Below are 57,473 nucleotides of genomic sequence, written 5' to 3'. Positions count from 1 at the left end.
TTTACGCGTCGATCGCGCCGCTGGTTGCTTACGCGATCTTCGGCACCAGCCGCGCCTTGGCGGTAGGTCCGGTGGCGGTGATCTCGCTGATGACGTTGACGGCCGCAGGAAGCGTCGCTGCGCCCGGCAGCGCGGAGTTCATCGCCGCGGCGCTCGTTCTGGCGTTGCTTTCGGGCCTGATCCTGCTCCTGATGGGCGTGCTGCGGCTCGGTTTCCTTGCCAACCTGCTCTCGCATCCGGTGGTGTCGGGGTTCATCACCGCGAGCGGCATCATCATCGCCGTCAGCCAGTTGAAATCGATCCTCGGCGTCAGGGCTTCCGGCGAAACGCTACCCGAGCTGATCGGAACCCTGGTCCGCGCCCTGCCCACGACGCATCTGCCCACGCTCGCGATCGGTGTTGCCGCAACCGCTTTCCTGTTCTGGGTGCGCAAGGGGCTGAAGCCGCTGCTAGTGCGCGCGGGTCTGGCTCCTCGACCCGCAGACCTCTTGGCCAAGGCTGGACCGATCGCCGCGGTGGCGGTTTCGACCCTGGCCGTGGTCTTTCTCGGCCTGGAGGCGCAGGGGGTGAAGGTCGTGGGTGACATCCCGCAAAGCCTGCCACCGTTCACCTTGCCGCTGTTCGATGCCGAACTATGGCGACAATTGGCGGTTCCCGCGCTCCTGCTGTCGGTTATCGGTTTCGTGGAAAGCGTTTCCGTCGCCCAGACCCTGGCCGCCAAGAAGCGCCAGAGGATCGATCCCGATCAGGAGCTGATCGGCTTGGGCTCGGCCAACGTGGCGGCGGCCTTCACCGGCGGGTATCCGGTTACCGGCGGCTTTGCCCGCTCGGTCGTCAACTTCGATGCAGGCGCGGAAACGCCGGCCGCCGGCGTGTTCACCGCTGGCGGAATCCTCGTAGCCGCTCTGTTCCTGACGCCGCTACTGGCGTCGCTTCCCGTCGCGACGCTGGCGGCAACGATCATCGTCGCAGTGCTCAGCCTCGTCGACTTGCGAAAGCCGGTTGAAATCTGGCGCTATTCGCGCACCGACTTCGCGGCGATGATGGCCACCATCCTCGTCACGCTGCTGGCCGGGGTCGAGGCCGGGGTCATCGCGGGTGTCGGCCTCAGTCTCGCCCTGTTCGTTTGGCGCGCATCGCGGCCCCATGCGGCGGTCGTCGGCCGGGTGCCGGAGACGGAGCACTTTCGCAACGTCAAGCGCCACAAGGTGTTCACCGATCCCAGGGTACTGACCATCCGAATCGACGAGAGCCTGACCTATCTCAATGCGCGCTGGCTGGAGGAGTTTGTCCTCGAGCAGGTTGCCGATCACCCCCAGCTCAAGCACCTCATCTTGATGTGCTCTGCGGTGAATGCGATCGATGCCTCGGCGCTCGAGAGCCTCGAGGCCATCAATCACCGCCTTGCCGACGCGGGCGTGAGTCTGCACCTGTCGGAAGTGAAGGGGCCGGTCATGGATGCGCTTGAGCGCTCGCATCTTGTCGGAGCCCTGGGGGGCCAGATATGGCTTTCGCAAAATGCGGCTTTTGACGCTGCTGTCGTCAGTGCCGATCGTCACGATGACACGCAGCGTCTGCCTGATCTGTGGCTCGCCCGGGGATTGATATGACAGGACGCGAGGGCGTGCCCATCCTCTCGCGCGCAGCTTCGCCTTTACGCGATGACACAGGGTGCAACTGTCGAAAAGACGCTCCGCCTGTCCCCAAGAGCGCGGCAGGTCGAACGGGGTCGAACCAGTCAGCCTGCGGATCGCGGGCTTCACCGCGCTGCCGTGCCAAAGGGGACGCACACAGGGTTGCCGGCATCGCCGCTGACGGCCGCCGCGCGTCCATCGCGGCGCAGTGAATGGGGCGGGCTTGCTAGATAGGGCCACAGGCGGCGAACAGGAGAGCTTGATTGAACAAGGACACGACCTCTGCCCACATCATCGAAACGGGTGAAAGTGCCTTCGCCGTCCGTATCGAGGTGTCGGGCCATCACCTCACCGGCGACGAGCCTGTTGCCCAGGGAGGCAGCAACCTGGGGCCGGCGCCCTATGATCTCCTGCTGGCCGCCTTGGGAGAGTGCACGGCCATGACGGTGCGCTGGTATGCGCGTCAACAGAACTGGCCGCTCGAACGTGTGGAAGTGATCCTCACCCATGCCAAGGGCGGGCTCGAGGGTACGTCGGCAAAAGCCGATCATTTCGCCAAGACGATCCGGATTTCCGGCAAAGACCTGTCCGAGGAGCAACGCCAAAAGCTTATCGCCGTGGCGGCCCGCTGCCCGGTGCAACGCACCCTCGAGGGTACGCCTGTTATCACCACGCATGCGGCCAGTTGACCGGTTCGGTCGCCGCCCCTTGCGCGCGCGCTGGGCCATTGAACAGACCGGCGGCCAGGCACGAAAGGATGAACGATGACCTATTATATCGCGGCCAGGCTCAGTGCTCCGTTCGAGGATGCCATCGCCCGCACCGATGGCGGCGCTCAAGACCGAAGGTTTCGGCGTGATCAGCCGGATCGATATCCAACAGACCCTTAAATCAAGATCGATGTCGAATTCCGGCCATACACGATCCTGGGAGCTTGCAATTGGAAGACAAGGTCGGACTGATGCTGCCCTGCAATGTTATCGTTCAGGAGTCAGGCTCGGGTGATGTCGAAGTGGCTGCCATTGACCCGGTAGCCTCGATGCAGGCCATCGATAATCCCGCCTTGATGAGGGCTGCGCAGACAGTTCGTGACAAGCTCTCGCGCGTAATCGGGCAATTGGCACAGGACGCAGCCGCCGCTTGATCATTCGTCAGAACGCCGCCGGCGGCGGCGCGCTAAGGATCCCCGCCGCCGCCTCGCAGCTGTCCGCTGCATCATCCTACCCAGGGAGAGCCTTCCTCACCCAGGCGACAATCGCGGTGCTCGGCATCGCGCCGGACTGGCGAGCAATCTCGCGTCCCTTGGCGAACAGCATCAGCGTCGGGATAGACCGGATGTCGTAGCGGTCGGCAACAGCCTGTTCGGCCTGCGTATCCAATTTGCCGAGCCGCACATCGGGTTCGAGCAGGCCGGCGGCGGCACTAAAAGCGGGCGCCATCTGCCGGCAGGGGCCGCACCACGCCGCCCAGAAATCGACGAGCAGCGGGACGTCGCTCTTCGCGGCGTGAGCATCGAAGTTGGCTGCGGTAAGAACCACGGGCTCCTTCAGGAACAACAGCGAGCCGCATCGGCCGCATTTGCCGCTCGCCCGAACCTTGTCTTTCGGCACCCGGTTTGCCGTCGCGCAGGCCGGGCAGATCACGATCATCGTATTCTCAACTGTCATCTGGCTACCCTTACTACCCAAGTGAGCCTGAAGAAGCCTCGTCCCGGCCCCCGGCCCCCGGCCTACGGTCGCCTCGCGCGGGCAGGCGAGGCGGCGCGCAAGTAAGGTATCATCCACCAAGCGTGAGGCGGCGAGCAAGGACTATGTCCTGTCTCGCTTGTGGGCAGCCGGGCGGGTGCGCACCTGACGGTGGCGCAGTGCCGTCCTTCTTGCAGCCGCGCTGGGCGAGGAGCCGACGGCTGCGCGCTCCAACCTGCGCGCTGGGCGAAGCGCTTCTTCTGCCCGCGACAGCGCGCGGATCGCGATATCGAGCTGAACGCGCGAGATCTCGCCCACATGGGTCTGGCGCACGGTTCCGTCGGCCGCGATGAAGAGCGTCGTCGGCAGAGCCGGAGCGCCGGTCAGGACGCCGAGCACGCCCTCCGGATCCAGCGCAACATGGCGGGGCTCCAGGCCTTGGCCTTCCAGGAAGGCGCTAAGCCGCTCGGGTGTTTCGCCCTGATTGACCAGCAGGATCATCGCGCGCCGTTCGCTGGCGGCGGCGGCGATCAGCATCGGCATTTCGCGGCGGCAGGGCGGGCACCAGCTGGCCCAGAGGTTAAGCACGGCGACGCGGCCGCGCAGATCGCCTGCCGTGATGGTGCCGCCCTGCGCCATTTCGAAACGCAGGCCTGCCGGCAACAGGGTCGCCGATCGCGGCGTCCGTTCCTCGCCAAATGCAACTCACACCGCCGAAAGTACCGCCAGCAGGCCGAGTCCCGCGGCAATCGGGCGAGGCTTGCGCAGGGTCAGGACCAACGCCAGCGCTGCTGCCGCCACCCCGGCGCTCCATATCCAGCCGCCGAACCAGGCCTGCAGCGCGACGACCGGATCGAGCGCGAAACTCTCCTCGTGGACCCACACATAGGCTGCCCGGGCGCTGACAAGGCCCACCAGCAGGGCGATCGCTGCCGGCTGCCAGGATGGCACGCGAAACCGGCGCACGATCAAGTCCGTCCCGGCAAGAAAGACCAGGATGAGCCCCATGGCGACAAGGCGATCGAGCGCCATTGCCAGCGGACCGATCTGGATGATGTCATGCGAATTCATGTGTCATGTCCGTGGCACGGGCGAGAAACAACGCGGCGCCGACTGACGTCCCGCGGGTGCACGCTGGCGATAACGGCTTCGCGATTGGGTGATAATCCTCAAGGGCAGCCGGATCGAAAAGCGCACGGATAGCCCAGCAGGGCGTCGGCGAACAGGTAAGCGATCGTCTGCGGCTCAACGGCTTCGATCCGTCGTCATGGACCGGCGCGATCAGGGCAACGCCTTCTTAATGGCCGGCGCGTTATGCTGTGCGGGACATGCTCGAGAACCAGAAGATCCGGCCTGCCAGTGTTATCGGCCCCTTGGGCGACCGCTGACGCTCGAATCTCTCCCGCCGCCAGGAACCCGGCGCTGGGTCGTTCGGCGCAAGGCCGAAGTGGTCGCCGCGGTCCAGGGCGGGCTGCTCACTTTTGATGAGGCTTGCGAACGCTACGATCTCACGCTCGAGGAGCTGGTTTCCTGGGAGCGGGCTGTCGACCGCTCGGGCATGCAGGGGCTGCGCGTGACCCGCATCCAGCACTATCGCGACCTGCATGAGCGCCGGCTCAAGTACTGACGGCAGCCTGCTTGCCCACCTCAACGAGGCCTCTGAAGGTTTCGGGGCGCAGGGCACCGGCCCGCTCGCGACCAAGGATCACCTAATGATCATCCGTATTGCTGCGGTGCGCGACCTCGGGAACTCCACGAACAGGAGGACTCCATGACACGCATCGCGATCATCGACGGACATCCGGGCTATGTTCACGCCCTCGCCGATGCCTACGCAGCGGGGGCCGAGGCGACCATCCACGAGGTCCGCCGGATCGAGCTTGCCACGCTGGATTTTCCGCTTCTGCGCTCCGCGCGCGAGTGGCGCGAGACCGACCCTGTCAGCGCCATCCGCAACGCGCAGAAGGATATTCGCTGGGCGGATCATCTCTTGATCCTCTACCCTTTGTGGCTCGGCGACATGCCCGCGCTGCTGAAAGCGTTCCTCGAGCAGGTGATGCGGCCCGGGTTCGCGATCGACGAAGGCTCCGCAGGGGCAGAGGCGAAACTCCTGTCAGGTCGCTCGGCCCGGATCATCGTGACGATGGGCATGCCCGCACCGTTCTACCGCTTCTTCTACCGCGCCCACAGCCTCAAGAGCCTCGATCGCAATATCCTGCGGGCCGTCGGGTTCGATTCGGCGCGATACTCGATTATCGGCAGCGTCGAGGCGAGCGCGCCCGCCCGAGAAGCCTGGCTGCGCAGCGTTGCTCTGCTCGGCGATGCGGCGCGTTAGCGTGGCTGAATGGTGAACCGGGTCTTCACTTGCGCTCGCGTACCATCAGCACGTCGGTGCCGGCCACAAACAGCAAAGCCTCGGCCTGGCTACCGATCGTCGCATGAGCAAAGCCGCTGCGACCATGCGTGCCCAACACAAGAAGGTCAGCCTTCGTTCGCTCGAGCCGGTCCAGGACGATGCTGCCGGTCTCACCTTCGACGACAACGGGTTCGATGGCAGACCTCAAGGGCGCGATCTCCTCGTGGGACAGGAACGTCGCCATCCCCTTTTCGGCTTCAGCCCGCACATATTCCTTCACATCGTCCGACTTGAGCCAGGCTTCGTAAGGGACATGGAACGCATGGACGAGGGTGAAGTCGGCGCCTGGAAATAGCCTCGCGGCCGAAAGCAGGGCCGCGCGCGAACAATCTGAAAGATCGGTCGCAACGACAATCCGCCGGTACGGATGAGCCGGGCGCCGCCGCACGACCAGAACCGGTGCTTGCGCACGGCGGACAATATGGTCGACAACTGTTCCCAGCAGGTAATCGCCGATGCTGTTATACCGCGCGACGCCGGTCACGATCAGGTCGCTGCCGCGTTCCGCCGCCACTTGCGCCAGAATCTCGGGCGCAGACCCGGCCCGCACGATCAATGCTGCGTCCCGGGCCGCGTCCGGCAATTCCGCGCGCAGCCGTTCGGCCGTCTCTGGCGAGGCTTCGGCAACATCGCGTTCCAGAACGTGCGCAATGGCCAACCTCCCGCCATGATCGCGCACAATTTGCATAGCCCGGTCGAGAGCCCGGTCGCATCGGGCCGAAAAGTCGCTCGCCAACAATACTTCGCACGTCGCAGCCATGACCGTTCCCTTGTTGCTGAGCGGGGAAGTTCAGTTTCGAGCGATGGGTCCGGCGATGCCATACGGAATAATACCTGCCCGGCGAAAGTACTGCGATCACGCGTCGGCGCGGCTTGATCATTTGCAAGGTCCTTCACGGGTCAACGCGAGCGGCCAGGTGCCCGGTCAAGAGGGAAGGGGGGCTTGCAGGATTGATGCTGCCGATGGGGCAGCAAGTCCGGAGCTCCTCACCATGTCCGATCTGTCCGATACTGCAACCGCGGCCGAGCGCCGCGCGGCTACCATCCTCGTCGAGCGGCTGAGGTCCACCGATCCGATTACCCGCGCCGATCTCAACGCCACGATGACCGAAGGATTTGGCGGCTCCGATGCCGATGGTCTGTGGACCCAGCGCGCCAGCTTCGAGATCCTCGAGCATGCGCTCGCCCACCATCTTCAGTTCGGCCCCTATCCGCTGCGGTCGCTGACCGATGTCGGCGCGGCCTGCGATCTGCTCGACCGGCTGCCGACCCAGACGGTGCGCAGCGAAGAGCAAATCGAATGGCAGCAATTCTCGACGCCCGTCGATCTCGCGGCCGTCGCGATCGTGCTCGCGGATATCCAGGCTGACGACATCATTCTGGAACCGAGCGCTGGCAACGGTCTCCTCGTCGCCCATTGCCGGGATCACTCAGGTCTCCAGCTCAACGAATATGCCGCGCCGCGCCGCGCGCGCCTGACCCACGCTTTCCCCGATGCCGTGGTCACCGGCCACGACGGGGCGACGATCAACTCCACGCTTGCCGACGCGCCGCGCCCCAGCATCGTCCTGATGAACCCACCTTTCTCCCGCTCCGTGGGTCTCGGCGCCGACAGTCACGCGGCCGTCCGCCATCTCCAGGCGGCGCTGCGGCGCTTGCAGCCCGGCGGCAGGCTCGTCGCGGTTATGCCGGACTGGTTCGGTCCCAATGCACGCATGCGCGATCTTTTCGAGACGACGCTACGTGACGTTAGCGTCCGGACCTCCGTCCGGCTCGAGAAATGCTATCTCAAGCATGGCACCTCGATCGCGGTCCGGCTGTTCGTCATCGACAAGGTGGTTGGCGGCGGAGCGCTCCCGGCGACCATCCAGCGCGGATCAATCCGCGAACTGCTGGGAGCCCTGGTCGTTCCCGAACGCAGCACGGTCACGGCCGTATCCCCGCCTGCGCCGAAACGCTCTTCCGGCCTGTCGCTGTTCCGCGCGGTCAAGAGCACGCGGGCCGCGCCCAGGCCCTATCATGCGCCGGTCCGCAACAACGTCCTGCCGGTCGGCTACACCGCGCTCGAGGCACCCGCGCCCTTGCTCGACCAGGTCGGGGTCTATCTGCCCTACAGGCCCAGCCGTATCGTGTTCGAAGCGGCCGGCGAGCATCCGACCGCGCTCGTGGAATCGGTCGCGATGGGATCGATCGCAGCGCCGATCCCCGACTATGTGCCCAACCTTCCGGAGCGCACCGTCTCCGAGCGCCTGCTCTCCGCCTCGCAGCTGGAAACGGTCGTATATGCGGGCCATGCCTGGTCCCAGTTCCTGCCCGGCCGGTTCATGCCTAGCAAGGAAGGCGTTGGTCTTGAGGAGACGCAGGAGGGCCGCGCCTATCGCAAGGGCTACTTCCTAGGAGACGGCACCGGTGCCGGGAAGGGGCGGCAGGTGTCAGCCTGTATCCTCGACAATTGGCTGCAAGGCCGGCGCCGCAACATCTGGGTCTCGAAGAACGAGACGTTGCTGGAGGACGCCCGACGTGACTGGACCGCGCTCGGCGGCCTTGCCGCCGACATCCAGCCGCTTTCGAACTGGAAGATCGACCAGCCGATTACGCTGGAGCAGGGCGTGTTGTTCGCCACCTATCCCACGCTCCGCTCGGCGCGGGGCGATCACAGTCGGCTGCAGCAGATCATCAATTGGGCCGGCGAGGATTTCGAAGGCGTCATTGGCTTCGACGAAGCCCATGAGATGGGCGGTGTCGCGGGCGGCGAGGGCGCTCTCGGGCCCAAGGAAGGCTCGCAGCAGGGCATTTGCGGCGTCCTCCTTCAGAACCATCTCCCCGGAGCCCGCGTGCTCTACGCGTCCGCGACCGGCGCGTCGGACGTCAACAACCTGGCCTATGCCGTCAGACTCGGTCTGTGGGGTCCCGAGACCGCCTTTACCAACCGTGAGCAGTTCATCACGGGCATTCGCAAGGGCGGCATCGCCGCCATGGAGCTCGTGGCCCGCGACCTCAAGGCACTGGGGCTCTACACCGCCCGTGCCCTGAGCTTCGCGGGTGTCGAATATGATATCCTCCGTCACGAGCTGACGCCCGATCAGATCGCCATCTACGACAGTTATGCCGATGCCTGGGCGATCATCCACCGGAACATGGAACGCGCGCTCGAGCTGACGGCGGTGGTCGACGGTTTGGAGAACGCCACGCTCAACAGCGGCGCCAAGGCTTCGGCGCGGTCGCGCTTCGAGTCCACGAAACAGCGCTTCTTCGGCCAGCTCCTACTTTCGATGAAGCTCCCGACGGTCATCGCGGCCGTTCGCGCGCACATCGCCGATGGCCAGTCGGTCGTTCTCCAGCTCGTCACGACCGCGGAATCCATCCTCAACCGGCGCCTTGGCGATCTCAGTCCCGAGGAGCGCGCGGACCTCGAAATCGATCTCTCGCCGCGTGAGTTCGTCTTATCTGGATCTCCAGATAAGACATATTCTTTGCAGTCGAGATTTATGTCGAGCGGTTCGCGTGCGGGCGCGGGTTTACGTGATGAAGACATAGTTTCTACTCCAGATAATTAATGTGGCCCCAGCCCCAACCAGCTGGAGGAACCACCATGTTGCCAAAGACGATTGTTTCATTCGGACGCCCAGAACCTTGGGCCGGAGTCACTCCCACCTCAGAAGCTCTATCCACCGCCTTCCACTCTTCTCTTCTGGGGAGCGCGGCGGGATCAGCTGCGCTTTACAAAGCCGCCGCTCGCCATTTCCTGTTCTGGATCGGGCAACAGGACGTTGCAGTGTCGGCGGTCGATGACCCCGTCGTACGACGTTTCGAGAAGCATCAGTGTCGCTGTCAGGGCTTTTCTCGGCATGAGCCCAACCGACCAAAGTTCACCAGCAAGGTCCGGCGTTTCGTCCGCTTCCTGGAGGATCTGGGCATTGTCGACGTACCCGATGATGTCGATCAGATGGACACACTGTTGGCGGAGTACGCGCCATTTCTCGTCCAGGAGCATTACAGCGCAGCAAGCATCAAGAGCTATCGATCCGAGGCAGCACACTTTGCTGCCTGGGTTCGGATCTCCCGCTTGCGTTGGGATGATGTCACTGACGAACATGTCATCCAGTACGCCGGCCACGATTGTCGGTGCCCGGTATACCGCAAGCGCGGAACGCTGATCGGCCGCCACGGACCGTTACGACGCAGCAAAGGCGCGCGGCGCTTCCTCGGTTTTCTGCGTGATCGGCATATCCTTTCGCAGGCGCATAGCCGGCAACATCAAGACGAAGATCTGGCCGCCTACAAGGCATGGCTAACGACTCATTGCGGCAGCTCTGCCGGGACGATCCGGCGCTACTGCGGAGAGGTGAAGCGATGGCTTCCCATGCTCGACCCACCGTCGGATATTGACGCGGCCGTTATCAGGCGGATCGTCAGCCACCGCATCACTGAGGCACCCGGTTCCGCATCGACCATCGCCGGCATCATGCGGAGCTATGTGCGCTTTCTCGTCTCACGCGGAGAGTGCGCCCCAGCTCTCCAGCACGCCTTTCCGCCCATAAGGCGCTATCGACTCGGCACCCTGCCACGCTACATGGATGAGGCCACGATCGAGAAGATCATCGCATCCTGCCAGACCGGCACCGCGGTGGAGATCCGCGACAAGGCCATCATCCTGCTGCTGGCCAGGCTCGGCCTGCGAGCGGGCGATATCTGGCAGCTACACCTGACGGATATCGACTGGAACGAAGGATATCTACGGGTTTGTGGCAAGAGCAGGCGGCCCGACCGCCTGCCGCTTCCCCAGGATGTCGGGGATGCGATCCTCGACTATCTGGAGCAGGCACGGCCGCCGATTAGCGAGGAGCGGTTGTTCGTGCGCGTGCAACCTCCTTTCCGACCGTTCAGTTCGTCAGCGGAGATCGCCGGTATCGTAGCCCGTGTATTTGATCGAGGCGCCATTGAGGGCGTGCCGACGGGTGCCCACGCCTTTAGACATTCGCTGGCCACACGGATGCTGCGCGCCGGTGCCGGTCTGGAGTCGGTCGGCACGATCCTGCGTCACCGTTCCCCGGCGACGACCGCCATCTACGCCAAGGTCGACATACCGATGCTGCTTAAGGTCGCTCAGGAATGGCCGGGGGACGCGGCATGATGAACACTCAGATCGAACGCTATGTCGCGTTGCATCGCAGTTTCGGCCGCAAGTTCGACGTGCAGGACCGGTTGCTTCGACAATTTGCCCGCTATGCTGATGGTTTTGGCGATCGGCACATCAAAGCCGAGAGGCTATATGATTGGTGCCGGTCAGCCAGTTCCCAGAACGTCGCCCGGGACAGATTCGACCATCTGCGCCGCTTTTGCCTTTATGCCCATGCCGAGGATCAGCAGCATGAGGTGCCGCCAGCGGGCGTATTCGGGAGTGGGAAGCGTCGTCGCCCGACGCCCCACATCATCGAGCCCGAGCAGCTTGGAGCGATTATGCAGGCTGCCCTGGATCTTCCGCCGGAAGGCAAAATCAGCCGATATACCTACCACTATCTGTTTGGCCTGCTGGCAACGACGGGGCTGCGGATATCCGAGGCTCTGGCACTCCAGCGCGGGGATATCGCAGACGATGGTCTTATCGTCCGCAACGGCAAGTTCGGCAAGCAACGTCTCGTGCCGATCCTATCATCGACGCGCGAGGCTCTGGACACATATCTGGATATCCGCAGGAGGTTGGGCGCCAGCGGTGATGACCTGTTCGTCACTACGAGAGGGCGGGCACCCCACCAGACTGTTGTTCACATCGTCTTCGTCAGATTGGCTCGCAAGCTAGGCTTCCGTGGACCAACCGGAACGCCGGGTATCCGCATCCACGATCTGCGGCACACTTTCGCCGTCCGGTCACTGGAGTCCTGTTCTCGCGATCGGGAGGCGATCCGCCATCATATGGCGGCGCTCAGCGCTTATCTGGGTCATGCCGATGTCGCCAACACATATTGGTATCTCGAGGCAACACCGGTCCTGCTTCGCGACATTGCCGTCGCCGGCGAGCAGCTTTTCCTGGGAGACGCAGCATGACCGCGCTCGCTTCCCATCTCGCCGCGTTCCTGCGCGATCATCTGCCCCGCGAGCGCAATGTCAGCCCGCACACGGTGACGACCTATGCGAACTGCTTCGCGCTGCTGGTCCGCTTCGCGGCCGATCGGCTCAAGCGACGGCCCACCGATCTGACGATCGAGGATTTTCACCCTGAGTTGATCATGGCCTTCCTCGACCATGCGGAAAATGCACGTAAGAACAGTCCCAGAACCCGCAACGCCCGGCTCGCGGCGATCCGGGCGTTCTTCCGCTACATCGAGTATCGCGTCCCCGTCTGCCTCGACCTCGCGCTACGTATCCGTTCCGTGCCGACTAAGCGGACCGACACGACCCTGATCGATTATCTGACACGGGACGAGATCACCGCGCTATTGGATGCACCGGATCCCCGTTCCCGCCTGGGTACGAGGGATCGCGCTATGCTACATCTCGCCTATGCTGGCGGCCTGCGTGTCGCCGAACTGCTGTCGCTACAAATGCAAGACTTTCCGGAACGTTCGCTCGCCACGGTCCACATCGTCGGCAAGGGCCGACGCGAGCGCGTCCTACCCCTCTGGCGCGAAACGCAGGCAGCCCTGCGGGCCTGGCTCGCCGTCAGGCCGCGATGTCACGCGCTAGAGATATTCCTCAACGCCAACGACGAACCAATGAGCCGTGACGGATTTGCGTTCAGGCTGGCCAAGCATGTGGCCACGGCCGCGAAGAAGCAGCCGTCCTTGCTACGCAAGCGGGTCACGCCTCACGTGCTCCGGCATTCCTGCGCAATGCACACGCTTGCTGCGACCGGCGACATCCGCAAAGTGGCGCTCTGGCTCGGGCATGCCAGCATCCAGAGCACGGAAGCCTATCTGCGCGCTGACCCCCAAGAAAAGCTGCAAATCCTCGCTGCGCACGGGGCGCCGGCTATCAAACCAGGCAAGTTCAGACCTCCGGCTGACCCGCTGATCATGATGCTCAACGACGTCCGGAAACGAGCATAACTCCGGAGGCCTCACGCCTCCGGGCATCGTCCCACCACATTAATTATCTGGAGTAGAAACTATGTCTTCATCACGTAAATCCGCGCCCGCACGCGAACCGCTCGACATAAATCTCGACTGCAAAGAATACATCATCGACTATCTCGAGCGCGCCTTCCCGACGCGGCAAATGCAGATATTCAAGGACGACACGGGCACGCCGCGCTCGCTGCCGATGACCGATGAGAACGGCAACCCTGTCTACAATCCGGAAGCCGAGGCCGCGCGGGCCGACCTGATCGAAACGCTCTGCGCAATGCCGCCTATCATGTCCGCGCTCGATGCGCTGCTCGAGCATTTCGGGCACGATACCGTCGCCGAGGTCACGGGCCGCACCAAACGCCTGATCACGGCGAGCGACGGCAGGCAGAAACTCGAAAGCCGTTCCGCGCGCACGAGCCAGGCGGAGGCCGCGGCGTTCCAGGCTGGCCGCAAGCGGATACTCGTCTTCTCCGACGCCGGCGGCACCGGGCGCAGCTATCATGCCTCGCTCGACGCGGTGAACCAGGAGCAGCGAGTCCATCTTCTCCTCGAGCCCGGCTGGCGTGCAGACCGCGCGATCCAGGGTCTTGGCCGCACCCACCGCACGCACCAGGCGACGACGCCGCTGTTCCGGCCGGTGACGACCGATTGTAAGGGCGAACTGCGCTTCACCAGCACGATTGCGCGCCGGCTGGACAGCCTCGGTGCGCTCACGCGGGGCCAGCGCCAGACCGGCGGGCAGGGGTTGTTCGATCCCGCTGACAACCTCGAGAGCGAATATGCCTGCGCCGCCCTTCTGAGCTGGTTCGACCTGTTGGCGGGAGGCAAGCTTGCCAGCACCACGCTCGACGAGTTCCAGCACCGCACTGGCCTTGAGTTGGTCGACAAGGATGGTGTCCTCAAGGACGAGATGCCGCCCATCCAGCGGTGGCTCAACCGCATCCTCGCGCTTCCGATCGCGCTCCAGAACAGCATCTTCGACGAATTTCTCGCCCTGATCGAGACCCGCGTCTCGGCGGCGCGGGATGCCGGTCGCTTCGATGTCGGAGTCGAAACGATCCTGGTCGATCGGGCCACGCTCATCGATGATGTCGTGCTGCGCACCGATTCGCTCACCGGAGCAACGTCGCATCTGCTCACCATCGAGATCGAACGCCGGCGCAACCCCATCTCGCTGGACCGTATCCTGCGGATCGCCGACGGCGACGGGAGCGCGACTTTCATGATCAACCGCAAGTCCGGCAAGTCCGCGCTTCGCACAAAGGCACGGGCTCTGATGGAGGAGAAGGAAGGCACGCCGATCCCGCGCGTCGAGTTGATGCGCCCCACTCGCAACGAATATATGCGCGAGGACGATCTCTACGAATCCTCCTGGGAGGAGGTGACACGCGAGGCCTTCAGCGCCGCCTGGGCCGGGGAGGTCGAAGCCGTCCGCCAGACCGTCGACAGCGAAACGATCCGGCTGGCCACCGGCCTGCTCCTGCCCATCTGGTCGGCGCTGCCGAGCGACCATCTCGCGGTCAACCGCATCGTTGACGGGGAAGGGGGGTCATGGCTGGGCCGCCTCGTGTTCGACGATCATGTTCCCCAGCTTTTCACCAAGCTCGGTATCGACCGGACGGAAGTCCTTCCGCCGGACGCAGTGGTCAAGGCAGTGACGGCAGGGCGGAGCATCGACGTCTCGCGTCCGTTCCCCCTCACGATCAAGCGCTCGATCGTCAACGGCTCGCCTCGCATCGAGCTCGTAGGCTGTCCGCATGATCGCCTGCCGTGGCTGAAGTCGCTCGGCTGCTTCACTGAGATCATCCAGTATCGGACGCGCGTATTCGTCCCGGTTCCAACGGCGAAGGACACGCTTGAAAGGGTCTTGGGTGATGGGCGGCAAGACTGAATGCGAAGCTCTATACTGTTAGGGAATTGTAGAAATTCCTCGCACGGAGGCCTCGGATGGCAATCACTGTCGGCCAGTCGAGCCGGCCAAAAGAAGAGCCTGCCAAGTGAATCCCGGCAGGCTGCCTAGGTGAGAGCGGACCAAGTCTGGCTACCCGATAGCCTTCGGGTTGCATGACGGTGCTACCTCATGGCGTGCGCCAACGAACGCGACATGTGGGCCGGCGCCGATAACTCATAGCCGTCCGCATTCCACCAGAAGACTGATCGCGGTTTCGAGACGGTCAGGTGTAGGCTCGGGAGGATTTCCCTGTCGCGTCGTGCCGGGTGTCAACGTCCAGCCACCCTCTTCCATGACGATGCGTAACCGAAGGATGGTCTTACCCTTGTTTCGCGCATCAGCGAGACCGCGTCCCACCGACCAGTACGCGTGCTGGGCCATGATCCAGATCTCGAAGATGCGAGCGACAAAACGCGCCGGCGAAAGCGCTCGCCAAGTTTCGGCTTCCTTCTTGGCCCGGCTCAGCGGTAGGCGATCGAAGTTCTCGAACGGATGTGCCTGGCTGGGTGCCTCCCGCAAACAGAGCGCCAAGGCCGCAACGATGGCCGGCGGGAGTTGGCTCTGATCGCGTAGCGCGGCCTGCAGCGCGCGAAGATGCTCGACCGGGTTCGTCGTGTCTTTCGAAGCGAGAATCCAGGCACCGGCGACATCGGGCAGGGCGGGCTCGTCCAGGGCCGCGAGAAACGCCTCGGCCAATTGCGCAGTGGACAGGGGGCCTGGCAGGAGCCTGCCTATCGTCCAATAGAACAGGCTTTCGAGCGCAAGCCGGAAGAGCTGACGTATCTGGACCATCCGCCACTCGTCCGCCGCAGCCGGCCGATCTTCCGGGCCCCTCCATACTGCTGCCCGGTCGGCCATCCGCACCCTGATATCCTCATAGGTTGCTTCCTCGTCCTCCAGATCGGCAAAGGCCGCTTGGATCAGCGCGACACCTTTCCGGCGCGCCGGTGCCGCGCGTTCCCCGCCAAGCCGCCCAAACATCGCCTTCGCCTCGGCCGGCCTCGGCTTCTCCAAGGCCCAGAGCTTGCCCCAACGTTCCGCATCCGCGCGCTTCACGGTGACCCTACCGAAACGGCTGAACGCCTCGTGCTCCAATTCGCTCTCGAAGCGCTTCTCAAAGATGTCGAGCACGGCATCAAGCGATGGATCAGGCTGGAAGATCCCCGCCGCTCCCTCGACGGGAACCAGCCACCCCATCGTGCGCAGGCTTGGCCCGTAATTCAGCGGCGAGATGAAGCCGGTCGAATAGCGCCGCATGTTCCGCCGGCCAGCCCATTCCTCGCCATCAAATTGATATTGGGCGCAATCAAGCATCGATCGCATCGCTTGCGCCCCTGGTATGTCGGCGCGGGGATCGACCAGGAACTGGGACCAGGCATAGATTGCCTCGATCCGATCAACGAAATCGCGCATCTCCTCGGGAAGCGCGCTCGGTCGCTTGCTCCTCTCGAGAATATGCCGAACACGCCGCCAGGCCCACGCCATCAGCGTATAGGGACGAATATGGCTGGTGACATTGTTCAGATCGGGCAGGACTCGATCCATAAGGCCGAAATTAATCTGCCTCAGGCCGAGCGGATCCACGCCGCCGAAGTCGATCTTGCTTCGGTCAATCGTCCGCGGCTCGCCGGCATTGCGCGCGATTTCGAGGAGTTCATTCAGCTCGGCCATCGTCAGCAATCCCGATTGATGAGGATCCGGCCGCAGCAAGTGGTCAGCCCTCGCATGCGTAGATCTTCTCCTGCCGCGAGAGGCAGTCGCATGTTGCAGCGCGGACAGGACGGCCGGAAGCTGTCGAGCACGATCAGCTTGGCGAACGAAGACGGATCGGTGAGAGCCCGGCCAAGATACGGCCAGTGAGGCGACGCGGTGAGGCTGTCAAAACCGGCCGGAGGCCCTCCACCCTCACCGGCGGCCAGATAGGCGCCGATCTGCTCGCCCATCGTCCGAGCCCCCATTACCTCGGATAGAAAGCCGCCAAGATCGATGCCTGACCCCAGCAGAGCAGTGAACGCGGGAATGACATCCGGGAGGACAATGAGAGACGCAGGATCAATCCTGCGCCGTAGAAAATAGCGACGTGCCCTGATAGCGTTTTCGCCGCGCCGATCGGCAGCGTGGTGCAGGAGGACAGATGCGACGGCCAGATCGCTCTCCGGACCGTCGAAGCTTGCTATCTGAGGCAGCACCTTTTCGAGCCAGACCTGCACCTTCCCTGGCGCAGGTCGAATACGGTCGGCGAGGAAATGCGATAGCGACAGCGCCATCAGCGCATTGCGACCCTGCACTTCGGGCGAGAGCATCGCGTTCAAGAGTTCGTCGAAGAGCTGGAGCGACCGGTGGTTCGCCGATTCCTCGGATCGCGCGCGCTTTTCCCGGTCCTTTTCATCCTCGTCATCATCATCGTCGGTCTCGCCGCCACCGCCCCATGGCCCGCGCGACTGTGTGAAGGCAGCGCGAATTAATGCCATTGCGTGCCGCCAGGCCGACGATGTCTCGCCTTTTTCCGCTTCGCTCCCGGCACGTACACCAAGACCCGCGGCCTTAAGGTCGGCTAGCGTCACGAAGCCTTGCACTGCGTCGGACCGAGCGGACTCACCGCCTCCGCCAATCGCGAGAGAGGCTGGCAGCCGGCTCGTGTCTTCGCGGAACCAGGCCAGGATAGCGGCGACATCGGTTGGAGTCTCCGTACCAGCGAGCATTGCCATCAGGCGCGGCGCGATTGATCCGGTACGCCGGATGAGTTCGAGCGCGGCCGCGATCGAGACAAACCCCTCCCATCGTTTGCCATCGCGTTCGAAGCCGAGAATCAGACGCCCATTTTCCCAGCTTTCGAACTCGATACCTGGCGCCGACAACAGGAAGGTCCCGTCATCGGCGATCTGCACCCGACCGACCACGTGGGACGAACTCGGCGTTCGCAGGAAGGCGTCCACCAGTCCAGTCAGTCGCGGCGCCAGCGCACGGCCGCTTATCATCTCGCCTTCGAGCGAGGCGCTGAGAATGCCGATCGAAGGCAACGCGGACTCCGGCTTGTCCAGTTCGTCGGTTGCAGGACGAAGCGGGGCACTTGCCTTCGCCGTGGCCCAATAGGACTTGCTGTTGCGTTGAATGCGAAGAACACCGGCCTCGATGTTCCGCCCGAACAGGCCGGCATGAGTCATATTCGCGCTGCCGCTGAGAACAAGGCGCCCCTTGCGACATACCAGTTCGAGCGATTTGGCGTGGAGCGGCCGGTCGTCCTGTCCAAATGCATCGGCCGCGTTGACGGCCCTCCACTGCGAGGTGCCATCGAATGGCCAAGAATTCGAGCCTTGTCCGCGAACCGTGCCCGCCGGGTGAGCATGCAGATCTGCGCTCTCGATTTCCAGCATTGCGGCGAGCGCATCGAGACCCTCACCACGCAGGTCATAATAGGGCGAAATGGCCGTCATACGCGTCACACCACCGAGATCTTCGGCGTAGAGTGCGAGCTGTTCGGCGATCGCCCCGTCGAGGCTGTGCAGCAAATGGATGTTGTCCGGGCGCGCATGGCCTTGCGCCGATCGTCGCAAAGACCCGGCGATCGCGTCGCATGCCTCTCCGGCTGTAGTAACGATTTGCTCCGATCCCGATAGCTGCTCGAAAAAGCCGGCGGCATCATCGAATGCCTCGGCCGCGAAGCTCGGATGCAGATGCTCGACCAGCTCGAGATTGCCGCCCCAGCCGGCGAACGTCAGATTACCGGAGCCGACGAGCAAGTGGGCGTCGTCATCGGCGAACAGAGCGCCAACCTTCGCGTGAAAGACGCCGTGATTGACGCAGGCGACCGGCTCGATCTCATAATCGCGTCCCACTCTGCGCGCGCCTTCCTCGCTGAGACCTGCGCGAACACCTTCGGGATCTGCCAGGATGAGGGCATTGCGACCGCCGCCCCGTAGCAAGGCGTCGAGCAGTACCGCCTCGAAGAAGGACAACGAGAGCGCATAGGTCGTGAAGGCGGCCCGTTTCCACGGCGCGGCCGAGATCAGATCGAGCGGATTCACATGCACCCCCTTGCAGCGCAAGCGTAGTCGCCAGCGAGTTCACTGGAAGTAAAAAAACCGACGTCGCGTTGAATGTCGTGTCTTCGCCCGGTCGGTATCGCTCGAAAGCCGACCCACCAAAATCGCGCTGTTGCTTTCGTCTGTTGCCGGCAGTCATGCCGGCACTGGGGCGGTACGGGCCCAAATTCAAGAAAGGGAAGGGGGAGCGGAGCTGGTGTCCGGGTTGATCCGGATGCCAGAAGGAGTTCCTCCGATGACCACTACCGTAAAGCTCTCGAAGCTTACGCTTTCCCCCATCAATGTTCGCAAGCGGCCCGACGATCTCCTCGAGATCCCGCAGATGGCCGCCGATCTCGAAGCCCGCGGCGTCCTGCAGAATCTGCTCGTCACGCCCGTCAAGAAGCCACGCGGCACCTTCGAGGTGTTCGACGGCGGCCGGCGGCTGCGCGGTCTTCTGATGCTCGCCGGGCGGGGCGTGATCGACGCCGAGACCTATGACGTTCCCGTCAAGGTACTGGTCGGCGACGAGGCGACGCTGTCCGAAACCTCGACAGCGGCGAACTTCCACCAGCTCAAGATGACGCCGGCCGAAGAATGCCGGGCCTTCCAGTATTTTATCGGCCTCAACAACGACATCGACGGCGTCGCCAAGCGCTTCGGCCTGACCCGCCGGTTCGTCGAAGGTCGCCTCCGTCTCGCCACGCTGGCCGAACCGATCTTCGAGGCGCTTACCGACGGCACGATCACCCTCGACGTCGCCAAGGCCTATGCCTCGACCGAGAACCAGGAGAAGCAGCTCCTCGTTTGGAACAGCTACGGCACCAGCTATTCCAACGCCGACACGATCCGCCGCGTCATCGCCAACGAAACCATGAAATCGACTGATCCGGTCGCGATCCTGATCGGCGAGGACCGCTACGCCGAGGCCGGTGGCAAGGTCGACCGCGACCTCTTCAGCGACAGTGGCGATAAATGGGTCAACCCCGAGATCGCGCAGCGTCTCGCCGCCGACATCATGGAAGCGGAAGCCAAGCGCGTCGGTGAAGAGCTGGGCCTCGCGTGGATCCGGCCGATCGCGTCGAACTACACGCACAGCGCGGCCGCTGGCCTCTACCGGGTGATCCTTCCCAGGCCGAATCTCACGGATGAGCAGGTCGGGCGCCTGAACGCCATCGATGAGCGCCAGAACGCCATCACCGAGGAAATGGATGACGAGTCCCTCACGGAGGACGCCTACAAGGCGCTCGACCAGGAATATGACGCCCTCGACGACGAAATGCATGCGATCCACAATGTGACGCCGCTGCTACCCGATGAGCTCAAGCCGCTCGTCGGCGCGTTCCTCAAGCTGACGCCGAAAGGCGAGATGGTCCTCGATACCGAATACTACAGCGAGGAACCGGTCCGCGTCGGCGGCTCTGGTGAAGACGGCGACGAGGGCCACGACGACGGTGCTGGCGGAGGCGGCTCGACCGGCTCGGGCAGCAGCTACACGCCGCCCGCCCCGCCGCCCGAGGCCATCGCCCCGGGGGGCAAGCCGCTGAGTGCCCGGCTCTACGACGAACTGGCGATGCAGCGGCGTGACGTGCTCGCTGCGACCCTGCTCAGCAATCCGGCCCTGGCGCTCGACTATGCGCTCTTCGTCATGATCGACGATCGCACCAGCACGTTCAGCGCCTATGGCTCGACCATTCGCGCGCGTTCGCCGCAGGATCCGGTGAGCGGCGAGCAGCCGGCGACGCGCGCGCGGGGCTATCTCGCCGAAGCGCATGACGGTCTCGATGCAAGCTGGACGGAGCACAAGTCCGAGGTCGACCGGTTCGAGGCGTTCCGGGCACTGGACGACGACAGCAAGGCCGCCTGGCTCGCTTACATCGTCGCGATGTCGCTCGAGGCGAAGGCGAGCTACCGCGCCGAGCAATGCCCGCTGCACAACCGGCTGGCGACGATCATGGAAGTCGATGTTGCAAGCTGGTGGCGGCCGACCTCGGAGAACTTCTTCGACCGCATCAGCAAGGGCTCGATCCTGACGTTGCTCGCCGATGTCGGCGGCGCGGCGCAGACCGCGCGGCACGCGACGATGAAGAAGTCGGAGATCTCGGAATCGTGCGCGAAGCTGTTCGCCGGCGAGGCGATCGTCGAGCCCGAGGTTCGGGATGCCGCGCTCGCCTGGGTGCCAAACGCCATGCAGTTCCTCGACAAGGCCGACGCGGAGGGCCTCGAGCCCGCCGAGGAAGCCAGCGTCGCTGAAGATGCCGAGGATACGGAAGGGGCGAACGCGGCTGGCGCCGACGAGCCCGCGGTCAACGCGGAAGCGCCGGATCAGGATGCCCTCGCGGCCTGATCCTCTTTCTCCTGGATGCCTAGCCGCCGGCGCCTGTTCTTGCGCCGGCGGCACTTTCTCGTTCCGCCCGGAGACCTGCCATGCCCCTTGCGAAACGCTCCAGCCGCGACGTTGCCGCGGAAATCACCGACCTCATCATCCGCAAACTCGAGGAGGGCGTCCCGCCCTGGTCGCGGCCTTGGCGGTCGAATGGGGCAGGGGGCCGTCCCCTGCGTCACTGCGGAACGCCCTATAAGGGCATCAACGTGCTCTATTTATGGGCGCTCGGCGATGCCCAGGGTTATCGTTCGCGCTACTGGATGACCTGGCGCCAGGCGGAAACGCTGGGTGGCCATGTTCGCAAAGGCGAGACCGGCGCGCTGTCGGTCTACTACTCCTCGTTCAAGAAACGCGAGGAACATCCCGAAACCGGCAAGGAGGTGGAGCGCAGCATCCGCTTCCTGCGCCACTACATCGTCTACAATGCCGATCAGGTGGACGGCCTTCCGCCCTATTTCTATCCATCCGACGAGCCCGAGCAACCTCCAGTCCCGTCCGAGCGTCAGGCGGCGATCGACGCCTTCTTCGCTGTCATTCCCGCCGATGTACGCCATGGCGGGAACCAGGCCTATTTCAGTCCCACCTTCGACCATATCCAGCTGCCAAACCGAACGGCCTTCCGCAGTATGGATCACTACGCTTCGACCCGCTGCCACGAGACCGTGCACTGGTCGGGCCATGCCAACAGGCTCGCACGGACCTTCGGCAAACGCTTCGGCGACAAGGCATATTCGTTCGAGGAACTCGTAGCTGAGGTCGGCGCAGGGCTCTGCTGCGCAGACCTCGCACTCCCCAACGTGCTTCATGACAGCCATGCGAGCTATGTCGGGCATTGGCTCGGCATCCTGCGCGGCGACAAGACCGCGATCATCCATGCCGCCGCCAAGGCCGAGCAGGCCTTCGCATACCTCAAGAGCTTCGGCGGTGCCGCAGCCGACTGTCCGCCGTCAGCACCAATGGCACAGATTTGAGGTTGTAAATTAAGGAGGGTTTGGGCTTCGTCGTAGTGACGAAGGAACGAAGATGAAGCCCAAACCCTCCTTGAAAAATTCGCCGACAAAGGCCCCTGCTGAGCGTGTTGTGAAGGATATCCGGCGGCAGACCCGGCGCCATTTCTCAGCCGAAGACAAGATCCGTATTGTGCTGGACGGTCTGCGCGGCGAGGACAGCATCGCCGAGTTGTGCCGCAAGGAAGGCATTGCCCAAAGCCTGTATTACACCTGGTCGAAGGAGTTCATGGAAGCGGGCAAGCGGCGCCTGGCCGGTGACACCGCCCGTGCTGCGACCACTGGCGAGGTGCAGGATCTGCGCCGCGAGGCCCGTGCCCTGAAGGAATGCGTGGCCGACCTGACGCTGGAAAACCGCCTGCTTAAAAAAAGCATGATCGCGGATGGGGGCGACGACGAATGAGGTATCCCGCATCCGAAAAGCTCGAGATCATCCGGATCGTCGAGCAGTCGCACCTGCCCGCCAAGCACACGCTGGACAAACTCGGCATCCCCCGCCGGACGTTCTACCGCTGGTACGATCGCTTCGTCGAAGGCGGGCCGGAGGCGCTGGAAGATCGGCCATCGGCGCCGAGTCGGGTGTGGAACCGCATCGGCGACGATATCCAGGGCCAGATCGTCGAGATGGCGCTGGATTACAGCGAGCTGTCACCGCGCGAACTGGCGGTGCGCTTCACCGACGAGAAGCGCTACTTCGTGTCGGAGGCCACCGTTTACCGCCTGTTGAAGGCCCACGATCTGATTACCAGTCCGGCCTATGTGGTGATCAAGGCCGCCGATCGCTTCCATACCCAGACCACGCGTCCGAACGAGATGTGGCAGACCGATTTTACCTACTTCAAGATCATCGGGTGGGGCTGGATGTACCTGTCGACCGTGCTCGACGACTTCTCGCGCTACATTATCGCCTGGAAACTGTGCACCAACATGCGCGCCGAGGATGTCACCGACACGCTGGACCTGGCCCTTAAGGCTTCCGGCTGCGACAGCGCCACCGTGCTGCACAAGCCCAGGCTGCTCAGCGATAACGGCCCCAGCTACATCGCGGGCGAACTGGCGGAATACATCGATGCCCAGAAGATGAGCCATGTACGCGGCGCTCCGATGCACCCCCAGACCCAAGGCAAGATCGAGCGCTGGCACCAAACCCTGAAAAACCGCATCCTGCTGGAAAACTACTTCCTGCCCGGCGACCTTGAGGCCCAGATCGAGGCCTTCGTCGAGCATTACAACAACCAGCGTTACCACGAGAGCCTGAACAACGTGACGCCCGCCGACGCCTACCTCGGCAGGGCTCCCGCCATCATCAAACAGCGCGAAAGGATCAAGCGAAAGACCATCGAATATCGGCGCTTGCAACACCGCAGGCTCGCCGCTTAACATCAACCCCAAGACGAGGCCCGCACTCCGCTAATTTACGACGCGACGTGTGCCAAATGTTCTGACGACGGACAGTTGGCCATGTTGTGCTCGGGCAAGTCATCCAGAGCGAGCCGCGCGACGCCTACCTGTCGCGGGTCTGTGCGATAGCCGCAGGGATTCCCGATAAGACGCCCGCGCTGACGCTCAACCGGCTATGCGGGTCGAGCGTTCAGGCGATCATCTCGGTCGCGCAGATGATTGCGCTAGGCGAATGCGATTTCGCTGTGGCGGGCGGTGTGGAGAGCATGAGCCAGTCGCCGCATGTGGTGAAGTCGCTCCGGTGGGGCCGGCGCATGGGCGACGAGGCAATGATCGACGCGATGAACGCCATTCTCAACGATCCCTTTGGCGCCGGGCACATGGGCATGACGGCGGAGAATGTGGCTGCGCGGCACGGCATCTCGCGATTGCAACAGGACGCGCTCGCCGCCGAAAGCCACAGGCGCGCCGGCCGGGCCCAGCAGGAGGGCCGGTTCGCCGAGCAGATCGTTGCCGTCGAGTGGAAAAGTCGTGGGGGTATATCCCGGTTCGAGGTTGACGAGCACGTGCGGACTGACGTCTCGGAAACGGAGCTCGCCAGCCTCAAGCCGATCTTCCGCAAGGACGGCGCTACCGTCACCGCCGGAAACGCCAGCGGGATCAACGACGGCGGGGCCGCGCTTGTGCTCGCGTCCACAGCTGCCGCCCATGCGCGGGGGCTTACTCCGCGGGCGCGGATTGTCAGCTGGGGTCACGCCGGCGTTGCGCCCGACGTCATGGGGCTTGGACCGGTCGAGGCCGTTCCCATTGCTCTGAAGCGCGCAGGGCTGTCGCTCGATGACATCGATGTGATCGAGGCCAACGAAGCCTTCGCCGCGCAGGCATGCGCTGTCGCGAAGCTCCTCGATTTTGCACCTGAGAAGGTGAATCCGAACGGTAGCGGTATAGGGCTGGGTCATCCTCTCGGGGCGACAGGAGCGATCATCACGATCAAGGCGCTTTACGAACTCGAGCGCATCGGCGGGCGCTATGCCCTTGTGACGATGTGCATTGGTGGCGGGCAAGGCATTGCCTTGGTGATCGAGCGCCTTTCCCGTCTAAACGGCCGATCGGAACAGACTGGAGAAATCAAATGAGCCAAGACGACTATGTTTACGATGATGAGTCCGGCGAATGGATGCCGGCCTCCGAACTTTCGGAGCGCAAGGCTGCCGCTGGCCGTGCGGAAGTCCGCGATGCCGTAGGCAATCTTCTGGCCGATGGCGATCAGGTAACACTGATCAAGGATCTCGAAGTCAAGGGAGCGGGGCAGACCATCAAACGCGGGACGTTGATCAAGTCGATCAGATTGACCGGTGATGCTCAAGAGATCGATTGCCGCTATGATGGCATTAAGGGGCTCGTTCTGCGTGCCGAGTTCGTGCGCAAACGGAACTGACGTGCGTCGGCAGCGCACACGCACCGGTGATGTCGCCCGCGATCGACTGAGGAACTGCTCCATTTTGACCGCCGGCGCACAGCCGTCAGGCAATCTGCCGGATCTCTACTGAGAGTTGGTTGTCGGACTCGGTGGGACGCCGCGCCATCTCTCATTGGAAATCAGCGGGGCGCGTGCGCTTGTCGTGGACCCGTTGGTTTGGCATCGACTCTGGGATATTCACCTCTCCTGAACTCAGATTAGCAGCGCCGCGATCAGGCCGACTGCCCCGGCTGCTGCGGCGTAGGCGACCACCGAGTGCTGATCAACAGGGCGAGCAGCAATCCGATAGGGGCGAATGCCAGTGCAACTTGCATCGCCTCAGGTCGAGATCGCAACCGGATTCGCCGGCACGCCTTTATCCTCGAAGCTAGAGAGATTCTCGATTGTGGTTCGCGCGATTTCTGCGAGGGCCTCGGCAGTGAAGAATGCCTGATGTCCTGTGATCAGCACGTTGGGGAAGGTGACCTCGTCGGCGATGATCTCGACGTCGTAGCGCTCGATATTCTCGCTGTCGGTCCAGCGGGTGTAGTGAATGCGGCCGCGGACCATGAGCTTCATGCCTTTGTCGACATAGTGCTCGACCGTCTTGCCGACGCCGTTGAAGCAGAGGATCCGGTCCATTCAGTGTCCTCGAGGCGATTGTTGTCGTCGCGGAGGATTTTGCCGTTGCTGTCGCGCTTCGGACGCGAGGTTGCGAGGCTGAAATGCGTGATATGGGTGCCGCCCTGGGTGGTGCGGGCCTCGGGCGTGGCGCCGACATTGCCGGGGAGGATGACGAGATTTTGCATGGCTGGAGTTCCTTCGTGTCAGGTCCAAGGGACCGTCCCTTCGACTGATCCCCGGCCAAGGCGGACAGCGCGGATCATCCACCGGCAGGCGCAGCGCCGAAAAACGGCCCGGGGACGGCAGGCCAAGACGCCTTGCCTCGTCGAAGGCGGCGAGGAGATCGTGACGGATATCGCGCGCGACCTCATCGTGCGACCAACCACGGCCCAAAAGAGCGGCCTTGAGCCCCAGCTCATAGGATATCGCAGCAGGTGCTGGGCGGGCCGAGGACAACAGTAGCGCCGAGACGTGCCCCGCTATCGAACTCGCGCGCGCGAACAAGAAACATCAAAGCGCCTTCCCGACCGCCGGGCTGCGCCAGTCTCTCGATCGCGCGCCACGGCGCAGCGACAGCTGGCGGAGCCATGAAGGCCTAGCCTGGTTGCGCAACTCGCGCAGGCAGGCACCTTCAACCTCGTCTACATCGCGACCAGTCAACCACAGAGACAGCAGCCTCGCTTTCCAGCAACGGCCCGGATTGCCCGAAAAGCGAGGAGCGCGCACGCAGTGGGACGATCGGACATGAACATGGGCAGGTCTCCGGGAAATGGGATACATCCAGGGGTTCCCCGCGCCAATCTGCCTTGCGGTGCACGGGCTTTTCGCCACCGGAGCGGAGGCGTTGCTCACCGATATTGGCTGCCCGATCGTAAAGACCGACAGCATTCTGCACACCAGCAATGTGGTTGCTCTCGGGCCGCTGCTGGGCGAGGTCGCTGGTCGACCAGCTCACCGTGCTCGACGTGAACGACTACGTAAAACACCCCAATGAAACCCTCACCGGCAAGGGGTAGCAAAATACCATCAAGCTGGAGGGAAGAATGGCTATCAAGGATATCCTCGCCGTGGTCGATACCGGCGACAAGGACGAGCAGTTCCTGTGTGACGCGCTCGCTTTCGCCGAGTTCTACAATGCCAGCCTTTCGTTCGTCGTGCTCTCGGCTCTCCCTTCGGCCGATTATGCGCTGACCATCGCGCCACCCTATGCTTTTCTTCACGACTACACGGAAGCGGTCGAAGCCAAGCAGGAGCGGATCGCCAAGATTGCCGGCGCCTCCAATGTCGAGGTCCGCACGATCTCCGACCGGCCGGCGGTCATCTTCACCAAGGCTGCGGTCTCCGCCCGCTACGCCGACCTTGTGCTGTTTGGCCCAGCCGACGATTATGACTATCCGCCGATCCGGCGCGAAACGATCGAGAGCATATTGTTCGCGTCGGGCCGGCCGGTTCTGATCGTTCCGAACGGGCACAAGCCGCGCGCGATCGAGCATCTCGCGATCGGCTGGAACGCCACGCGCGAGTCGACGCATGCGCTGCGCGCTGCAACGGCCTTTGCCGCGCCTGGGGCCAAGATCGACGTGCTCGTTCTAGATGCCAAGCCCACGACGAAGGGCCACGGTTCCGAGCCCGGAGCGGATATCGCCCGCCACCTCGCACGGCACGGCTTCGCGTCGACGGTGATTCCTGCCTATGCAGACGAGTTGTCGGACGCGGACGCGCTGGTCAAGGTTGCCCGCGAGCGCGGTGCCGCGCTGCTGTCGCTCGGCGCTTACGGACATTCGCGCCTGCGCGAAATGATCCTGGGCGGAGTGACCCGCGACCTGCTCGTGGGCGCGCCGCTCCCGCTGCTGTTTTCACATTGATCCATGCGCGCGGACGCCAGAAGAGGTGAGGTTTCAAGCCGAAGTCTGATACCGTCCTGAACAAGGGCAAGTGTCCCGTCACCCATCTGACCACGGCATTCGGAGCGCCTGTCGCGGAAAACCAGAATTCACTGCTTGCTGCGATGGAGACCGGCTATGTAGAATGTGCTCCTGCTCGTTCATGAAGATGTGGGCAGGAAGCACGGCTTCAGGCCGCGCTCGACCTGACCCGAGCCTTGGATGGGTACCTCATCTGTCTCAACGTTGCCGTGCTTCCGGTCCTGGCCGCCGATCCCTATGCCGGGGATGGAAGCGCGATCCTGCTGCAGGAAGAGCGCGATCGCGAGGGCCGCAATCGCACCTGGATCGAGGAACGCCTTGGCAAGGAGGACGTCTCCTGGGACATGGCGGCGGTCGTGGGCGATCTCCTCGTCAAATCCAACAAGCCCATCGTTGCGGTGCCCGAAGGCGCACGGGGCTTCAGCGCGGCGGGCCGCGCCCCTGGTGGCCTGGGATGGATCTCCGGCCAGTTATGCCGCGCTGCAAGCGGGTGCATCGATCCGCCGGTGATCTCGCCTCCTTCACGACATGGCGCCCGGCTGGCACGGACGGAACGACCAACTTCCAGTCCTCCCTCTCTTGCCGGCAGCGTGCGGAATGCGACGGCGGGATGCCGGCGTTTGGCTCGCCGTGGATATGGCCTATCATGAGACATGACCGCTTCGACATCTCCATCCAACGGTGCGGGAATAGCCGGTAAGGCCCATCTCATCGTCGTTGCCATATTGCAGCTGATCATGCTCGGGGAGCTCGCCCTGCTGATCGGTAGCGAGCGCTGGATGCATGTCTTCCTTGTGACTGGGTTGATAGCCGCACTCCTCGCTCCGATCGTGCTGCGCCGATTTCGATCGATGATAATCCCTTCCGAAATCCGCATCACGATCGTACTGTTTGTCTTTGCCTCTCTCTTTCTCGGCGAGGTTCGCGACTATTATGAACGGATCTGGTGGTGGGACCTGGCACTGCACGGCAGTGCGGGTCTGCTGCTCGGGTTCCTGGGCTTCCTGGTCGTCTACATCCTGAACGAAGATGAGAAGGTCGATCTTCACATGCGCCCGTCATTCGTTGCGCTGTTTGCCTTTATGTTCTCGGTAAGCAGCGGCGGCACTTGGGAAATCTTCGAGTTCGCCATGGACCAGCTGTTCGGGTTTAACATGCAAAAGCCCATGCTCGGCGATCCATCCGGATTGACCGACACCATGTGGGATCTGATCGTCAACCTGATCGGTGCCGCTATCGTCAGCCTCGCAGGGTGGCGCTATATGAGCCAGGAGCCGAACAGCTACGTCGACAGCTGGGCAAGGCGCTTCATAGAGCGCAACCCACAGCTCTTTGAACCGAACAAGAGACGCGGTGATGACTAGTGGCCTGGGACTGCCCGGCTCTAGCCGTGAGAAGTTCTGGGTTTACCGCCGCGCGCTTCAAACCATCGCGGCGAGACCAATGTTGGTGGATCGTCTTGGTCTGGCCGCAACCGCGGCTATAATGACCTGCATGACCGCGCCCCAAACCATATTGTTTCCGACCGATTTTAGCGGTCGTTGCGACCGGCCGCGTGACCGTGCCATTCAGTTGGCGCGCGTCTGGGGCGCGAAGCTTATCCTTCTTCATGTTTTAGGGAATGACGCTGCAACGACAGTTGACGTCCAGGAAGACATCGCGCGGGCTGAGACGCGGCTACGCGCAGAGGTACAGGACGACGCCATAGCGGTCTCTACTCGTCTCGCTTTCGGAGACGTGGCGCAGGCGATCATCGAAACCTCCGCCGAGTTCGGGGTCGACCTTATCGTCGCCGGCATCTCGCGTCATGACGAGATTGGCGACTTCATCGTCGGGACGACTGTGGAGCGCCTCGCACAACGGGGCGGTCTGCCTGTGCTCATCGTCAAGGAACGGGCGCAACAGCAGTATCGCCAGCTCATGGTAGCGACGGATTTTTCAGCATGCTCGGCGACGGCACTGCGTCTCGCCGTTGCGATCTTCCCAGCGGCCGACCTAACACTTCTACACGCCTATCACGTGCGATTGGAAACGCTGCGGGGCCGCGAAGGACCCGCGGGAGATCGACAGGCAGACATCGCGCGGGATTTGGAAACCTTCCTGGAAGAAGCCGACCTGCCCGCCGGTGTTCGCGACCGGCTCGACATCAACGTCGACTACGGCGAAATCTGCGCCGTCGCGCGCGACCATGTGCAATCAAACAATACCGATTTGGCGGTCGTTGGAACGCATGGGCGATCCGGCCTGATCGCGGCGATGCTGGGCAGCACGGCGCGTGCCCTTCTTGCCTGTCTCGATTGTGACGTCCTGCTCGTCCCCCAGGACAAAGACTCCGCCGACCGCACATGACGCGGTCTGAGCAGAGATGCTCCTGACAGGCCACGGAAGAGCGAGCGATGACTCGTGTTTTCATCATTCCGGGCTGCTTTCGCCTCTCTTCATCCGGCCTGGGGGTCTAGCCGCAGGAAGGAAACGGCTCTTCGCTGGCGCGCCGATTGGGGCGGAGAGCGTGCCGCCGCCATGCACCCTAAACGAGCGCCTATGACACTTTGCCCGAGGATAAAGTGTCATAGCTGACAAATGTCATCCGGACTGGAATGGAGGGATTCACTTTTCGTTCTACCTGTGCATGATTCTTCCATGCTCCAGACCAGCCTTAAAGCCGATCTTGATGCCGGGCCGCTTGATATGCCCGGTCTCGTAGAACTGCTCGCGCAATGCTCGACGCGGCCTCGCTACGCCTACATGATCCTCGACCTAATCGCGAAGGTCGCGGGTCCCAATGGCAGCGCAGGCCCCCTGGTCATTCACGACGGTTCCGCGATCCCGATCCGGGAATGGCTTTGTGACGCGCTCGCCCCGATGGGAAGCGGCTACCCTCGCAGGATGGCGCTTGCCGCCCGGGTCCGCGAGGAAATGGCCGACGCGGGGATATTGCCGGCAGACCCCCAGGAGGCGGCGCGGGAGATTGACAGCGAGGTCCGCGCCCGGGTTCGTGCCTCGGGCAAGACCAATGTCAGCCGCGCGGTGTCCGACCTCGTCCGCGCCGGCATGCTCCACCGTCATTATCAGGGCTACTGCGTCGATCATCACAATCGAGGTGGTCAACGCCAGGCCGTCTACACGCTATCGCCGATCGTACGAAAGCTGCTTCAGGCCGGCCGATCCTTGCCAGCCGTCAAGCTACCGCAGCAAGGCGCGCTGGCCTTCGGCTAATTGATCCTACGGGAGGCCAGGGCCTGCGACTGGGCGGGTCACGCCGGCCGAGGGCTCGGGATGCGCCTGTCGGTTATCGAGAGAACACTCGCCAAGGCGATCGGCGTCATGGGCAGCGATATCGCCGCCGATCAGCGGATCGTTGACGTGATCCGCAGCTATGCACCGGGTTTTATCTTCACGACGCGCCTTGGTCGAGATCTGGAATCGGTTGGATATGCATTTGGCAGCCTGATCTGAAGTATCCCCGCGGTCGCTCTCTCGCAACGCAATGTAAGCATTTTGAGAACCCATTGCCTCGCCGGGAGTTTGATCCTCAATACGATCTGTTGGAGCCGAACGATGGGTTCTCCTCTGCCCGTCCACCATCTTGTGGTTCTCTCGCACCCACAGCCGGACAGCTTCTGCGGCGCGATCGCCCGCTGCTGGCAGGAGCGCGCCCAGCATCACCATCAAAGCTGCGATTTGCGTGATCTTTACCGTGAGAATTTCGACCCGGTGTTGCGGGCCAATGAGCAGCCGGGAAAGGAGGGCTATACCCCCCTGCCTCAGAACATCGCGGAGCGGGAGCGTCTTGAGCAACTGGACGTTCTCACCTTCGTTTATCCGGTATGGTTCGGCACGCCCCCGGCGATGCTCAAAGGTTACCTTGAGCGTGTCGTTGGGAGCGGGATCGGCTTTGGACCCGAGGCTGACGATCCGAAGCCGTTGGCAAATGTCCGCCTGGTGCAGATCTCCACGTCCTCTTCAAGCACGCCCTGGCTGAATGAGAAGGGGGTGCCGAGCGCACTTCACACTCTCTTCGACACCTACATTGCGGAGGTATTCGGGGCGCACGCCACCTATCGTCTTCATCTCGACGCGATCACCCAGAACATGGGCGAGCAACGAGCTGCTGCCCGCCTCCGCGAAGTCCAGGATTTCGCGGACCGGGTCTGCGCTGAAGCAAACGCGGATCGATGGGATCGCGTAAGAGCGAAGTCGGAAAGCTGACCGCTCGAGATCGGGTGACTGATGGATCCCTTCAGTGCATCCCGATACCGAGCGGGGACTCACGATTGATCAACCGGCGCATGGTATCCTTGTCGGTCAGCAGGTCGGCGATCGAATAAGAGTCGAATACAGCCATCATCGCCTGCATTCCCCGGGCAAGGACGCCCGTCAGGCCACACGCCGGCGACAGCGCGCAACCAGAGCAATCCGCGAGCTGGAATCCTTCCTCGGTCCTGCGGACGACCTCGCCGACGGTGATAGCATCCGCCGGCCGAGCAAGGCGCATGCCGCCTGCGCGGCCTCGCACGGTCTCAATAAAGCCATCATGCGCCAGTGCGTTCACGACCTTCATCAGGTGGTTGTGGGATACGTCATAAGTGCGCGAAATCTCTCCGATCGAACATAGGCGATCGTCGTTGAGCGCCAGGTGGATCAAGACCCTGAGCGAATAATCCGTGTAGCGGGTGAGCCGCACACATCTCTCCTGAGAGGAACATCAATAACGTCTATACCGGTATGCCGGAGACATGTTAAGTTCGATCCTGCCCCCGGTGGACCGAGCGCCGTGCCGGTGAGATTGCGCGCTAGCCGGGCCGTCCGTCTATTCGAGGTGATGTATATATCCGCGCAGTCCAAAGGATTCAGGGAAGGAAGGCAATAAGCCATCCGGTGGCTGCCACCGCTCGCCATCCAAGCCAATCGTCCATCAACCCGGCTGCAATCCGCACGATGCACACGAGCTGGACAGCGACGAACACATGGTTCGCGCGCCTCCTTCGCGTTGCTATCCGCATGTCGCTGTCAAAGCGGCCGATCCTCATCGTTCAGGATGCGCTCCGCTGCGCCGGCGACGTCTTCATATTGCCCGCTCTTGAGCGCCCAGAAGAACAGGGCGAGGCCCAGCGCGCCGAGAGCGAGCGAGATCGGGATCAAGTACCACAGGACGTTCATATGCTGTCGCCCGTTCGCCCCCCGCGTGCCAGGCGCGGGTTGAGGCGCAAGGCATTCGCGACGACGAGGATTGACGATCCTGACATCGCCAGGGCGGCGACCAGCGGCGTGACATAGCCGGCGATGGCGGCCGGCAGCGCGACGACATTGTAGAGAGCTGCAAATGCGAAATTCTGGCGGATCAACAGGTCTGCTTTCCGCGCGATCCCGATGGTGAAGGGGACGCTTTCGAGATCGGACCGGAGGAAGACGAAGTCGGCGGCCTGCCTGCCGACATCGGCCGCGCTTCCGGGAGCGATCGAGACATGGGCGGCGACCAGTGCAGGCGCATCGTTCAGGCCGTCACCGACCATCAAGGCCTTATGTCCGGTCTTGGCCAGCGTTTGCAAGTGAGCGGCTTTCTCATGAGGCAGGAGGCCTGCCTGGACCCGCTCGATCCCGAGCTCTTCTGCAACCGGCATCACGGCGGCCGGCGTGTCGCCCGACATGATCTCGAGGGCGTAACCACCGCTGCGAAGCGCGGAGATCGTCGCAGCTGCGCCGGAGCGTAGCTCGTCCTCGAATGCGAAGGATTGCGCGAGCTTGCCGTTGCAGGCCAGCACGGTGCCGGCACAGCTCTGGACGGTAGTCTGGCCGAGCGCCCATTCACCGCGTCCCAACCGCCAGACATCCTCGCCGATCCGGGCTTCAAGCCCGAGCCCGGCATGTTCGGCGACGGCATCGAACGCAATGTCGGCGGGGGTGGCTGCCGCGGCCAGCGCCTTTGCGTAAGGATGATGGGAGTGCGCGCCGATTTGCGCCGCGATTGCGAGATGGGCTTCATCAACGGTAATGTCGCGGCGAAGGCCGGGACGCCCACGGGTCAGCGTTCCCGTCTTGTCGAATATCACCGTATCGATCTCGACCAGGCGTTCCATCGCCGAGCCATCCTTCACCATGATGCCATGCTCGAACAGCGCGCGCGCAGCCACGACCTGGACCATCGGGACCGCCAGCCCCAGGGCGCAGGGGCATGTGATGATCAGGACCGCAACCGCGATGGTCACCGCGTGATGCCAATCGCCCGCCGCCAGCATCCATCCCAGGAAGCTGAGAAGCGCCGCGCTGTGGACCAAGGGTGCGTAGAGGCGCGCCGCACGGTCCGCGACACGGCGGAAATGGGAGCGGCCGCCTTCTGCCGCCTCCATGAGCCGCACCATCTCGGCGAGGAAGCTGTCCCTCGATGCAGCGGCGGCGCGAATTGTGAGCGGCCCGGTCAGGTTGAGCGTTCCCGCGCGCAGGCTGGCGCCAGGAGTGACGGGTTGCGGCACGCTCTCGCCTGTCGCCAGCGATGCATCGATGTCGGATCGGCCTTCGAGCACGACGGCATCGACGGGGATGCGGTCGCCGGCCCGAAGGAGGATCGTCATACCCGGTTCAAGCTCTGCCGTCGGCAGATAGGTTCGCCTGCCGTCAGGGGTTACAACGGTGGCCCCGTAGGCCGCGAGGCGACCTAGCCCTTTTACCGCGGATCGCGTCTTCTCGCGCATCACATAGTCGAGGGTTCGCCCGATGAGCAGGAAGAAGAGCAACGACACGGCCGCATCGAAATAGGCATGGGGCTGGCTCAAGATCGTGTCGTAGAGGCTCATTGCAAAGGCGAGCAGCACGCCGATCGATATCGGCACGTCCATGTTTGTCTGCCCATGGCGCAGCGCCTGCCATGCCGATTTGAAGAACACTCGTCCCGAATAGGCGAGCGTCGGCAGCGCAATCGCTGCGGACAGCCAGTGGAACAGATCCCGGGTCTCGCCCGCAGCTCCCGACCAGACCGATATCGAGAGCCCCATGATGTTCATCGCGGCGAAGCCCGCAACTGCTAGCGCCCGGATCAGGGCCGCGAGTTGCGGATCCTTCGCGTCGTCGTGCGTCTCGTAAAGAAAGCCGTCATAGCCGAGCCTGGTGAGCGCTTCTCCGAGCGGGGGCGGCCCCTCATTCTCGCGCCAATCTACCGCAACCCGCTTGGTCGAGAGGTTGACGCGCGCGCGCGTGACGCCCGGAAGCACCCCCAGCGCCTCCTCGATCTTCCGAATGCAACCACCGCAGCTGATGCCGGGAACCGACAGATCCGTCTGCCGCAGGCCGGTATTGATCTCCCGGCTTGCGAGGATGAGCTCATCGGCCGACAACCGGGTGAGGGCGAACGCTCCGGTCACGACGTCACCGGACAGCGCGATACGCGTGCCAGGTGGCATGGCCCAGCCACGGGAAGACGATGATCAGTCCGACAAAGCCTGTCGCGGCCGATATCAGGAACAAGGCAAGCACGAGGGTGCCCCAGATCAGCATGACAGGTAGATTGTTCCAGACCAGCGCCCAGCTTGTGCCCATGGCGGTCAAGGCGTCCACCCGCTTGTCGAGCATCATGGGAATGGAGAAGGCAGAGATCGCGAAGGAGAATGCCGCGAACAGGCCGCCAACCAGCGTTCCCACGACGAGCATGGTGATCCCGGTCGATGAGGTGAACAACATCGGCGCGATGTGATCGATGCCAGGAAATGGCCGGACGCCGAAGAACAGCGCGTAGATGATCACCGCCGCGCGCATCCAGAGCAGCATCACCCCGCACAGGAGAGCGCCTGTGAACAGGACCTGCCCGCCGGCGCGTGCATGAGGTAGCAGCATGTGCCGCAGCGACACCGGTTCGCCGAGTTCAAGCGCCCGGCTCTTGTCATAGAGGCCGATCGCCAGCGCCGGGGCGAAGACCAGGAAACCGGCGATCGCAGGGAACAGGGCATAATCCAAAGCGAGCCAGATCAGCCCGGCAACGATGCCGGCCGAGAGCAGGAAGACGAAGATGCCGTAGAGGAGGCTGGGCCCCGGGCGAGTGACAAGATCGCGCCAGCCCTCCCGCAACCACGCGAACGGGGCACCCGGCGCCAGGTCGCGCGCATAGCGCTGTTCGATCGGGAGCGGTGGAACGACGGGCGGGATCGTGGTCATCATCTTCTCCCGATCAGGTCAGCATGACGATTTGGCTGCACCGAACACGCCTGCCGCATGCGCCGATCCGTCAGACTTCACATGGACAACACATTGGGGCTGCGAGGTCGATGCGACGTAGACCAGATGCGCGTTCGCGAGCAGGATGACGCCCAGCGCCGCAATCGCCAGCGTGATATAGAAACTGCGCGAACGGGGGAGCCTCATGGCTGGGGCCCTTTGTCGAGTAGGTAGACGGTCAGGATCTTGCGATCGACTGGGTTCAGGCGATGCTCCCAGGCGGGCATCTCGCCCTGTCGCCCCTCATGAATCGTCTGGTAGATCGCGCCGATGTCGCCACCATAGACCCAGTTCTGGTCCGTCAGGTTCGGTGCGCCGACTTCTGGATTGCCGCGTCCCTGCTCCCCGTGGCAGATAACGCAGTTCACGGCGAAAACCTCCCGGCCTTGGGCGACAGACACCGCCTTGCCTTTCGCCCAGGCCGGGTCCGACAAGGTCTTCACATAATCGGTGACCGCGAGAACCGCATCATTGTCGAGAATGTCGTCCTTGCCGAATGCCATCATCTGGCCGATGCGGGTGTCCTTGCTCGCCGGACTGTTGATGCCCACGGCAATCGTATGGGCGATTGCATCGGGAGAGCCGCCCCACAGCCAATCCCCGTCGACGAGATTGGGGAAACCGGGATTGCCCGTCGCGTTCATTCCGTGACAAGCTGCGCAATTATCACCGAACAAGCGATGGCCGTCCTCACGCACATGGGCGATCAGCTTTGGATCGGCCTTGATCTGGTCGTAGCTCATAGTCTCGACCTGCCGCATCCAGCCGAGCCTCGCCTCCGCGGCCGCGCTGACCCGCTTGGCGACGATCTCCTTCTGATCGTTATCGAGCAGGCCCCGCGTATAGGTCTTGCCCAGCGGCCATGCCGGCATGAGGATCCAGTAGCCGACCGAAAAGATCACCGTCACGATAAGGGAAAGCCAGACCGCCTTGGGGACCGGGGTGTTGAGTTCCTTGATCCCGTTCCACTCGTGGCCGGTGGTCATGTGCCCGCTATGGGGGTCGCGTTCACCTACAGCCACGGCTTGTCCTCGTCTTCGATGATGTCGCGCGCCGCCTTGTCGAACCGCTTCTTGTTGGCGGGCCAGCAGGCGTAGAGCAGTGCGACGGCCGCCATTGCGAGCAGATAGAGAAGGCCGAAGGACTTGGCGAAGCCGACCAGCGTGTGATGCTCGATATCCATGTCAGCCCTACTCCTTCAGCGCCGGCGGCTGATGCGCGGCGTCGCTGAGTTTACCGAGGATCTGGAGATAGGCGACGAGCGCATCCATCTCGGAAATCGTGCGCTTGTCACCATCAAAGGAGCGGACCTGCGTCGCCTCGCCGTAACGCTTGACGAGACCCGCCGTATCGTCATCGGGCGAGGCCTGCGCGACCGCATCGGCCGGCGCATTCTCGATCATCTCATCGGTATAGGGCACGCCGACGGCACGGAGTGCGCGCAGGTCATCGCCGAGATGCTTGGCGTGCAGTTGGCTCTCGCTCAGCCAATTGTAGCGCGGCATGATCGACTGGGGGACGACGTCGCGCGGATTTTTAAGGTGCGCTGTGTGCCACTGGTCCGAATATTTGCCCCCGATCCGCGCGAGGTCAGGCCCCGTTCGCTTTGAGCCCCAGAGCATCGGATGGTCGTATTGGGATTCGACCGCGAGCGAGTAAGGCCCATAGCGCTCGACCTCGTCCTGCAAGGTGCGGATCATCTGCGAGTGGCAGGCATAGCAGCCTTCGCGGATGTAGATGTTGCGGCCGGCAAGCTCCAGCGGCGTATAGACGCGCATGTCGGGGTCGCTCTCGACCGTATCGTCGATGGTGAACAGCGGCGCGATCTCGATCAGCCCGCCGATGCTCGCGACGACCATGATCGCCACGGCCAGCGCGATGGACTTGCGTTCAATCCGGTAATGGGTTCCGAACATCGGCGCTTATTCCGCGGGCTGGAGGTTGGCGGGGAGGGGGGCGTCGTCCGAGGGGGCGGGTGCGCCCGACGGCCGGCGGATCGTCATCCAGATATTGTAGCAGCCGACGATCGCTCCGATCAGGAAGAGGAGGCCCCCGATCGCGCGCGCCACGTAATAGGGGTGCATCGCCACCATGCTGTCGAGGAACGAGTAGGTTAGCGTGCCGCTGTCGTTGTAGGTCCGCCACATCAGGCCCTGGATGATGCCTGAGTTCCACATTGCGAAAACGTAGATCAGGGTTCCAGCGAGCGCGAGCCAGAAGTGGACCTCGACAAGCGCGGGGGAATACATGCGCTCGCGCTTCCACAGCCACGGGACGACGGCGTAGATCGACCCGAAGGTGATGAGCGCGACCCAGCCCATCGCGCCGGCATGGACGTGCCCGATCGTCCAGTCGGTATAATGCGACAGCGCGTTGACCGAGCGGATCGCCATGAACGATCCCTCGAATGTCGAGAGCCCGTAGAACACCGCGGCCATCATCATGAAGCGCAGCGTCGCATCGTCGCGGACCTTGTGCCAGGCGCCGTTGAGTGTGAGCAGCGCATTGGCGGCTGCGATCCAGGACGGCACGAGCAGCATGACCGAGAAGGTCATGCCCAGCGTCTGCACCCATTGCGGCAAAGCGGTGTAGTGCAGGTGGTGGGAACCCGCCCACATATAGAAGAAGGTGATCCCCCAGAAGCCGATGATCGACATGCGGTAGGAATAGATCGGCCGTCCAGCGCGCTTGGGCAGATAATAATAGAGCATGCCCAGGAAGCCGGCGGTCAGGAAGAAGGCGACGGCGTTATGGCCGTACCACCATTGCGTCATCGCATCCTGCACGCCAGAAAAGGCCGAATAGCTCTTCGCGCCGGCGAATGACGCCGGAACCGCAAGGTTGTTGACGATGTGCAGGATCGCGACGACCAGAATGAACGCGAGATAGTACCAATTGGCGACGTAGATGTGCGGTTCCTTGCGCCGCGCCAGCGTGCGCAGATAGAGCAGAAGATATGTCACCCAGACGATGACCAGCCAGATATCGGCATACCATTCGGGCTCCGCATATTCCTTCGACTGGGTGATGCCCATGAAATAGCCGGTCACCGCCAGGAGGCAGAACAGGTTGTAGCCGATCAGCACGAACCAGGGACTGAACTGGTCCGGCATGCGCGCGCGGGACGTGCGCTGCATGACGTGAAAGGACGTGGCGATCAGGGCGTTGCCGCCAAAGCCGAAAATAATGCCGGTGGTATGGACGGGGCGCAAGCGTCCGAAGCTTGACCATGCGGCGTCGAAGGTCAAATCCGGGAAGGCGAGAAGCCACGCTACCCAGTCGCCGATGAACATCGCGAACACGGCCCAAGCCATGGCGATGACGATTCCCGCCTTGCTTGGATCGTCATAATAGCTTTCCAGCCGCGTCTCGGACGGTTCGGGCGCGAAATAGCCGTTCAACAGCACGCACAGGAATCCGAGGCTGAACAGCAGCACGATGAAGCCGTGCGCCTGCATCGGGTCCGCGCGCCCGGCTCCTGCCGCCGCCATCGCCAATCCGACGGCGGCGAGCACGACAAGGATTGCCATGCTCCAATGGCGCTCGCTTACAGTGAGTCCTGAAACCACGCTCCGAGTCCCTCCCCTCAGCAGGTATCATCGGCTAGCATTAAAGAGGCATAATTCATACCTCTTTTTGGATCGCGGAGTAGGGCGCAGGTGACCATGCGCCTGCAAGCGGAGCGGTGCCATAAGGTGGTTCATGAGGCGTTGCAAAGCACCTTGCTCACTGGGGCCGACATACATTCGCCCATTCTAAATCCCAACCTATCGGCTGCAGGCAGCGGCGTCTCTACGGATATAACCGGATTGCGGCCCACCCGGGAATTCCAGCTAGTTGGCCACAATTATCGATCAAACCGGAGGACGTCGGAGCGCAGCGGGGTCCGGCCCGTTTCCATGTGCCCGACTCCCATGGTCCGGACCTATCTGAAGGAGGCTGAGAGTGGATAGATTCAGACGGATGGATCTCACCAGAGATGGCAGAAATCCGCCGTATTCGCGGTGCATTCACGGGACTCATCCGTTGCGTTCTGACCACTAGATGTCGGCGCCCATCGATTTGGAAGAAGTGCGCTGGCATGCGTTACCGAGCAACGAGATCGCCACGGTACTTGGCATCGACCTCACAGGCCTTTCGGGGCAGGAGGTCAATCGTCAGGCGAACCGGTTCGGGCCGAATGTGCTTCCGAGGACCGCGCGCCGCAATCCGCTGCTGCGTTTTCTGGCACAGTTCAATAACACGTTGATCTATGTCCTGCTCGTCGGCGCGCTTGCCGCCGCGCTGCTCGACCACATCGTTGATGGTGCCGTCATCGTTGCCGTCGTGATCGTGAACGCGGTCATCGGATATATCCAGGAAGGAAAGGCCGAACAGGCGCTGGAAGCGATCCAGCAGCTGATCGCGCCGAAGGCGAGCGTCGTCCGCGACGGGGTGCGGCAAACCATCGCGGTCTCCGAGATCGTGCCCGGCGACCTCGTGCTGATTGAGGCCGGCGACCGCGTCCCGGCCGATCTCAGGCTTCTCCACGCCCGACGGCTGCTTATCGACGAAGCGCTCCTCACCGGCGAATCCGTAGCCGCCGAGAAGCATGAAGCGGCGCTCCCCGACGAGACCGAGCTTGCCGACCGGCAGAACATGGCTTTCTCCGGCACCCTGGTCGCGGCAGGCCAGGCGAACGGAATTGCGGTCGCAACGGGTTTGCATACGCAGATCGGTCGGATCAGCTCCCTGATCCAGTCCGTCGAGCAGACTGCGACGCCGCTGCTGAAGCAGATCGACGATTTCGCCCGCCGCTTCACCTGGTTCGTTCTCGCCGGTGGTCTGGCCCTGTTCGCCTTCGCCGTGCTCGCGCGAAACTACGACTGGATCGACGCGCTGATTGCCGTGGTGGCGCTTGCCGTGGGGATCGTGCCGGAAGGGCTGCCGGCGGTCATCACCATCACGCTCGCGATCGGCGTGCGGCGCATGGCGGTCCGCAATGCCGTCATTCGCAAGCTTCCGGCGGTGGAAACCCTCGGCGCGACGTCGGTGATATGCACCGACAAGACCGGCACGCTCACCCGCAACGAAATGACAGCACGCCGGATCGTCACGGGGCGGCATACCATGATCGCGAGCGGATCCGGCTATGTCCCCGAGGGCCATATCCAGATCGTCGGACCCGGCGACCAGACCGAGGCGATGGCGAGTTCGATGCCGCTGATCCGCTGCGGATTGCTGTGCAACGATGCATCGCTGCGCAAGGTCGGCGAGGAATGGCGTGTCGAGGGTGACCCGATTGAGGGCGCGCTCTTCGCGCTGGCGATCAAGGCGGCCGTCGATCCGGAACGCGAGCGCACGGAATGGGAGCGGATCGACGAGATTCCCTTCGACGCCGCGCATCGGTTCATGGCGACGCTGTGCCGTGGGCCTGACGGGGCGATGGTCCTCTTCGTCAAGGGCGCGCCCGAGGCCATTTTCGCGATGACCTCGCCCGACGACATCGGCTATTGGGAAAGCGCCATCACCGAAGCCGGAAGCGAGGGCGAACGTGTCCTCGCGTTCGCGGCGAAGACCATGCCGACGGATGCAGAGCGCATCTCGTTCGACGACGTCATGGCCGGCGTCCAGCTACTCGGCCTTGTCGGCTTCATCGATCCGCCCCGGCTCGAAGCGAAGGAGGCCATCGCCGAGTGCCGATCCGCTGGCATCGCCGTCAAGATGATCACCGGCGATCATGCTGTGACGGCGCTGGCAATCGCGCGCCAACTGGACCTTGCGGACGATCCGCAGGTGTTGACCGGCCTCGATCTCGATAAGCTCTCCGACGAGGAACTCGAACAGGCCGTCGGACGCGTCGCCGTGTTCGCGCGGACCAGTCCGGAGCACAAGCTGCGCATCGTTCGCGCCCTGCAGGCGCAGGGCAAGATCGTCGCCATGACGGGCGACGGCGTGAACGATGCCCCCTCGCTCAAGCAGGCCGATGTGGGTGTGGCGATGGGTATCAAGGGCACCGAAGCATCCAAGGAAGCCGCCTCGATGGTGCTCCTCGACGACAATTTCGCATCGATCGTCAGCGCCGTGTGCGAGGGCCGAACAGTCCATGACAACATCCGGAAGGTCATTTCCTGGGAAATTCCCACCAATGGCGGTGAGACGCTGGCGGTCGTTCTGGCGATCCTGCTGGGCTTTGCCCTGCCCATGACGGCCACCCAGATCCTCTGGGTCAACCTCATCCTCGCCGCCACGCTGGGCCTCGTGCTCGCCTTCGAGCCAACCGAACCAGGGGTGATGCAGCGGCAGCCACGGGAGCGGGGCGCCCCGCTGCTTTCGCCGTTCCTCCTTTGGCGCGTGGTGCTGGTGTCCGTGCTGTTCGCCGCGGTCACTCTCGGAATCTTCTTCTACACCCTCGACCAGGGCCGGGGTCTGGAGGTCGCGCGCACGATGGTCGTCAACATGTTCATCGTTGCGGAAATCTTCTACCTCTTCAACGTCCGCTATCTGCACATGACGTCGCTGACGTGGCGCGGTGCCTTGGGAACCCCAGCCATCCTGATCGCGATAACCATCCTGGTCCTTGGCCAGGCGCTCTTCACCTACGCCCCGTTCATGAACGCGATCTTTAACTCGCGACCGCTCACCATGGCCGACCTCGCGCTGCTTGTGCTTGCCGGCGGCGGCCTCATGCTCCTGCTCGAGGTCGAGAAGCACGTCATGCGGCGCTTGGGCTGGTTCAAGGAACTCAACGACTAGGAGGACAAAACATGACCCAGGGCACTTTCCCTAAGCGTATCGCGCTTGCCACCGACCTCAGTCATCGCTGCGATCGCGCGCTCGACCGCGCCTTGCTCGTGACCAAGGCGTGGCAAGCCGAACTCACGGTCATCCACGCACTCGCGCCGCCCGAGGATGTCACCCTGTTCGGCAGCCTGCGCGACATGCCCTCTTGGCGCCGCCCGCCCGACCCGGTGCGAAAGGCCCGCGACCGGATCTGTCGGGATCTGGTTCGCGAGGATCCGAGCGTCGACATCGCCGTCCATGTCGAAACGGGTTCGCCCGCACCTGTTGTCCTGGAGGCGGCCCGAAAATCCCATGCCGAACTGATCGTGACCGGTGTTGCCCGCGACGAGCTACTGGCGCGTATGTTCCTTGGCGACACCGTCGACCGGCTGATCCGCAAGTCAACCGTTCCGGTCCTCATCGTTCGCGACCGCGCGTTCGAGCCCTATCACCACATGCTCGTCGCAACGGATTTTTCGGAGTCCTCCCGCGTTGCGCTTGAGACGGCCGTCAAGTTCTTCCCAAGCGCGGGCATCTCGCTCTTCCACGCTTATGATGTGCCCTTTGCGGGCTATCTCGGCCGCGCTGAGGTCGAAAAGCAGTTCGATGACTACGGCAAGGATGCAGCCGACAAGTTCCTGGCCGAAGCCGGCCTCGCGCCTGACGCCGCGCGCAAGGTCGGCCGCATGATCGAACATGGGGTGCCCGAAAGACTATTGCAGGATTATGCCGAGAATTCGCGGCGCCATCTCACTGTGGTGGGGACCCATGGCGGCGGCATGGTCTATGAAGCCCTGATCGGAAGCACGGCGCGCAAGATCATCGATGCCGTGCCCGGCGACGTCCTCCTCGTACCCGATCCCGCCAAACGCAAAGCAGACTAACACCCGATGTCACTTGCGATTGTCTGGATTTGTGTCGGGCTTACGGCGTTGATCGCCGGTGCCGAACTGCTCGTAAGAGGCGGCGCGGCACTAGCAGCGCGCCTTGGCATTTCACCCTTGCTGATCGGTCTCACCGTGGTCGCGCTCGGGACGAGCACGCCTGAGCTGGCCGTCGGCATCGACGCGGCCATTCAGGGGAACGGTTCTCTGGCCGTAGGAAACATTGCCGGCACCAACACCGTCAACATCCTGCTTATCCTCGGCCTGAGCGCCGCGCTGCGCCCGCTGGCTATCCAGATGCAGACCCTGCGTCTGGAACTCCCCGTTATTGTCATTGCCTCGGCCACGCTGCTCGCCTTTGCATGGGACGGCGTGCTTTCGCGGTTGGAAGGCCTGCTGCTGGTCACGATGGGCGCGGCTTTCACACTGGCTGTCATTCGCGTCGCCCGGCGTGAGAGCGCCAAGGTCAAGCTTGAGTTCGCCCGCGAATTCGGGTCTCGACGCCTCGCTAACCGCCAAGCCATCACCGAACTGCTGATGCTCGCCATTGGGCTCATCGTGATCGTTGTCGGCGCCGACTGGCTGGTGGATGGCGCAATCGCCCTTGCCCGCCTTTGGAAGGTATCTGACGCCTTCATCGGTTTGACGATCGTCGCCATCGGCACCTCGGCGCCAGAGCTCGTGACCACCATCATTTCTACCTTTCGGGGCGAGCGCGACATCGCGATCGGCAACCTCATCGGCAGCAGCGTATACAATATCCTCGTCATCCTTGGTGTGACCTGCCTGGTTTCGGCAAACGGGGTCGATGTCGGCCGCCATCTCATTCGCATCGACATTCCCGTCATGCTCGGTGTGGCACTCCTCTGTATCCCGGTTTTCGTCAGCCGGCGTGAGATTTCGCGGGTCGAGGGTGGTCTCTTCGTCACCGCGTACGCGGTCTATCTCAGCTACCTGATCATTCAACGAACCTGACAAACGCCGCTCTCCGCGAGCGGGAATCTTGATCAACCCAGAAAGGAGAAAACCATGCTGAAAGACCTGGTCGCAATCGTCGACAATGGAGAGGCGGCCCGCGGCTTCATCAAGCACGCCACAGGCTTCGCCGCCGCGCAAGACGCGCACCTCGCAATATCCCTGATGATGGATATCTTTGACAACGCCGCGGTGCTGCCACCGTTTGACTATTATCCGATTATCCTGGATCGCATCGACGGCGAGGAGAAGCGGCGCACCGAAGCTGTGAAGGCCGCCGTGGAAGGCGCGTCGATTCCGGTCGAGATACGTCCTGTCGCCGATGCCCTTGCTTATCTCGGCGGCGCTTCACGCGTCGAAGGGCGCTATGCAGATCTCCTGCTGATCGGCGGCGCATCGGCCTTCGAAAACCAGAAGCTGCGCCGGCGAAGCCTGGAGGCCGCCGTCACCGGATCCGGTGGGCCTGTTCTTGTCCTACCCGACAATGCAAAGCTCGAGCGCGTGGTTCGCGCCGTTCTGGGATGGGACGCATCCAGCGAGGCGCGCAGGACCGCCCGTGACCTGATCGATGTTGCAGATCCGGGTGCCGTCATCGACGTCGTTTGCGTGGATCCAGAACCCACAGCGGAAGGCCACGGCCCCGCGCCAGGCTCCGATATTGCGCGTCATCTCGCTCGTCATGGCTTCAAGGTTGATGTTCATGTCATCAGCTCGTCAGGGAAGCGGGTCTCGGCGGCGCTACAGACCGTCGCGCACGATACAGGTGCGGATTTGCTGGCTATTGGCGCCTTCGCCCATTCGCGGGTGCGTGATATCCTCCTCGGCGGCGTTACGCGTGACCTCATCGATGACGTTACGCTGCCGGTTTTGATGTCGCGCTAAAGGGCAGGGGGCTATCGGGCCGCCAACCAAACGAGCGGCCGCACACCATGCAGTGGCCGTTTCCCAGGCCAGGGAGAGAGACGCTTTTTGCAGATTAGCGGGACGGCCACCAGCGTCCGTCCCGCTAATCTCTTTGAGGTGTCTGTTAGCCGCTGCCCCGGTTCTGCGAAGGCTGGACGCATTGGATCCAGCCCTGAATGCCGATCAGGCGCTCTGCGCAAGTGTTTCCGCGATCCGATCCTTGATCGTCATTCGCCGCTTGCGCAATTCCGTCTCGCGGTCCTGTGCGGTCGGCCGGACGTTGGTCTCGGCCAGGTGAATCTCGTCATTCACCTCATCATATTGGGCCAATAGTTGCGCAAAGCCGGGATCAGAGACCTTCAAGGCGTGGATCTTGTCCATCTTATTTGGAAATTCGTCGCCCAATGTATGCGGGGTGTTGGACATGTCTTACTCCGTTGGTGTCTACGTTGCCGGTGATAGAAGACGCGCCAGCGTGCGCCCATAAGTAGGTTCCCCTAGTCGGGCGCGGCTAGCTCTTTGGCGCTCTTGTCAGGATCATTCATCAGAGTTCTCCCATTGTCGTTACAATCGAGATCAACCTCGGCTCGCGGGGGCGTCATGCCGCTCCGGCTGCTACATAAATACCGATGGTGATGACCAGAACGGCGAAAGCCCGCTCGAACAGCGTCTTGTGAGCGGCGAGCAGCTGGCCGAGCCGGATTCCCATCATTGCTCCACCGCTGCCGCCCGCGATGAGGAGGGCCGTGAGCGGCCAGTCGACGTGACCGGACAGCGCGTAGGATGTGGCCGTGGTCAGCCCGAGCGCGGTGACCACGATAAGCGAGGTGCCGACCGCATAGGTAAACGGCATGGCCGTTGCCGCGATGAGTGCGGGCACGATCAGGAAGCCGCCACCGATGCCGAAAAAACCGGCCGCAAGCCCGACGCTCAGCCCCATCGGCACGAGACGGGGGAGAAGCACCCCCGCCGTATCGCGTGACAAGCGCACGCCTGAGCGTTCATGTCCACGATGGTGTGAGCGAAGACGATTTCGTCGCCATGCGAGAGGCTCGTGACGCGACGCTGGCTGCGCCAATGCTCTTGCTGCTGTCTATCCAGGTGAGCATTCGGGCCGTGCGCTTTGCGGCGGCAGAGACAAACGGCGCACATTACCTCAAATTTCCGCTGAAGATGAGAAGCGCTGAGACGGCGTCAGCGCCGAGAAGCCCTGAAGGATGCTTGACGAAGGACGCGATTGTCCAGCTCTTTCAGGGTTGAGAAGGTGAGGACCGCCGAAAGGGGTGCGAACCAATAGCCGTGAAAATGAGTGCGCCTAGTGCTGGTATAGCGCCAGCCCCAGCAGCAACGACCCAATGCTCGAGTGGCAATGGGTGTAAGTGGGCAATGCGCGCGACGGAGCCAAACTGGATAAAGATGAGGCTGCTTGCGACGGCTACAGCGGCGAGGAAGTTCGGGATCCTGTATCGTATACCCGTGAGCGACAGGAGGAGCACCGCCAACCCGTTGACCAAGCTGACGAACGCCATGGAGCGAGCATGATCCGGACCCGAGCCATTCTCGATGGCCAGCATAAAGACAGCCAGTACCGCGCCGGCGATGCCCGTGCCTGTCGCCCCTAGCACCGCCCATTCGATCCCTGTGAAGAAGTCTCGGTTCTCCTGGCGCTTCGAGTGGCCCCTTCCATCAGCGCGTTGCTGGAACCCCAGGATTGCCGCCGGATGGATCAGAAGTTCGAGCCAAACGATATGCACCGGCAAGTAGAGCAGCGGGTAACCGAGCAAGGGTACCAAAGCTGCCGTTGCTACGAGCGGGAGATGGATCATGAGCAGAAATGCGAAGCTCCGTCGTAGGTTTTGAAAGAGTTGCCGGCCCTCGGCGATAGCGGTGACGACGGTTCCAAAATTGTCATCCATGAGCACGATCGCGCTGACTTCGCGGGCTGTGCGCGTGCCTCGTAGACCCATTGCTATGCCGACATCTGCGGCACGAAGGGCCGGCGCATCGTTCACGCCATCGCCCGTCACTGCGACTACTCTGCCAGTACCGCGAAGGGCTTCAACCAGAAGCACCTTTTGCGCAGGGGTGGCTCTCGCGACGACAGCAAGATCGCGAAGCGCGTCGTCGCTCATCCCGTGCAGGGTCGAGGAAAGATCATCACCTAGAATCGCCACGGGAGCCTCGGCAATGCCCGCCTCGCGAGCTATTGCTAAAGCCGTCTCGGGGTGATCGCCGGTTACCATTACGGTCTGGATTCCTGCCGCTCTTGCTTGATTCACTGCTTCGCGAACACCGGGACGAATTGGGTCTGTCACCGAGATCAGACCTGCCAGCTTGAACCCGGCCACGGGCTCGTCGGATGTCGCGGCCGCGACATCCTGCCATGCACAGGCGATCACCTTTTCGCCTCGGCCGGAAGAGGTGCTGGCTACCTGCTGCCAGTGCTTCAGGTCCGCCCCGCTCAGATTGCACAGGGCCAGAATCGTTTCCGGGGCCCCTTTCACCGCCACGACAACCGCGCCTGTATCCCGGCGCCAGCTAGCGGTTTCCCTTCTCCGGCCTTCAGTGAAGGGGAACACTGCCAAACGCTGCCATGACGACGAAATGGGTGTCGCCGCCGACAGTATGGCGATGTCCAGAGGGTCGCTTGAGTCTTGCCGGGAGGCGAGCGCGGCGACGCTCATCAACCACTCCTGCGGCACACCGGGACAGGGCACCCCCTCGCGATAGGTAAGCTTTCCTTCGGTGATGGTTCCCGTCTTGTCTGTGCAGATGACTGACACCCGGCCGATGTTTTCGACCGCGGTTCCGCGCCGGACCAAGGCTTTCGCGCGCGCCAGCCGATAGACCCCGACACCGAGGAAGAAGGTCAGCACGACCGGGAATTCCTCGGGGACGGCGGCGACTGCGAGAATCGCTGCGCTAAGGAAGGCATCGACCAGGCCAAAACCCTGCCAAAGTCGGACTGCAGCCAGAAGCAGGCATATGAAAGCCGCAAATGCCAAGAGGCGCTTCACAAGCGCCGCGACCGATTGCTGGAGTGGAGTGCGTTCGGAAGAGCCGCTCACCGCCGCCTCGACGATCTCACCATAAATGGTCTCCGCCCCGGTGAAGATCAGGCGGATCTCGGCGGAGCCGGTCAGAAGCCGAGTGCCAGCGAACACCCATGCTTCCTCTTCGGGGACAGCTAGTTGCCGTATGGGGCGCTTCAGGACCGGATAGGCTTCGCCTGTCAGTGAGGATTCCTCCGCCTGAAGTGAGGTCCCCGACACAATGATGCCATCTGCGGGAAAGGATTCTCCAGCGGTAATACGCACGAGATCGCCGGGTACCAGTTCCTCCGCTTCAACCTGTCGTTCCGCTCCTTCTCGGATGACTCTCGCGGTCGTCGTCAACGCGCTGCGCAGGCCCTCGATCGATGCCTGCGTGCGGCGATGGAGGTAGAGGTCCATTCCGACCAGCGGAGCGATGGCGCCAAGCAGCACCGCCATGTCGGTGTATTGGCCGATCAACCCGAAGATCGCGCTTGTTACCACAAGGAACCAGATCATGGGGTCCCCGAAGGTTTCCTTCGCCAGCCTCGCCGCCGAACTCGGCGGATGTTCGGCTATGACGTTCGTTCCGTACTGCGTTCCCAGCGCAGCGGCTTCAGCCTCGGAAAGGCCTTGTTCCGGGGCCTTCATGAGCAAGGCAATTCGATTCTCAGGGACAACGCGCTTCATCCGCCGAGATCCTGATTAGGCTTTGTCACTTCTGCACGACGAGGACTGAGCAAGGCGCGTGGCTGACCGCATGCGCCGCGTTCCCCCCTTATAACGTAATCGCGAAGACCCGGCCAATGAGCGGCTAGAACGATGAGATCGGCGTCGGCCCTGCCGGCGAGCTCCAAGATTGCCGGGCCGATGCGGCCGCCGCCAACCATTACGTCGTGAGGCTCATGACCACATCCATCGGCCAGGCTGCACAAACGAACGCGAGCAATTTCGATCCTTACCCGATAGCTTGCAGGCGACCATTGGTCGGCCATAGCTTCCCAGTTGGTGATCACGATTCCCAGCGTAAGACGGGGTCCGCCCGCGCGCGCCAGGGAGAGGGCTGCCGGTATAGCTTGTGACCAGAATGTCGGATCATCGAGATCGATCGCCATCAGGATGCTCTTAAACATCGCTTCCCCGTGCCAAGTTGCGGATCGAAAACAGGCACCTGTTCTACCCGCTGGAGCGGAAGTGATCATTAGGGGAAATACCTGACGTACGGCAAAGCACCTAAGCACTACCGTCGAGCAGGCTAGGCAACAGGCTATGACAACAACGTTCGCTCCGCGCCAGATAGCAAGGATGAGGGTCTGGGACCTGCGGGAACGACTGTTCCACTGGCTGTTGGTAATCGCGATCTCTCCCGCCTTCCTCTCCTCAAAGGCCGGGCACGCCTCAGTTCACGATAGCTTGTTGGCAGTGCGCAGACGTTGGCTTGCCTATTTGACTGGCTCGGCGCGCTGGACCTCTTCAAATGCGCATTGTTGCGGTAGGTTTGCCCAGCACTGGGCGAACAGTTCTGGATGCTCTTGGGACGAACGCGCCCCGAGCGCCGTTAACCAGGACGTTGGTACCTGGCAGACATTCCTGTTGGCACGGATGCCTGCGTAAGTTCCGACCCGCTCTGGACCGGGCCCGCCAGCCTCACCGCCGGTTCGGCAACATTCGCCGCAACGTATCGTCCTTGACAACATAATGATGGTAAAGAGCCGCAAGAGCATGCAGGCCGATTAAAAAATAGCCAATCGAGCCTACCGTCTCGTGCAAGTCCTTTACCTGCCCTGCCAAAGCCTTGCTCTGCCCCACCAGAGCGGGGAGTTCCAGCCCGAAGAACGGAATTGCTTTGCCGGACGCACTCAGGATCACCCAGCCTGCGATGGGCATCGTCAGCATGAACGCATAGAGTGCAAAATGCGTTATATTGGCCAGCAGCACCTGCCAGACCGGTGGCTCCGGCGTGATAGGCGGCTTGCTCTTGATGACGCGCGCTATGATGCGAGCGATAACCAAGGCCAAGACAGCCAGCCCGAGCATGAAATGCCAGGATTTCAGCCCTTCGCGTATGTCAGTCCCTTTGGGATAGTTTTCGCGCAGCAGTATGGTCGCATAGACAGCTGAAATCAGCAGAACCATCATCCAGTGGAGAGTGATCGACAGCGAGGAAAAGCGCTGACGGACATCGTTGGAATTCATTGCGGGCCTCATGATTTTGATCGATCTTGGCAACGAAAGACACAGAATGCATTGTTTTTGATCAATCCTCCCCAAGCGCGTACCGGCTGCCCCGATTGCAGCGCCGCCGGGAATTTCTAGCCGTTCCGAGCCTTCCGCTTGTCGCGATGGCTTTGATAGGAGCGGAGAACCTCCGACATCCGCGCGAGCGCTTCGCGCCGCGCAGAGGCGCTCTGCATTCCCTGGAGTTCCTTCTTCAGGCGGATCGAGAAATCCGCGTAGTCATTCTGCCAGTCCCGTCCGACCGCGCCCTGCAACTCGGTGTTTCCTGTCTTGAGACGCCGCGCCGGCGCGCGCGCGGGAAGCGAATAGGTTTCGCCCAGCTGCGGCGCGATGATCGATGTCGCCGCCTCATCCGCCTGCATCAGCCGTCGGAAGGTTTCGATAGATCCGGATTCGCCGTGGCTCAGGAAAAGGCTGCCCTCGATCGGCTGCCGCGCCTTGATCCATAGCTGAAGATCCTGCTGGTCGGCATGCGCCGAGTAGGTGTCGATCCGGCGGATCTGGGCTCGGACGGCAACGTCCTGCCCCCAGATCCGCACGCGGTTGACACCATCGAGAATTGTCCGTCCCAGCGACCCGGCCGCCTGGAATCCGACGAACAATATCGTCGATTCCCGCCGTCCCAGGTTATGCCGCAGGTGGTGGCGGATGCGCCCGGCCTCGCACATTCCCGAAGCCGCCATGATGATTGCGCCGGACAGGCTGTTCAACCGCATCGATTCCATGCTGTTCAGGACATAGTGGAAGGACGGATGGTGGAAGATCTCGCCCGAGCCCATGTCCTCGAGCTCGCTGGCATGCTTCGCGAACACCTCGGTCGCCCGCGTCGCAAGGGGAGAGTCGATGAACACCTGCGGATGCGCCAGGCGCCCGGTATTGATGAGCGTGGCGATGTCGAGAAGCAGCTCCTGCGTCCGCTCCAGGGCGAATACCGGGATGACGAGATTGCCGCCGCGCGTCAGCGCAGCCTTGATCTCGGCTTCCAGGAGCGTGCGCCGCTGCTCGAGCGTCAGGTCCTCTCGGACCCGGTCGCCGTAAGTGCTTTCGCAAATCACATGATCGAGCCCTGATGGCCCCTCGGGATCGGCGTGGAAGGCCTTGTGATCGGGGCCAAGATCGCCTGAAAAGAGCAGGCGCGTTTCGCCTACTTGCAGCTCGACGGAGGTTGAGCCGAGGATGTGGCCAGCATTCCACAACCGGGCCGTGAACCCCCGCGCGGGCTGGAACCACTGGTTCATCGCGATCGTCTCGATCTGATCATAGGCTGCTTTGGAATCGGCCTCGGTGTAGATCGGCTCGATCGGATCCTCGTCCTTGCGGTCTTTGCGGCGGTTCCGGCGTTCCGCTTCGCTCTCCTGGATGCGTCCAGCATCAGGCAGCATGTGGTAGAGAAGATCGCGCGTTTGCGTCGTCGCGTAGATCGGCCCCCGAAAGCCCTCGGCGACGAGTTTTGGCAGCAGACCGCTGTGGTCGATATGCGCATGCGTGAGGACGACCGCAGCGACCTTGTGCGCATCGAACGAAAAAGGCTCGCGATTGAGCGTTTCGAGTGTTCGGGGTCCCTGGAACAGGCCGCAGTCGATGAGGATCGTACGGTCTTCAAATTCCAGTTCCATGCACGACCCCGTGACTGTCCCCGCGGCGCCGTGGAAGGTGATCTTGGGCTCGTTACTCGTCACTGCGCATGCTCCGGCCTGTTGGTCCTGTTTCGTTGACATCCTTAGTCGCGCCCAGCGCCTCTGCTATGAGAGATTATCCTTAGTGGGCGCGCAGGACTGCTTTCGCGCGAAGGTGAACGGATGCGCTCTCCATGTCGGTCAGGCAGGGGCCTGACCGACATGGGGAAATTGCGGATAGACCGACGGGCCGCTGCACCCTTCAATAGCTGCATGATGAGCATCGCCACCCTGACGCTGAACCCGACGATCGACGTCGCCTATGAAGTCGATCATGTCTTCCACACGCGCAAGATGCGGACCAAGTCTGAATTTTACGAGCCGGGCGGCGGAGGCATCAACGTCGCCCGTGTCTTCGTCCGGCTCGGCGGTAATGCCCGGAGCTACTATCTCTCTGGCGGCGCGACCGGCCATGCGCTGGACGGCCTCCTCGACCTCCACCAACTCGTGCGCAATCGCATTCCGATCAAGGGCCATACCCGGGTCGCGGCCGCGGTGCTCGAACGCGAAAGCGGAAAGGAGTATCGGTTCGTTCCTCCGGGGCCCTTCATCGAACCGGGCGAATGGCAGCAATGTCTCAAGCAGCTGGAAGACGCCCAGTGCGACTATATGGTTGCGAGCGGCTCGCTTCCGCCCGGTGTCCCCGACGATTTCTATGGCCGCCTCGTCGCTCTGATGGCCCGGCGTAACATTCCGGTTGTCCTCGATAGCTCAGGCCCGGGACTGCGGGGCGGCCTTGCCGAAGGCGGCGTCTTTCTGGTCAAGCCCAGCATCGGTGAATTGCGGCAGTTGACCGGGCGTGATCTCCTGGACCAGGACTCCGTGGCCGGTGCGGCCATGGAAATCGTCGACAAAGGGCAGGCCGCGCATGTTGCGGTAACGATGGGGCACGAAGGCGCGCTCCTCGCGTCAGCGGGCCGGCAACTGCACCTTCCCGCGGTCGGCATCGAAGCCAAGAGCGCCGTCGGCGCGGGCGACAGCTTTCTGTCAGCCATGGTTTTCGCCATTTCGCTCGGATGGGACATCAGCGATGCCTTCCGCTTCGGTATCGCCGCCGGCGCAGCCGCGGTGATGAGCCCGGGCCATGATCTCGCCAGACCCGACGACATCCGTCAGCTATACGAGCGCGTGGCCCAGATCCCCTAGGCTCCGCCTCAAGCAGCGGCCGGCCGGCTACGTTCTGCGGATCAAGGGCGAAGGTGCGGTAGAAGGACGCGCTGGCGCGGCAGTGGAGCCGAGGATGGCCGCGCCAGCTTGTGCACGACGTCCGGATGGGTGGTTCGATTCACGATCATGCTGCTTTCGGCGAAACCGGGGAGCTTGCGGGGGTGAACGCCGGGTCCGGGCGACGACGACTAGGCTGCCCCTCGGACCGAGAGCATGAGGCCGTAACTGCACCATAGCATGGTGGTTCGTGCGGAAACCCGGCGTCTATTCGCGAAGCTCCGCGCCGCGAGGATAGATCACCTTCCCCGGTTCGGTTCGTTGGGCGCCCGGCGTAGGCTTGGCCGGTTCTACCCGGCCCGGCCCCATGAGGTGATCGACGGCGTGACCGTTCAAAAGGAGATAGTCCGCAATGATGCGCCGGTGGCATCGCCACCAGACCGCTTCCGAGCACATCAATGCCAGCCGCCGTTCGCTGCCTAATCGAACGAGCGTGTCGAGGGCGTCGCCGAATGTCTCCCCCAAGGCATAATCGGCATAATTGTGGAAGCTCTGCACCCGCCACAAGGCGTTGAGCCGTTCATCCGCTCCGGATTGCTTCGGGCGACGGCCGCCCAATTCCGGGCAGTGCCGGTAGCCGATCTGGACCTTCGCCAGATTCGCCGGCAGGCGGTCGATATTGAAGACGGGATTGCTGCGCGATTTCGGAAAGGATCGCACGTCAACCAGCAGCCCGACCTGCGCCTCACGCAGCATATCAAGGAACTCTTCGAGGCTGCGGTTCGAATGGCCGATAGTCGTGAAAGGGGCCGCCATCAGTCGATCTTTTTCAGTGCGTCTTCCTTGTGCGCCGCGATGTGGTCGGTTTTGTCGCTGGCGATCTCATATTGCGGCGCCTCCTCCGAGGCGTGATGCCGATGGCCTTTATAATCGAAATCCCGTTCATGCACCTTGATGATCCTGCCGCTCACCCGTTCGGCCTCGGAATTCCAGCTTACATGGTCGCCCTTGGAATATTTCGCCATAGTCTCCTCGTTCGCCAGAGTAACGAGCGCTTTGGCGTATCCGTTCCAGGCCCCGAGTGCTTACAGTGCGTGCAGGCGTCTTCAGTATTCAGTGTCGCCGGTGACTTCCACGTCGTTCGCGCGTTGCCGGATATGATGGCATAAGAATATCTTGAAGGGATCTGATAATGGCGCTCCAGCATGCAAAGCCCGGCGAAGTGATTCATCTTCCATCACTGGCGCCAGAACGAGGCGCCAGCGGGACGGCCGCGCTGGTCAAATCGGATCGGTTCGAGGCCATTCACCTCGTCGTTCCCGCAGGATCGACCATACCGCCACATCATGTTTCCGGTTATCTGACGCTGCATTGCCTGGAAGGCCGGGTCACGCTGGGTCCATCGGATATCGAACTTGGCGCTGGGGATTGGATCTATCTGGAGCGCGGCGATCAGCATTCCGTTCAGGGCGTCGAAGATGCGCGGCTGCTGCTCACGATCTTGTTCGACACGCGGCCGGCGCAGTGATCAGGCTTGGCCCTTGGCGGGGCGTCGCAACGCCATCCGACCATATACCAGCACGAACAACAGGAATGCGCCGCCCCATAGGCCGCCGGCCAGACGAACGCTCAGCATATAGTCGAACGGCAGCAGTGGAGCGGCGACCCGCAGCAGCGCCCCCAGATTGACCAGCACATAGATGGCGACCGTCGCCCCATCCGCTTCTAGTGGGCGGCCGGTATGACCACGCGTCGCCCGCGTCATGACCGCCAGTGTCATCGTCGCCATCGCGCCGGCGCCCAGCGCGTGCATCGCGCTCGATACGGGTACGATCGGCCATAGGGCGGCGGCGCCGAGCAGCAGCAAACCCGCCGGTAGCCAAGCGTAGGCGACGTGCAGGACGAACACCAACGGGTCCGCCGCCGCGCACAGCCCGGCCCAACGGGTCAACCGCACGGCATGCAATGCGCCGGCGACAAGCAGCAGCCAGGCCACCGGATGCGCCGCGAGTGCGAATACCCAGCCGGCCAGCGCGATCGCCGTGATCGCAAGCACCGCGTGATCGAATCGGTTGGCCATCGTCGGCAACCCATCGGTGTGGCCCTGCCGGGTCAGCCAGTTGCGGGTGAAGGCCGGGATGATCCGCCCGCCGATGATCGCGATCAGCATGAGGACCAGCGCGAAACCGGCCCGTATGCCGATAGCCGGGTCAGTCGTCAGCCCCATCGCCGCGGCATGATCCAGCCCGCAGGCGGCGGCGAACAGCAGCAGGACGATCAGGATCGGCTTGTTGCGGTTGCCGGCCGCGAAGATCTGCCACGCCGCATAGCCGAGCAGCGCCAGCAGAAAACCGACGTCGAGCACGGCGCCGACGAGCGGCGGCACATAGGCGGAGAACAGCACCGCCAGCCGGGCGGCGGCCCACAGGCCGACGAACGCCGCCACCGGCCACCCCGTCACCACCGGCCGCCCGGTCCAGTTGGGGATTGCCGCGCTCAGGAACCCGGCGATGACCGCGCCGAGATACCCGAACAGCATCTCATGCTGGTGCCAGACGAGGGGTTCCATCGCGGTCGGCAGGGTCCACGCCCCGTCCAAGGCACCGACCCAAAGCGCCACGACGACCAGCGCCCAGAGCGCTCCGCCGGTGAAAAGCAGCCGGAAGCTGCCCTGGAGGGCGGTCGGCGTTTCGGCGACGCGATCCCGTTCGGCGTTCTCAGTCATGCGTGTCACCGTCCATCTCAATATGGCCAAGACCCTCTATAGAAACTTCGCGCCCGCATGGTCGCGGAACATCTCGAAATCGCGCACATAATCCGACAGCACCTGCACCGACTTATGCCGGCTGACATCGCGCATCTTGAAGATGCTCGCGCCCTGTCGCGCTGCTTCGGTAAGAAAGCCCGACCGCAACGAATGGCCGGCATAATCGGTGGGATCAAACCCGGCCGCCGCCGCGCAGCGTTGCACCAGACGCGCGACCGCGCGGTCCGACATGGGATTGGCGGTCAGCCCCCCACTGCGGGTGAGGCGCCGGAAGAGCGGCCCGTCCTCGAAGCTGATGCGCGGGTCATTGAAACGGTGCGCCGCCTCCAGCGCGGCGTTCGTCCACGCCAGCAGCAGCGCCTTGGGCCGGATACGCCGGCCTTCGGGGATCGCGATGGTCGCGCCTTCGCCCGCCTGATCGGTTTTCGAATGGCCGATCAGCAGACGCAGGCCCTCGGCGGTGAGTTCGACGTGGTTGGTCTGCAGCGCGACCAGTTCGGACCGCCGCAGCGCCGCGGCCATGCCGATCGCGAGCACCGCGCGGTCCCGGGTCGCGCGCAGATCATCGCCCTCGATGGTCCGGAGCATGTCGCGCAGCATGTCGGCGTCCGCCGGGCGCTTGCGGTCCGGACGCTCGTGCTTTTTCTCGTTGCGAATGCCTTCCAGCACCAGCTTGATCGCCGCGCCGCCCGTCCGTTCCTGCGGTGGATCGAACCCGGCCTGGCGGTGATGATAGCCGATGGCGGCAAGCCTGCGGCCGATGGTCGGCTTCTTCAGACCGCTGTCGGCCTGCGACGACAGGAAAATCGCGACCGCCGCAGGGGTGGCGGGCAGGCTCTCGATGCCTCGCTCGTCGCACCAAAGCGTGAAAATTTCCCAGTCCGAAGCGTAGGCCCGCCGGGTCGCCGGCGACCTTGAGGCCTTGGCATATTCGGCCGCGCGCGCGACTTCCGCTTGCAGCATGTCCGGCAACGCGCCTTGCTCCAACGGGATGGGGAGGTTGTTGGCCATGATCAGCGCGCGAGTTCGATGCGGATGCCGATATCGAGAGCGTCCCAGGCGCGGTCGGTGGTCAGCGCGGTGGCTCCTAGCGACTGCGCCAGGGCGAGGCACGCCCGGTCACCGAGCGACAGACCCGCGTGACGTGTGGTACCACGCAGCTTGCCGGCGAGGATCGCACACACTTCGTCAAAAGGACGCACATCAAGGTCGAGCAGCGAGAGGGCTTCGTCAATCTCGGCGTCGGTGAAACCGCGGTCCTGGAGCTTGGTCACGACCTCGGCCAGGTTAAGG

At 63.1% G+C, this 57,473-nt stretch carries 50 protein-coding genes and 6 pseudogenes (1 of these 56 running past the window's edge); 29 read left to right on the top strand and 27 right to left on the bottom strand.

The features are described 5' to 3' along the window. From WFR25_RS26485 to WFR25_RS26475, 3 genes are all read left to right on the top strand, one after another. Window positions 1-1,610, top strand: the 3' portion of a protein-coding gene (locus WFR25_RS26485; protein WP_336975303.1) for a SulP family inorganic anion transporter. 163 nt of this gene lie to the left of the window's left edge; only the last 1,610 of its 1,773 coding nucleotides appear in the window; the start codon falls outside the window, past its left edge; its stop codon occupies window positions 1,608-1,610. A gap of 287 nt (window positions 1,611-1,897) precedes the next feature. Further along, window positions 1,898-2,323, top strand: a complete 426-nt coding sequence (locus WFR25_RS26480) for an OsmC family protein (protein WP_336975301.1) — start codon at window positions 1,898-1,900, stop codon at window positions 2,321-2,323. Window positions 2,324-2,574: 251 nt separating this feature from the next. Continuing rightward, on the top strand, window positions 2,575-2,778 hold the full coding sequence (locus WFR25_RS26475; RefSeq protein ID WP_336975299.1) for a DUF302 domain-containing protein: 204 nt from the start codon (window positions 2,575-2,577) through the stop codon (window positions 2,776-2,778). Window positions 2,779-2,854: 76 nt separating this feature from the next. Here the strand turns inward: WFR25_RS26475 and trxC are convergent, their stop codons facing one another. From trxC to WFR25_RS26460, 3 genes are all read right to left on the bottom strand, one after another. Continuing rightward, window positions 2,855-3,301 carry a thioredoxin TrxC gene (trxC, locus tag WFR25_RS26470; protein ID WP_336975297.1) on the bottom strand — a complete coding sequence of 149 codons (447 nt, stop codon included), beginning with the start codon at window positions 3,299-3,301 and terminating at the stop codon, window positions 2,855-2,857. A 141-nt stretch (window positions 3,302-3,442) separates the two neighbouring features. Continuing rightward, entirely contained in the window at window positions 3,443-3,982 is a 540-nt protein-coding gene (locus WFR25_RS26465) for a TlpA family protein disulfide reductase (RefSeq protein WP_336975295.1), read from the bottom strand. Window positions 3,983-4,024: 42 nt separating this feature from the next. Then, window positions 4,025-4,390: a hypothetical protein gene (locus tag WFR25_RS26460; protein WP_336975293.1), complete on the bottom strand. Its 366-nt coding sequence runs from the start codon at window positions 4,388-4,390 to the stop codon at window positions 4,025-4,027. Window positions 4,391-4,647: 257 nt separating this feature from the next. Here WFR25_RS26460 and sciP point away from each other — a divergent pair. Further along, window positions 4,648-4,946: pseudogene (gene sciP, locus WFR25_RS26455) on the top strand (CtrA inhibitor SciP). A gap of 144 nt (window positions 4,947-5,090) precedes the next feature. Further along, entirely contained in the window at window positions 5,091-5,654 is a 564-nt protein-coding gene (locus WFR25_RS26450) for an NAD(P)H-dependent oxidoreductase (protein ID WP_336975291.1), read from the top strand. Window positions 5,655-5,679: 25 nt separating this feature from the next. Here the strand turns inward: WFR25_RS26450 and WFR25_RS26445 are convergent, their stop codons facing one another. Continuing rightward, window positions 5,680-6,495: a universal stress protein gene (locus tag WFR25_RS26445; protein ID WP_336975289.1), complete on the bottom strand. Its 816-nt coding sequence runs from the start codon at window positions 6,493-6,495 to the stop codon at window positions 5,680-5,682. A 232-nt stretch (window positions 6,496-6,727) separates the two neighbouring features. Here WFR25_RS26445 and WFR25_RS26440 point away from each other — a divergent pair. The 5 genes and pseudogenes from WFR25_RS26440 to WFR25_RS26420 form a co-directional block, all read left to right on the top strand. Further along, window positions 6,728-9,181 (top strand): annotated as a pseudogene (locus WFR25_RS26440) (strawberry notch-like NTP hydrolase domain-containing protein); the annotation flags it as partial. Window positions 9,182-9,291: 110 nt separating this feature from the next. Then, window positions 9,292-10,869: a tyrosine-type recombinase/integrase gene (locus tag WFR25_RS26435; protein ID WP_336975119.1), complete on the top strand. Its 1,578-nt coding sequence runs from the start codon at window positions 9,292-9,294 to the stop codon at window positions 10,867-10,869. Next, window positions 10,866-11,780 carry a tyrosine-type recombinase/integrase gene (locus WFR25_RS26430; protein ID WP_336975117.1) on the top strand — a complete coding sequence of 305 codons (915 nt, stop codon included), beginning with the start codon at window positions 10,866-10,868 and terminating at the stop codon, window positions 11,778-11,780. The genes WFR25_RS26435 and WFR25_RS26430 overlap by 4 nt, the downstream gene beginning before the upstream one ends. Then, window positions 11,777-12,781 carry a tyrosine-type recombinase/integrase gene (locus tag WFR25_RS26425; RefSeq protein ID WP_137900237.1) on the top strand — a complete coding sequence of 335 codons (1,005 nt, stop codon included), beginning with the start codon at window positions 11,777-11,779 and terminating at the stop codon, window positions 12,779-12,781. Before WFR25_RS26430 ends, WFR25_RS26425 begins: the two co-directional genes overlap by 4 nt. Before the next feature lie 214 nt (window positions 12,782-12,995). Further along, a complete protein-coding gene (locus tag WFR25_RS26420) occupies window positions 12,996-14,693 on the top strand; it encodes a strawberry notch C-terminal domain-containing protein (protein WP_419723232.1) in 1,698 nt (565 codons plus the stop codon). Between the two features lie 234 nt (window positions 14,694-14,927). Here WFR25_RS26420 and WFR25_RS26415 read toward each other — a convergent pair whose 3' ends face one another. Together WFR25_RS26415 and WFR25_RS26410 are read right to left on the bottom strand one after the other, a co-directional pair. Further along, on the bottom strand, window positions 14,928-16,463 hold the full coding sequence (locus WFR25_RS26415) for a septum formation inhibitor-activating ATPase (RefSeq protein WP_336975285.1): 1,536 nt from the start codon (window positions 16,461-16,463) through the stop codon (window positions 14,928-14,930). After that, complete coding sequence (locus WFR25_RS26410; RefSeq protein ID WP_336975283.1) at window positions 16,427-18,778, bottom strand: phospholipase D-like domain-containing protein; 2,352 nt, start codon at window positions 18,776-18,778, stop codon at window positions 16,427-16,429. The genes WFR25_RS26415 and WFR25_RS26410 overlap by 37 nt, the downstream gene beginning before the upstream one ends. A 253-nt stretch (window positions 18,779-19,031) precedes the next feature. On the opposite strand from WFR25_RS26410, the gene WFR25_RS26405 reads away from it, so the two are divergent. The 5 genes and pseudogenes from WFR25_RS26405 (at window position 19,032) to WFR25_RS26385 (ending at window position 25,007) form a co-directional block, all read left to right on the top strand. After that, entirely contained in the window at window positions 19,032-21,122 is a 2,091-nt protein-coding gene (locus tag WFR25_RS26405) for a ParB/RepB/Spo0J family partition protein (protein ID WP_336975281.1), read from the top strand. A gap of 80 nt (window positions 21,123-21,202) precedes the next feature. Continuing rightward, window positions 21,203-22,132: an ArdC family protein gene (locus WFR25_RS26400; RefSeq protein ID WP_336975280.1), complete on the top strand. Its 930-nt coding sequence runs from the start codon at window positions 21,203-21,205 to the stop codon at window positions 22,130-22,132. 52 nt (window positions 22,133-22,184) lie between these two features. Beyond that, window positions 22,185-23,548 (top strand): IS3 family transposase gene (locus tag WFR25_RS26395; RefSeq protein ID WP_336967452.1). Its coding sequence is split into 2 segments (ribosomal slippage): window positions 22,185-22,532 and window positions 22,535-23,548, totalling 1,362 coding nucleotides; the frame shifts between segments, so codons are not numbered across the junction. A 74-nt stretch (window positions 23,549-23,622) separates the two neighbouring features. Further along, window positions 23,623-24,705 (top strand): annotated as a pseudogene (locus tag WFR25_RS26390) (acetyl-CoA C-acyltransferase); the annotation flags it as partial. Continuing rightward, the gene (locus WFR25_RS26385) at window positions 24,702-25,007 is read left to right on the top strand and encodes an alkylphosphonate utilization protein (RefSeq protein WP_336975279.1); all 306 of its coding nucleotides are present in this window, start codon (window positions 24,702-24,704) and stop codon (window positions 25,005-25,007) included. The pseudogene WFR25_RS26390 and the gene WFR25_RS26385, both read left to right, overlap by 4 nt. A 498-nt stretch (window positions 25,008-25,505) precedes the next feature. Here the strand turns inward: WFR25_RS26385 and WFR25_RS26375 are convergent. Further along, window positions 25,506-25,837 (bottom strand): annotated as a pseudogene (locus WFR25_RS26375) (single-stranded DNA-binding protein); the annotation flags it as partial. 882 nt (window positions 25,838-26,719) lie between these two features. On the opposite strand from WFR25_RS26375, the gene WFR25_RS26370 reads away from it, so the two are divergent. The 7 genes and pseudogenes from WFR25_RS26370 to WFR25_RS26340 all read left to right on the top strand — a co-directional run bounded on the left by WFR25_RS26370 (window position 26,720) and on the right by WFR25_RS26340 (window position 31,786). Beyond that, a complete protein-coding gene (locus tag WFR25_RS26370; RefSeq protein ID WP_336975278.1) occupies window positions 26,720-27,517 on the top strand; it encodes a universal stress protein in 798 nt (265 codons plus the stop codon). Between the two features lie 236 nt (window positions 27,518-27,753). Next, the gene (locus tag WFR25_RS26365) at window positions 27,754-28,227 is read left to right on the top strand and encodes a hypothetical protein (protein WP_336975277.1); all 474 of its coding nucleotides are present in this window, start codon (window positions 27,754-27,756) and stop codon (window positions 28,225-28,227) included. Window positions 28,228-28,230: 3 nt separating this feature from the next. Next, on the top strand, window positions 28,231-28,941 hold the full coding sequence (locus WFR25_RS26360) for a DUF2238 domain-containing protein (RefSeq protein WP_336975276.1): 711 nt from the start codon (window positions 28,231-28,233) through the stop codon (window positions 28,939-28,941). After that, window positions 28,934-29,926: a universal stress protein gene (locus WFR25_RS26355; protein WP_336975333.1), complete on the top strand. Its 993-nt coding sequence runs from the start codon at window positions 28,934-28,936 to the stop codon at window positions 29,924-29,926. Before WFR25_RS26360 ends, WFR25_RS26355 begins: the two co-directional genes overlap by 8 nt. A gap of 291 nt (window positions 29,927-30,217) precedes the next feature. Further along, complete coding sequence (locus tag WFR25_RS26350; protein WP_336975275.1) at window positions 30,218-30,793, top strand: hypothetical protein; 576 nt, start codon at window positions 30,218-30,220, stop codon at window positions 30,791-30,793. A gap of 33 nt (window positions 30,794-30,826) precedes the next feature. Continuing rightward, window positions 30,827-30,985, top strand: a pseudogene (locus WFR25_RS26345) (5-aminolevulinate synthase); the annotation flags it as partial. 150 nt (window positions 30,986-31,135) lie between these two features. Beyond that, the gene (locus WFR25_RS26340) at window positions 31,136-31,786 is read left to right on the top strand and encodes an NAD(P)H-dependent oxidoreductase (RefSeq protein WP_336975274.1); all 651 of its coding nucleotides are present in this window, start codon (window positions 31,136-31,138) and stop codon (window positions 31,784-31,786) included. Between the two features lie 31 nt (window positions 31,787-31,817). On the opposite strand, the gene WFR25_RS26335 is transcribed toward WFR25_RS26340, so the two are convergent. The 9 genes from WFR25_RS26335 to ccoN all read right to left on the bottom strand — a co-directional run bounded on the left by WFR25_RS26335 (window position 31,818) and on the right by ccoN (window position 39,348). Further along, window positions 31,818-32,261: an Rrf2 family transcriptional regulator gene (locus WFR25_RS26335; RefSeq protein WP_096062689.1), complete on the bottom strand. Its 444-nt coding sequence runs from the start codon at window positions 32,259-32,261 to the stop codon at window positions 31,818-31,820. A gap of 326 nt (window positions 32,262-32,587) precedes the next feature. Next, a complete protein-coding gene (gene ccoS, locus WFR25_RS26330; RefSeq protein WP_096062688.1) occupies window positions 32,588-32,737 on the bottom strand; it encodes a cbb3-type cytochrome oxidase assembly protein CcoS in 150 nt (49 codons plus the stop codon). After that, a complete protein-coding gene (locus WFR25_RS26325) occupies window positions 32,734-34,971 on the bottom strand; it encodes a cation-translocating P-type ATPase (protein WP_336975273.1) in 2,238 nt (745 codons plus the stop codon). The genes ccoS and WFR25_RS26325 overlap by 4 nt, the downstream gene beginning before the upstream one ends. Further along, window positions 34,937-35,722: a DUF2189 domain-containing protein gene (locus WFR25_RS26320; RefSeq protein ID WP_336975272.1), complete on the bottom strand. Its 786-nt coding sequence runs from the start codon at window positions 35,720-35,722 to the stop codon at window positions 34,937-34,939. Before WFR25_RS26320 ends, WFR25_RS26325 begins: the two co-directional genes overlap by 35 nt. A 15-nt stretch (window positions 35,723-35,737) precedes the next feature. Continuing rightward, window positions 35,738-35,926 carry a hypothetical protein gene (locus tag WFR25_RS26315; RefSeq protein ID WP_336975271.1) on the bottom strand — a complete coding sequence of 63 codons (189 nt, stop codon included), beginning with the start codon at window positions 35,924-35,926 and terminating at the stop codon, window positions 35,738-35,740. Beyond that, window positions 35,923-36,801, bottom strand: coding sequence for a cytochrome-c oxidase, cbb3-type subunit III (gene ccoP / locus WFR25_RS26310; RefSeq protein ID WP_096062686.1), 879 nt, complete (start codon window positions 36,799-36,801; stop codon window positions 35,923-35,925). The genes WFR25_RS26315 and ccoP overlap by 4 nt, the downstream gene beginning before the upstream one ends. After that, window positions 36,792-36,962 carry a CcoQ/FixQ family Cbb3-type cytochrome c oxidase assembly chaperone gene (locus WFR25_RS26305; RefSeq protein WP_336975270.1) on the bottom strand — a complete coding sequence of 57 codons (171 nt, stop codon included), beginning with the start codon at window positions 36,960-36,962 and terminating at the stop codon, window positions 36,792-36,794. The genes ccoP and WFR25_RS26305 overlap by 10 nt, the downstream gene beginning before the upstream one ends. A gap of 7 nt (window positions 36,963-36,969) precedes the next feature. Further along, on the bottom strand, window positions 36,970-37,695 hold the full coding sequence (gene ccoO / locus WFR25_RS26300) for a cytochrome-c oxidase, cbb3-type subunit II (RefSeq protein ID WP_336975269.1): 726 nt from the start codon (window positions 37,693-37,695) through the stop codon (window positions 36,970-36,972). Between the two features lie 6 nt (window positions 37,696-37,701). Next, window positions 37,702-39,348, bottom strand: coding sequence for a cytochrome-c oxidase, cbb3-type subunit I (gene ccoN / locus WFR25_RS26295; protein ID WP_419723231.1), 1,647 nt, complete (start codon window positions 39,346-39,348; stop codon window positions 37,702-37,704). A 475-nt stretch (window positions 39,349-39,823) separates the two neighbouring features. Here ccoN and WFR25_RS26290 point away from each other — a divergent pair, with 475 nt between their 5' ends. The 4 genes from WFR25_RS26290 to WFR25_RS26275 are packed head-to-tail and all read left to right on the top strand — an operon-like array spanning window position 39,824 to window position 45,282. Continuing rightward, window positions 39,824-42,514, top strand: a complete 2,691-nt coding sequence (locus WFR25_RS26290; protein ID WP_336975267.1) for an HAD-IC family P-type ATPase — start codon at window positions 39,824-39,826, stop codon at window positions 42,512-42,514. An 11-nt stretch (window positions 42,515-42,525) separates the two neighbouring features. Continuing rightward, window positions 42,526-43,425 carry a universal stress protein gene (locus tag WFR25_RS26285; protein ID WP_336975266.1) on the top strand — a complete coding sequence of 300 codons (900 nt, stop codon included), beginning with the start codon at window positions 42,526-42,528 and terminating at the stop codon, window positions 43,423-43,425. Between the two features lie 6 nt (window positions 43,426-43,431). Further along, on the top strand, window positions 43,432-44,400 hold the full coding sequence (locus WFR25_RS26280; protein WP_336975265.1) for a calcium/sodium antiporter: 969 nt from the start codon (window positions 43,432-43,434) through the stop codon (window positions 44,398-44,400). A gap of 54 nt (window positions 44,401-44,454) precedes the next feature. Next, window positions 44,455-45,282, top strand: coding sequence for a universal stress protein (locus WFR25_RS26275; protein WP_336975264.1), 828 nt, complete (start codon window positions 44,455-44,457; stop codon window positions 45,280-45,282). Between the two features lie 204 nt (window positions 45,283-45,486). On the opposite strand, the gene WFR25_RS26270 is transcribed toward WFR25_RS26275, so the two are convergent. After that, the gene (locus tag WFR25_RS26270) at window positions 45,487-45,729 is read right to left on the bottom strand and encodes an HP1242/YdcH family protein (RefSeq protein WP_336975263.1); all 243 of its coding nucleotides are present in this window, start codon (window positions 45,727-45,729) and stop codon (window positions 45,487-45,489) included. A gap of 172 nt (window positions 45,730-45,901) precedes the next feature. After that, window positions 45,902-46,288 (bottom strand): TSUP family transporter, encoded by a 387-nt coding sequence (locus WFR25_RS26265; RefSeq protein WP_336975262.1) that lies wholly within the window; start codon window positions 46,286-46,288, stop codon window positions 45,902-45,904. A gap of 5 nt (window positions 46,289-46,293) precedes the next feature. Between WFR25_RS26265 and WFR25_RS26260 the strand changes: the two are divergent. Next, window positions 46,294-46,563: pseudogene (locus WFR25_RS26260) on the top strand (hypothetical protein); the annotation flags it as partial. Here WFR25_RS26260 and WFR25_RS26255 read toward each other — a convergent pair. The 4 genes from WFR25_RS26255 to WFR25_RS26240 form a co-directional block, all read right to left on the bottom strand. Beyond that, window positions 46,554-49,025, bottom strand: a complete 2,472-nt coding sequence (locus WFR25_RS26255) for a cation-translocating P-type ATPase (RefSeq protein WP_336975261.1) — start codon at window positions 49,023-49,025, stop codon at window positions 46,554-46,556. The pseudogene WFR25_RS26260 and the gene WFR25_RS26255 overlap by 10 nt on opposite strands. Further along, window positions 49,022-49,468, bottom strand: coding sequence for a universal stress protein (locus tag WFR25_RS26250; protein WP_336975260.1), 447 nt, complete (start codon window positions 49,466-49,468; stop codon window positions 49,022-49,024). Before WFR25_RS26250 ends, WFR25_RS26255 begins: the two co-directional genes overlap by 4 nt. A gap of 514 nt (window positions 49,469-49,982) precedes the next feature. Further along, a complete protein-coding gene (locus WFR25_RS26245) occupies window positions 49,983-50,531 on the bottom strand; it encodes a cytochrome b (RefSeq protein WP_336975259.1) in 549 nt (182 codons plus the stop codon). Window positions 50,532-50,647: 116 nt separating this feature from the next. Next, window positions 50,648-52,291, bottom strand: coding sequence for an MBL fold metallo-hydrolase (locus tag WFR25_RS26240; RefSeq protein WP_336975258.1), 1,644 nt, complete (start codon window positions 52,289-52,291; stop codon window positions 50,648-50,650). Window positions 52,292-52,462: 171 nt separating this feature from the next. Between WFR25_RS26240 and WFR25_RS26235 the strand changes: the two genes are divergently transcribed. Next, window positions 52,463-53,395 carry a 1-phosphofructokinase family hexose kinase gene (locus WFR25_RS26235; RefSeq protein ID WP_336975257.1) on the top strand — a complete coding sequence of 311 codons (933 nt, stop codon included), beginning with the start codon at window positions 52,463-52,465 and terminating at the stop codon, window positions 53,393-53,395. 285 nt (window positions 53,396-53,680) lie between these two features. Here WFR25_RS26235 and WFR25_RS26230 read toward each other — a convergent pair whose 3' ends face one another. After that, window positions 53,681-54,229, bottom strand: coding sequence for a DUF488 domain-containing protein (locus WFR25_RS26230; RefSeq protein ID WP_336975256.1), 549 nt, complete (start codon window positions 54,227-54,229; stop codon window positions 53,681-53,683). Then, window positions 54,229-54,438, bottom strand: a complete 210-nt coding sequence (locus WFR25_RS26225; RefSeq protein ID WP_336975255.1) for a hypervirulence associated TUDOR domain-containing protein — start codon at window positions 54,436-54,438, stop codon at window positions 54,229-54,231. The genes WFR25_RS26230 and WFR25_RS26225 overlap by 1 nt, the downstream gene beginning before the upstream one ends. Before the next feature lie 167 nt (window positions 54,439-54,605). On the opposite strand from WFR25_RS26225, the gene WFR25_RS26220 reads away from it, so the two are divergent. Next, entirely contained in the window at window positions 54,606-54,941 is a 336-nt protein-coding gene (locus WFR25_RS26220) for a cupin domain-containing protein (protein ID WP_336975254.1), read from the top strand. On the opposite strand, the gene WFR25_RS26215 is transcribed toward WFR25_RS26220, so the two are convergent. The 3 genes from WFR25_RS26215 to WFR25_RS26205 all read right to left on the bottom strand — a co-directional run. Further along, window positions 54,942-56,138: an NnrS family protein gene (locus tag WFR25_RS26215; RefSeq protein ID WP_336975253.1), complete on the bottom strand. Its 1,197-nt coding sequence runs from the start codon at window positions 56,136-56,138 to the stop codon at window positions 54,942-54,944. A gap of 36 nt (window positions 56,139-56,174) precedes the next feature. Further along, window positions 56,175-57,191, bottom strand: a complete 1,017-nt coding sequence (locus WFR25_RS26210) for a site-specific integrase (protein ID WP_336975252.1) — start codon at window positions 57,189-57,191, stop codon at window positions 56,175-56,177. Window positions 57,192-57,193: 2 nt separating this feature from the next. Continuing rightward, the coding region (locus tag WFR25_RS26205; protein WP_336975251.1) for a type II toxin-antitoxin system VapC family toxin at window positions 57,194-57,473 on the bottom strand (280 nt) is incomplete at its 5' end.

This window comes from Sphingobium aromaticiconvertens (assembly GCF_037154075.1).
Classification (GTDB): domain Bacteria; phylum Pseudomonadota; class Alphaproteobacteria; order Sphingomonadales; family Sphingomonadaceae; genus Sphingobium; species Sphingobium aromaticiconvertens.
The sequence above is the reverse complement of the archived record's forward strand: the minus strand, read 5'-3'. Positions and strand labels throughout refer to the sequence as shown.

Excerpts from the sequence above, each read along its gene's own strand:
- WFR25_RS26225 (WP_336975255.1), bottom strand. The coding sequence starts at position 54,438 with ATGGCGAAATATTCCAAGGGCGACCATGTAAGCTGGAATTCCGAGGCC.
- WFR25_RS26435 (WP_336975119.1), top strand. The coding sequence starts at position 9,292 with ATGTGGCCCCAGCCCCAACCAGCTGGAGGAACCACCATGTTGCCAAAG.
- WFR25_RS26425 (WP_137900237.1), top strand. The coding sequence starts at position 11,777 with ATGACCGCGCTCGCTTCCCATCTCGCCGCGTTCCTGCGCGATCATCTG.
- WFR25_RS26245 (WP_336975259.1), bottom strand. The coding sequence starts at position 50,531 with ATGAATTCCAACGATGTCCGTCAGCGCTTTTCCTCGCTGTCGATCACT.
- WFR25_RS26210 (WP_336975252.1), bottom strand. The coding sequence starts at position 57,191 with ATGGCCAACAACCTCCCCATCCCGTTGGAGCAAGGCGCGTTGCCGGAC.
- WFR25_RS26235 (WP_336975257.1), top strand. The coding sequence starts at position 52,463 with ATGATGAGCATCGCCACCCTGACGCTGAACCCGACGATCGACGTCGCC.
- WFR25_RS26340 (WP_336975274.1), top strand. The coding sequence starts at position 31,136 with ATGGGTTCTCCTCTGCCCGTCCACCATCTTGTGGTTCTCTCGCACCCA.
- WFR25_RS26285 (WP_336975266.1), top strand. The coding sequence starts at position 42,526 with ATGACCCAGGGCACTTTCCCTAAGCGTATCGCGCTTGCCACCGACCTC.
- WFR25_RS26400 (WP_336975280.1), top strand. The coding sequence starts at position 21,203 with ATGCCCCTTGCGAAACGCTCCAGCCGCGACGTTGCCGCGGAAATCACC.
- WFR25_RS26305 (WP_336975270.1), bottom strand. The coding sequence starts at position 36,962 with ATGGATATCGAGCATCACACGCTGGTCGGCTTCGCCAAGTCCTTCGGC.
- WFR25_RS26430 (WP_336975117.1), top strand. The coding sequence starts at position 10,866 with ATGATGAACACTCAGATCGAACGCTATGTCGCGTTGCATCGCAGTTTC.
- WFR25_RS26215 (WP_336975253.1), bottom strand. The coding sequence starts at position 56,138 with ATGACTGAGAACGCCGAACGGGATCGCGTCGCCGAAACGCCGACCGCC.
- WFR25_RS26275 (WP_336975264.1), top strand. The coding sequence starts at position 44,455 with ATGCTGAAAGACCTGGTCGCAATCGTCGACAATGGAGAGGCGGCCCGC.
- WFR25_RS26280 (WP_336975265.1), top strand. The coding sequence starts at position 43,432 with ATGTCACTTGCGATTGTCTGGATTTGTGTCGGGCTTACGGCGTTGATC.
- WFR25_RS26270 (WP_336975263.1), bottom strand. The coding sequence starts at position 45,729 with ATGTCCAACACCCCGCATACATTGGGCGACGAATTTCCAAATAAGATG.
- WFR25_RS26385 (WP_336975279.1), top strand. The coding sequence starts at position 24,702 with ATGAGCCAAGACGACTATGTTTACGATGATGAGTCCGGCGAATGGATG.
- WFR25_RS26255 (WP_336975261.1), bottom strand. The coding sequence starts at position 49,025 with ATGAAGCGCGTTGTCCCTGAGAATCGAATTGCCTTGCTCATGAAGGCC.
- WFR25_RS26290 (WP_336975267.1), top strand. The coding sequence starts at position 39,824 with ATGTCGGCGCCCATCGATTTGGAAGAAGTGCGCTGGCATGCGTTACCG.
- WFR25_RS26250 (WP_336975260.1), bottom strand. The coding sequence starts at position 49,468 with ATGTTTAAGAGCATCCTGATGGCGATCGATCTCGATGATCCGACATTC.
- trxC (WP_336975297.1), bottom strand. The coding sequence starts at position 3,301 with ATGACAGTTGAGAATACGATGATCGTGATCTGCCCGGCCTGCGCGACG.
- WFR25_RS26420 (WP_419723232.1), top strand. The coding sequence starts at position 12,996 with ATGACCGATGAGAACGGCAACCCTGTCTACAATCCGGAAGCCGAGGCC.
- WFR25_RS26450 (WP_336975291.1), top strand. The coding sequence starts at position 5,091 with ATGACACGCATCGCGATCATCGACGGACATCCGGGCTATGTTCACGCC.
- ccoS (WP_096062688.1), bottom strand. The coding sequence starts at position 32,737 with ATGAACGTCCTGTGGTACTTGATCCCGATCTCGCTCGCTCTCGGCGCG.
- WFR25_RS26460 (WP_336975293.1), bottom strand. The coding sequence starts at position 4,390 with ATGAATTCGCATGACATCATCCAGATCGGTCCGCTGGCAATGGCGCTC.
- WFR25_RS26240 (WP_336975258.1), bottom strand. The coding sequence starts at position 52,291 with ATGTCAACGAAACAGGACCAACAGGCCGGAGCATGCGCAGTGACGAGT.
- WFR25_RS26315 (WP_336975271.1), bottom strand. The coding sequence starts at position 35,926 with ATGAGGCTCCCCCGTTCGCGCAGTTTCTATATCACGCTGGCGATTGCG.
- WFR25_RS26320 (WP_336975272.1), bottom strand. The coding sequence starts at position 35,722 with ATGATGACCACGATCCCGCCCGTCGTTCCACCGCTCCCGATCGAACAG.
- WFR25_RS26325 (WP_336975273.1), bottom strand. The coding sequence starts at position 34,971 with ATGCCACCTGGCACGCGTATCGCGCTGTCCGGTGACGTCGTGACCGGA.
- WFR25_RS26360 (WP_336975276.1), top strand. The coding sequence starts at position 28,231 with ATGACCGCTTCGACATCTCCATCCAACGGTGCGGGAATAGCCGGTAAG.
- WFR25_RS26220 (WP_336975254.1), top strand. The coding sequence starts at position 54,606 with ATGGCGCTCCAGCATGCAAAGCCCGGCGAAGTGATTCATCTTCCATCA.
- WFR25_RS26350 (WP_336975275.1), top strand. The coding sequence starts at position 30,218 with ATGCTCCAGACCAGCCTTAAAGCCGATCTTGATGCCGGGCCGCTTGAT.
- WFR25_RS26405 (WP_336975281.1), top strand. The coding sequence starts at position 19,032 with ATGACCACTACCGTAAAGCTCTCGAAGCTTACGCTTTCCCCCATCAAT.
- WFR25_RS26230 (WP_336975256.1), bottom strand. The coding sequence starts at position 54,229 with ATGGCGGCCCCTTTCACGACTATCGGCCATTCGAACCGCAGCCTCGAA.
- WFR25_RS26445 (WP_336975289.1), bottom strand. The coding sequence starts at position 6,495 with ATGGCTGCGACGTGCGAAGTATTGTTGGCGAGCGACTTTTCGGCCCGA.
- ccoO (WP_336975269.1), bottom strand. The coding sequence starts at position 37,695 with ATGTTCGGAACCCATTACCGGATTGAACGCAAGTCCATCGCGCTGGCC.
- WFR25_RS26355 (WP_336975333.1), top strand. The coding sequence starts at position 28,934 with ATGACTAGTGGCCTGGGACTGCCCGGCTCTAGCCGTGAGAAGTTCTGG.